At 65.8% G+C, this 57,671-nt stretch carries 47 protein-coding genes, 1 tRNA gene and 3 pseudogenes (2 of these 51 only partly in view); 32 read left to right on the top strand and 19 right to left on the bottom strand.

Features of this window, described 5'->3' with window-relative positions; all coding sequences use genetic code 11:
- Positions 1-549, bottom strand: the 5' portion of a protein-coding gene (gene trxA / locus EMQ25_RS12355) for a thioredoxin (protein ID WP_127188892.1). 396 nt of this gene lie to the left of the window's left edge; the window shows 549 of its 945 coding nt (coding positions 1-549); it begins with the start codon at positions 547-549; its stop codon lies off the left edge, out of view.
- A gap of 231 nt (positions 550-780) precedes the next feature.
- Between trxA and EMQ25_RS12350 the strand changes: the two genes are divergently transcribed.
- The 7 genes from EMQ25_RS12350 to EMQ25_RS12320 all read left to right on the top strand — a co-directional run bounded on the left by EMQ25_RS12350 (position 781) and on the right by EMQ25_RS12320 (position 8,077).
- A tRNA-Gly gene (locus EMQ25_RS12350) sits at positions 781-855 on the top strand.
- A gap of 387 nt (positions 856-1,242) precedes the next feature.
- Entirely contained in the window at positions 1,243-1,665 is a 423-nt protein-coding gene (locus EMQ25_RS12345; protein ID WP_158626074.1) for a Rid family hydrolase, read from the top strand.
- A 20-nt stretch (positions 1,666-1,685) separates the two neighbouring features.
- On the top strand, positions 1,686-2,855 hold the full coding sequence (locus tag EMQ25_RS12340; protein WP_127188890.1) for an NAD(P)/FAD-dependent oxidoreductase: 1,170 nt from the start codon (positions 1,686-1,688) through the stop codon (positions 2,853-2,855).
- A 38-nt stretch (positions 2,856-2,893) separates the two neighbouring features.
- A complete protein-coding gene (locus EMQ25_RS12335) occupies positions 2,894-4,441 on the top strand; it encodes an ABC transporter substrate-binding protein (protein ID WP_127188889.1) in 1,548 nt (515 codons plus the stop codon).
- Positions 4,441-5,382 carry an ABC transporter permease gene (locus EMQ25_RS12330; RefSeq protein WP_127188888.1) on the top strand — a complete coding sequence of 314 codons (942 nt, stop codon included), beginning with the start codon at positions 4,441-4,443 and terminating at the stop codon, positions 5,380-5,382. The genes EMQ25_RS12335 and EMQ25_RS12330 overlap by 1 nt, the downstream gene beginning before the upstream one ends.
- Positions 5,379-6,284 (top strand): ABC transporter permease, encoded by a 906-nt coding sequence (locus EMQ25_RS12325; RefSeq protein WP_127188887.1) that lies wholly within the window; start codon positions 5,379-5,381, stop codon positions 6,282-6,284. Before EMQ25_RS12330 ends, EMQ25_RS12325 begins: the two co-directional genes overlap by 4 nt.
- Positions 6,281-8,077, top strand: a complete 1,797-nt coding sequence (locus tag EMQ25_RS12320; protein ID WP_127188886.1) for an ABC transporter ATP-binding protein — start codon at positions 6,281-6,283, stop codon at positions 8,075-8,077. The genes EMQ25_RS12325 and EMQ25_RS12320 overlap by 4 nt, the downstream gene beginning before the upstream one ends.
- Before the next feature lie 97 nt (positions 8,078-8,174).
- Here EMQ25_RS12320 and EMQ25_RS12315 read toward each other — a convergent pair whose 3' ends face one another.
- Positions 8,175-9,353 (bottom strand): NAD(P)/FAD-dependent oxidoreductase, encoded by a 1,179-nt coding sequence (locus tag EMQ25_RS12315; RefSeq protein ID WP_127188885.1) that lies wholly within the window; start codon positions 9,351-9,353, stop codon positions 8,175-8,177.
- An 89-nt stretch (positions 9,354-9,442) separates the two neighbouring features.
- Between EMQ25_RS12315 and EMQ25_RS12310 the strand changes: the two genes are divergently transcribed.
- On the top strand, positions 9,443-10,195 hold the full coding sequence (locus EMQ25_RS12310; RefSeq protein WP_127188884.1) for an IclR family transcriptional regulator: 753 nt from the start codon (positions 9,443-9,445) through the stop codon (positions 10,193-10,195).
- Between the two features lie 10 nt (positions 10,196-10,205).
- On the opposite strand, the gene EMQ25_RS12305 is transcribed toward EMQ25_RS12310, so the two are convergent.
- Both EMQ25_RS12305 and EMQ25_RS12300 read right to left on the bottom strand, forming a co-directional pair.
- Positions 10,206-11,009 (bottom strand): hypothetical protein, encoded by an 804-nt coding sequence (locus tag EMQ25_RS12305; protein WP_127188883.1) that lies wholly within the window; start codon positions 11,007-11,009, stop codon positions 10,206-10,208.
- 87 nt (positions 11,010-11,096) lie between these two features.
- Positions 11,097-11,858: a GntR family transcriptional regulator gene (locus EMQ25_RS12300; RefSeq protein WP_127188882.1), complete on the bottom strand. Its 762-nt coding sequence runs from the start codon at positions 11,856-11,858 to the stop codon at positions 11,097-11,099.
- Between the two features lie 834 nt (positions 11,859-12,692).
- Here EMQ25_RS12300 and EMQ25_RS12295 point away from each other — a divergent pair.
- The 4 genes and pseudogenes from EMQ25_RS12295 to EMQ25_RS18390 all read left to right on the top strand — a co-directional run bounded on the left by EMQ25_RS12295 (position 12,693) and on the right by EMQ25_RS18390 (position 20,365).
- Positions 12,693-13,892, top strand: a complete 1,200-nt coding sequence (locus tag EMQ25_RS12295; protein WP_127188881.1) for a mandelate racemase/muconate lactonizing enzyme family protein — start codon at positions 12,693-12,695, stop codon at positions 13,890-13,892.
- Between the two features lie 105 nt (positions 13,893-13,997).
- Positions 13,998-15,029, top strand: a complete 1,032-nt coding sequence (locus EMQ25_RS12290; protein ID WP_127188880.1) for an L-idonate 5-dehydrogenase — start codon at positions 13,998-14,000, stop codon at positions 15,027-15,029.
- Between the two features lie 135 nt (positions 15,030-15,164).
- Positions 15,165-17,657 (top strand): autotransporter outer membrane beta-barrel domain-containing protein, encoded by a 2,493-nt coding sequence (locus EMQ25_RS12285; protein WP_127188879.1) that lies wholly within the window; start codon positions 15,165-15,167, stop codon positions 17,655-17,657.
- Positions 17,658-18,067: 410 nt separating this feature from the next.
- A pseudogene (locus EMQ25_RS18390) lies at positions 18,068-20,365 on the top strand (AAA family ATPase).
- An 81-nt stretch (positions 20,366-20,446) separates the two neighbouring features.
- Here the strand turns inward: EMQ25_RS18390 and EMQ25_RS12275 are convergent.
- The 7 genes and pseudogenes from EMQ25_RS12275 to speD form a co-directional block, all read right to left on the bottom strand.
- A pseudogene (locus EMQ25_RS12275) lies at positions 20,447-20,871 on the bottom strand (VOC family protein).
- A gap of 268 nt (positions 20,872-21,139) precedes the next feature.
- Positions 21,140-22,576 carry a xylulokinase gene (locus tag EMQ25_RS12270; protein WP_127188878.1) on the bottom strand — a complete coding sequence of 479 codons (1,437 nt, stop codon included), beginning with the start codon at positions 22,574-22,576 and terminating at the stop codon, positions 21,140-21,142.
- Entirely contained in the window at positions 22,576-23,508 is a 933-nt protein-coding gene (locus tag EMQ25_RS12265; RefSeq protein WP_127188877.1) for an ABC transporter permease, read from the bottom strand. Before EMQ25_RS12265 ends, EMQ25_RS12270 begins: the two co-directional genes overlap by 1 nt.
- A complete protein-coding gene (locus EMQ25_RS12260) occupies positions 23,505-25,055 on the bottom strand; it encodes a sugar ABC transporter ATP-binding protein (RefSeq protein WP_158626073.1) in 1,551 nt (516 codons plus the stop codon). Before EMQ25_RS12260 ends, EMQ25_RS12265 begins: the two co-directional genes overlap by 4 nt.
- A gap of 37 nt (positions 25,056-25,092) precedes the next feature.
- Complete coding sequence (locus EMQ25_RS12255) at positions 25,093-26,010, bottom strand: sugar ABC transporter substrate-binding protein (RefSeq protein ID WP_127188875.1); 918 nt, start codon at positions 26,008-26,010, stop codon at positions 25,093-25,095.
- 68 nt (positions 26,011-26,078) lie between these two features.
- Positions 26,079-26,942: a polyamine aminopropyltransferase gene (gene speE, locus EMQ25_RS12250; protein WP_127188874.1), complete on the bottom strand. Its 864-nt coding sequence runs from the start codon at positions 26,940-26,942 to the stop codon at positions 26,079-26,081.
- Complete coding sequence (gene speD, locus EMQ25_RS12245; protein WP_425290237.1) at positions 26,939-27,346, bottom strand: adenosylmethionine decarboxylase; 408 nt, start codon at positions 27,344-27,346, stop codon at positions 26,939-26,941. Before speD ends, speE begins: the two co-directional genes overlap by 4 nt.
- Before the next feature lie 301 nt (positions 27,347-27,647).
- On the opposite strand from speD, the gene EMQ25_RS12240 reads away from it, so the two are divergent.
- The 9 genes from EMQ25_RS12240 to EMQ25_RS12200 all read left to right on the top strand — a co-directional run bounded on the left by EMQ25_RS12240 (position 27,648) and on the right by EMQ25_RS12200 (position 36,474).
- Positions 27,648-28,886 carry an aminotransferase-like domain-containing protein gene (locus EMQ25_RS12240; protein ID WP_127188872.1) on the top strand — a complete coding sequence of 413 codons (1,239 nt, stop codon included), beginning with the start codon at positions 27,648-27,650 and terminating at the stop codon, positions 28,884-28,886.
- The gene (locus EMQ25_RS12235; RefSeq protein ID WP_127188871.1) at positions 28,883-29,512 is read left to right on the top strand and encodes a glutathione S-transferase family protein; all 630 of its coding nucleotides are present in this window, start codon (positions 28,883-28,885) and stop codon (positions 29,510-29,512) included. Before EMQ25_RS12240 ends, EMQ25_RS12235 begins: the two co-directional genes overlap by 4 nt.
- A 75-nt stretch (positions 29,513-29,587) precedes the next feature.
- Positions 29,588-30,196 carry a J domain-containing protein gene (locus EMQ25_RS12230; protein ID WP_127188870.1) on the top strand — a complete coding sequence of 203 codons (609 nt, stop codon included), beginning with the start codon at positions 29,588-29,590 and terminating at the stop codon, positions 30,194-30,196.
- 158 nt (positions 30,197-30,354) lie between these two features.
- Complete coding sequence (locus EMQ25_RS12225) at positions 30,355-31,152, top strand: RraA family protein (RefSeq protein WP_127188869.1); 798 nt, start codon at positions 30,355-30,357, stop codon at positions 31,150-31,152.
- A 30-nt stretch (positions 31,153-31,182) separates the two neighbouring features.
- Positions 31,183-32,157, top strand: a complete 975-nt coding sequence (locus EMQ25_RS12220; protein WP_127188868.1) for a Bug family tripartite tricarboxylate transporter substrate binding protein — start codon at positions 31,183-31,185, stop codon at positions 32,155-32,157.
- A gap of 97 nt (positions 32,158-32,254) precedes the next feature.
- Complete coding sequence (locus tag EMQ25_RS12215; protein ID WP_127188867.1) at positions 32,255-32,701, top strand: tripartite tricarboxylate transporter TctB family protein; 447 nt, start codon at positions 32,255-32,257, stop codon at positions 32,699-32,701.
- Positions 32,702-32,717: 16 nt separating this feature from the next.
- Positions 32,718-34,214, top strand: a complete 1,497-nt coding sequence (locus EMQ25_RS12210; protein WP_127188866.1) for a tripartite tricarboxylate transporter permease — start codon at positions 32,718-32,720, stop codon at positions 34,212-34,214.
- 72 nt (positions 34,215-34,286) lie between these two features.
- The gene (locus EMQ25_RS12205; RefSeq protein ID WP_127188865.1) at positions 34,287-35,084 is read left to right on the top strand and encodes an IclR family transcriptional regulator; all 798 of its coding nucleotides are present in this window, start codon (positions 34,287-34,289) and stop codon (positions 35,082-35,084) included.
- 145 nt (positions 35,085-35,229) lie between these two features.
- Entirely contained in the window at positions 35,230-36,474 is a 1,245-nt protein-coding gene (locus tag EMQ25_RS12200; protein ID WP_244606573.1) for an NAD(P)/FAD-dependent oxidoreductase, read from the top strand.
- On the opposite strand, the gene EMQ25_RS12195 is transcribed toward EMQ25_RS12200, so the two are convergent.
- Positions 36,471-37,232: an SDR family oxidoreductase gene (locus EMQ25_RS12195; protein ID WP_127188863.1), complete on the bottom strand. Its 762-nt coding sequence runs from the start codon at positions 37,230-37,232 to the stop codon at positions 36,471-36,473. The two genes, EMQ25_RS12200 and EMQ25_RS12195, sit on opposite strands and share 4 nt — an antisense overlap.
- 122 nt (positions 37,233-37,354) lie before the next feature.
- Here EMQ25_RS12195 and aac(3) point away from each other — a divergent pair, with 122 nt between their 5' ends.
- Positions 37,355-38,158, top strand: coding sequence for an aminoglycoside 3-N-acetyltransferase (gene aac(3) / locus EMQ25_RS12190; protein ID WP_127188862.1), 804 nt, complete (start codon positions 37,355-37,357; stop codon positions 38,156-38,158).
- Between the two features lie 9 nt (positions 38,159-38,167).
- Here aac(3) and EMQ25_RS12185 read toward each other — a convergent pair whose 3' ends face one another.
- The gene (locus EMQ25_RS12185) at positions 38,168-38,962 is read right to left on the bottom strand and encodes a MerR family transcriptional regulator (protein WP_127188861.1); all 795 of its coding nucleotides are present in this window, start codon (positions 38,960-38,962) and stop codon (positions 38,168-38,170) included.
- Positions 38,963-39,108: 146 nt separating this feature from the next.
- On the opposite strand from EMQ25_RS12185, the gene EMQ25_RS12180 reads away from it, so the two are divergent.
- The 6 genes and pseudogenes from EMQ25_RS12180 (at position 39,109) to EMQ25_RS12155 (ending at position 46,411) form a co-directional block, all read left to right on the top strand.
- On the top strand, positions 39,109-40,578 hold the full coding sequence (locus tag EMQ25_RS12180; RefSeq protein ID WP_204570019.1) for an aldehyde dehydrogenase family protein: 1,470 nt from the start codon (positions 39,109-39,111) through the stop codon (positions 40,576-40,578).
- Complete coding sequence (locus tag EMQ25_RS12175) at positions 40,578-41,933, top strand: FAD-binding oxidoreductase (protein ID WP_127189195.1); 1,356 nt, start codon at positions 40,578-40,580, stop codon at positions 41,931-41,933. Before EMQ25_RS12180 ends, EMQ25_RS12175 begins: the two co-directional genes overlap by 1 nt.
- Positions 41,934-41,984: 51 nt before the next feature.
- Positions 41,985-43,274 (top strand): 4-aminobutyrate--2-oxoglutarate transaminase, encoded by a 1,290-nt coding sequence (locus tag EMQ25_RS12170; RefSeq protein WP_192895663.1) that lies wholly within the window; start codon positions 41,985-41,987, stop codon positions 43,272-43,274.
- Positions 43,267-44,744: pseudogene (locus EMQ25_RS12165) on the top strand (NAD-dependent succinate-semialdehyde dehydrogenase). The gene EMQ25_RS12170 and the pseudogene EMQ25_RS12165 overlap by 8 nt, the downstream one beginning before the upstream one ends.
- A 27-nt stretch (positions 44,745-44,771) precedes the next feature.
- Entirely contained in the window at positions 44,772-45,722 is a 951-nt protein-coding gene (gene speB, locus EMQ25_RS12160; RefSeq protein WP_127188859.1) for an agmatinase, read from the top strand.
- 212 nt (positions 45,723-45,934) lie between these two features.
- On the top strand, positions 45,935-46,411 hold the full coding sequence (locus EMQ25_RS12155) for a hypothetical protein (RefSeq protein WP_127188858.1): 477 nt from the start codon (positions 45,935-45,937) through the stop codon (positions 46,409-46,411).
- 33 nt (positions 46,412-46,444) lie between these two features.
- On the opposite strand, the gene EMQ25_RS12150 is transcribed toward EMQ25_RS12155, so the two are convergent.
- The 5 genes from EMQ25_RS12150 to EMQ25_RS12130 form a co-directional block, all read right to left on the bottom strand.
- On the bottom strand, positions 46,445-48,061 hold the full coding sequence (locus EMQ25_RS12150; RefSeq protein WP_158626072.1) for a thiamine pyrophosphate-dependent enzyme: 1,617 nt from the start codon (positions 48,059-48,061) through the stop codon (positions 46,445-46,447).
- A 1-nt stretch (position 48,062) separates the two neighbouring features.
- On the bottom strand, positions 48,063-48,752 hold the full coding sequence (locus EMQ25_RS12145; protein ID WP_204570015.1) for a nitroreductase: 690 nt from the start codon (positions 48,750-48,752) through the stop codon (positions 48,063-48,065).
- Entirely contained in the window at positions 48,749-50,344 is a 1,596-nt protein-coding gene (locus EMQ25_RS12140; protein WP_127188855.1) for a zinc-binding metallopeptidase family protein, read from the bottom strand. Before EMQ25_RS12140 ends, EMQ25_RS12145 begins: the two co-directional genes overlap by 4 nt.
- Positions 50,344-51,348: a dimethylarginine dimethylaminohydrolase family protein gene (locus EMQ25_RS12135; RefSeq protein ID WP_127188854.1), complete on the bottom strand. Its 1,005-nt coding sequence runs from the start codon at positions 51,346-51,348 to the stop codon at positions 50,344-50,346. Before EMQ25_RS12135 ends, EMQ25_RS12140 begins: the two co-directional genes overlap by 1 nt.
- Before the next feature lie 120 nt (positions 51,349-51,468).
- The gene (locus tag EMQ25_RS12130; RefSeq protein ID WP_127188853.1) at positions 51,469-52,107 is read right to left on the bottom strand and encodes a TetR/AcrR family transcriptional regulator; all 639 of its coding nucleotides are present in this window, start codon (positions 52,105-52,107) and stop codon (positions 51,469-51,471) included.
- 237 nt (positions 52,108-52,344) lie between these two features.
- Between EMQ25_RS12130 and EMQ25_RS12125 the strand changes: the two genes are divergently transcribed.
- The 4 genes from EMQ25_RS12125 (at position 52,345) to EMQ25_RS12110 (ending at position 56,611) form a co-directional block, all read left to right on the top strand.
- Positions 52,345-53,259, top strand: a complete 915-nt coding sequence (locus tag EMQ25_RS12125; protein ID WP_127188852.1) for a polysaccharide deacetylase family protein — start codon at positions 52,345-52,347, stop codon at positions 53,257-53,259.
- Positions 53,260-53,357: 98 nt separating this feature from the next.
- Entirely contained in the window at positions 53,358-54,242 is an 885-nt protein-coding gene (locus EMQ25_RS12120; RefSeq protein ID WP_127188851.1) for an amino acid ABC transporter permease, read from the top strand.
- On the top strand, positions 54,239-55,024 hold the full coding sequence (locus EMQ25_RS12115; RefSeq protein ID WP_127188850.1) for an amino acid ABC transporter ATP-binding protein: 786 nt from the start codon (positions 54,239-54,241) through the stop codon (positions 55,022-55,024). Before EMQ25_RS12120 ends, EMQ25_RS12115 begins: the two co-directional genes overlap by 4 nt.
- Before the next feature lie 6 nt (positions 55,025-55,030).
- Positions 55,031-56,611, top strand: a complete 1,581-nt coding sequence (locus EMQ25_RS12110) for a GMC family oxidoreductase (RefSeq protein WP_127188849.1) — start codon at positions 55,031-55,033, stop codon at positions 56,609-56,611.
- Here the strand turns inward: EMQ25_RS12110 and EMQ25_RS12105 are convergent.
- A protein-coding gene (locus tag EMQ25_RS12105) for a choline dehydrogenase (RefSeq protein WP_127188848.1) crosses the window boundary here: on the bottom strand, positions 56,599-57,671 show its 3' portion. It continues 550 nt past the right edge of the window; only the last 1,073 of its 1,623 coding nucleotides appear in the window; the start codon falls outside the window, past its right edge; its stop codon occupies positions 56,599-56,601. The two genes, EMQ25_RS12110 and EMQ25_RS12105, sit on opposite strands and share 13 nt — an antisense overlap.

Genomic DNA, 57,671 nt, shown 5'->3' with positions numbered 1-57,671 from the left:
CCGCGCGATCCCGATCAGCGCCTCGGCGTGGTCGGGCTGGTGCTGGATCACCATGCCGAAGATCTGCGCGGCGCGCGGAAAATCCCTGGCCGCGAGCGCGGCTTCGGCCGCCTCCATGGCCGCGCCGATCTGCTCTTCGAGCGAGCCCTCCTGGGGTTTCGCCGCAGGGGCGCCCGCGATCACCTTGTCGATGAAGCGGCGCACCTCGCTTTCGGGCAGCGCGCCCATGAACCCGTCCACCGGCCGGCCGCCGGCAAAGGCGAAGACGGCCGGGATCGACTGGATGCCCATTTGGCCGGCCAGCGCCTGGTTCTCGTCGATATTGACCTTGACGAGCCGGACCTTGCCCCCCTTCTCGTTCACGACCTTTTCAAGCGCGGGGGTGAGCTGCCGGCACGGGCCGCACCAGGGCGCCCAGAAATCCACCAGCACCGGCGCTTCGAGCGAGGCTTCGAGCACGTCGGCGCGGAAGCTCTGGGTCGAGGCGTCCTTGATGAGGCCGGCGGGCGGCGTGCCCTGAGGCGTGGCGGAATTGATCTCGATGGTCACGTGTGCTGCCCTTCCCGGTCTTGCGGCTCGGTCCTGCGGTCCGGTTTCTGTCCCGGCCCCGTCCACACTTGCACGTCCCGACCCTTGCGAGGCAAGAGTGCATTTGCGTGATAAAACTTGCGAGTTTCCAGTTGCAATGCCCGCTTCGATTGGGCATATAAGCGCGCGTCGGGGCGATGCCAAGGGATTTGCCGAGGGATCGACCGACCGGTTCGCAAGAGCCGATGGAGCGCGGGTGTAGCTCAGGGGTAGAGCATAACCTTGCCAAGGTTAGGGTCGTGAGTTCGAATCTCATCGCCCGCTCCAATTTACCGGGGTCCTGAATCCCGGTGCAAAGGGTCCGCAAGGACCCTTTTTGCATTTCCGGCGCCCTTTTCCACATCGCCGAGCCTCCCCCGCGCCGCCACCCGCCTCACGCCCGCGCATCGGCATGGCCGCTTTGGGCCGCCCGGGTCGTGGTTGCATTTCCCTCCGCAATATCAACCGCCTATCCAGCGCCGTCAGCGGTAACGTCGCCCCGGTTGACGCCAAAAGTTTCATCGACGGCGGCTCAATGAATGCCGATAAACGGCACAGATGATGATGCCAGATATGAATTATCGGAAAGCTATTGACAGCCCCGGCGCGTCTGGTCTCACATGCTCATATGATGGTCACCCCCGGGTGGTGCCTAAAATATGGAGAGGCTTTGCAATGGCTGTGGTCGAACGGGTTAAGAGCGGCAGCAAATATGAGGACATGTTCAAGTTTTCCCGCCTCGTAAAGGTGGACAACTGGATCTACTCGTCCAACACCGCCGGACGGAACTACAAGACCCGCGAGATGTCCGAAGACGTACGCAAGCAGGCCCATCAGGCGCTCGACAATCTCGAGGGTGCGCTTGGCGGCCTCGGCGCGAAGCTCTCCGATACGGTCCGCTTCCACATCGCCGTCGCGACCCCGGCCGATCTCGAGCCCGTCCTCGAAGTGATCGCCGAGCGTGTCGGCGGCAATGATCCGGCCCACACCATCGCCATCGGCCCGATGCCCCATCCCGAGATGAAGCTCGAGATCGCGCTCATCGCCTATCTGCGCGATCCCGCGACGCCCGACATTGAAACCAAGGTCGCGGTCTAGGCCGGGGCGGAGAGACAATCATGGCCGACGTCGTCATCATCGGTTCGGGCATCAGCGGGGCGTCGAGCGCCTATGAACTGGCGCGCGAGGGGCTGAAAGTCGTTCTCATCGACCGGTTCGGGCCAGCGGCCATGGCCTCGGGCTGGACGCTTGCGGGCGTCCGCCAGTCCGGCCGGCATCCCGCCGAGCTGCCGCTCGCCAAGGCGGCAGTCGAGATCTGGCAGACCCTGTCGGACGAACTCGATACCCCCACCCATTATCGCCGCGGTGGCAATCTGCGGCTCGCCCGCACCCCCGAGGAAGCCGAGATCATCTCCGGCATCGTCCTCGACCAGGCCGCTGCCGGGCTCGACATCAGCCTCCTTGGTTCCAATGCCGAGGTGCGCGAAGTCGCCCCGGCGCTCGCCGAGCACGTTCTGTGTGCCTCGCTCTGCACGAGCGATGGCAGCGCCGATCCCACGAGCACCGTGCTCGGCTTTGTGCGGGCCGCCGAGCGGCTCGGCGTCGAGACGCGTTTCGGGGAACGCGTGTTCTCGATCGACGTGGTGGATGGTCGGGTGAGCGGCGTCACGACCGACAAGGGCACCATCCCCGCCCCCAAAGTGGTCGTCGCCGCCGGGATTTTCGGCAATGAGGTCCTCTCGCCGCTCGGCATCACCGTGCCGCTCCAGGTGCCCATGGTCACCGTCCTGCGCTCGGCCCCGCTCGAGGAGACGCTGACCCAGGTGATCGGCGTCGCCAATGCCGATTGCGCCGGCCGGCAGGAATATAATGGCCGCTTCCGCGTCACGAGCGGCCTGCAGGACTGGCATGGCGGGCTCCTCGAAACCGAGACCGCCGCCGGCACGCGGCCGCGCGTCCTGCCGACCGGGCTCAGCATGGCCGAGGTCGTGCAGCTCTTCGGGGATGTCGTTCCCGCCTTCGCCACCGCCCAGATCGAGGACTACTGGGCCGGCCTCATCGATCTCACCCCCGATGCGCTGCCCGTCATCGACGCGGGCACGGGGGTCGAGGGCCTCGTCGTCACCATGGGCTTTTCGGGCCATGGCTTCTGCCTCGGACCGATCACCGGCAAGCTCGTCAGCGATCTCGTCCAGGAGCGTCCGGCCCGCCTGCCGATCGAGGCCTTTCAATACAGCCGCTTTCACAACAGCCGCCATTTCCTGGAGGGCGCCACCCTTCACGGCTGACCACGTTTCATCGACTATCGCATGAGGGAGACTTGCCGATGACTATGAAGCGAATTGCACTGGGCGTGGTTTCGGCCGCGCTCCTCGCCGGAACGGCCCTGCCGGCCCTGGCGCAGACCCTGACCGTGGCCGTGCCGGGCAATGATCTGGCCACGCTCGACCCCCACCGCGCCAGCGCCACCTTCGACAAGAACGTCATCAACTGGATGTTCAACGGGCTGGTGCGCACCGCGCCGGGCCAGTTCCAGCTCGACACCATCGAGCCCGACATCGCCGAAAGCTGGGAAACCTCCGAAGACGGGCTCGTCTGGACCTTCACCCTCCGGCAGGACGTTCTCTGCCATGGCGATTACGGTCCGCTGACCGCCAGCGACGTCGTCTATTCGCTCAACCGCGCCGCCTCGCCTGAAACATCGAGCTATTCGGCCGACTATGCCGCCTTCGAGACCGTCGAGGCGCTGGACGACCACACCGTCCAGATCACGCTCTCGAACCCGATCCCGACCGTGCTCGGCCTGCTCGTGCCGTTCAATGGCGGCGCGATCATCTGCGAGGCCGCCGGCACCGAGCTCGGCGACGGCTTCGGCCGCAATCCGGTCGGCACGGGGCCCTTCGCCTTCGTCGAATACCAGTCCCAGCAATTCGTCCGGCTTGCGGCCAACACCGAATATTTCCGCGGCGCCCCCGAGATCGACGAGATCCTCTTCCGCTACGTGGCCTCCGATTCGAGCCGCGATCTCGCCTTCCAGTCGGGCGAAGTGGACATCGTCAACGGTCGCTTCGAGCAGTCCTGGCTCGACCGCATGGCGGGGCTCCCCGACACGACCGTCCAGGTCCTCGGCCCCTATGAGCTGCACCAGCTGCACCTCAACATGACCCAGCCGCCGCTCGACGACATCCGCGTGCGCCAGGCCATCGCCCATGCCATCGATCGGGACCAGCTCGTCGCCTTCCGCGGCGAGATGCTGACCCGTCCGGCGACTTCGGTCATCCCCTCGGGCTATCTGGGGCACGAGCCGCAGACCCTGCTCGAGCATGATGTCGAGCGGGCCCGCGAACTCCTCGCCGAAGCCGGCTATCCCGACGGCATCGACCTCAGGACCGTCCAGACGACGCTCCCGGCCATGCTGACCACCATGGAAGTGGTGCAGGCCCAGCTCGCCGAAGCCGGCATCAGGCTCAATTTCGAGCTCGTCGACCACCCGACCTTCCACGAGCAGATCCGCCAGGATCTTTCCCAGGTCGTCTATTACGGCGCCTCGCGCCTGCCGGTGGCCGACATCTTCCTCACCCAGTTCTTCGATTCCGACAGCATCGTGCAAAAGCCCACCGCCGTGACGAACTTCTCGCACTGCGACGTGGCCGATGCCGAAATCGAAGCGGCCCGCACCGAGATCGATCCCGAGCGGCAGGCCGAACTCTGGCAGGAAGCCCAGCGCAAGATCGTCGAGGCCATCTGCGCGGTGCCGATGTACGAGATGGGCCAGCCCTATGCCTGGACCAACCGTCTCGAATTCGCCGTGCCGCAGGAGGGATCGCTCAACCTCTCGCCCTCGATCAACGAAACCACGCGTCTGGCTGACTGATGCTGGGCTTTGTCCTGCGCCGGCTCGGCTTCGCCGTCATCACGCTGTTCGCCGTCCTGACCCTGGTGTTCTTCGTCATCAGGATCCTGCCGGGCGACCCGACCCTCGTGATCCTGGGCGACCAGGCGAGTGCGCAGAGCATTGCCCTCCTGCGCGAACGGATGGGCCTCGACCAGCCCGTCTGGCTGCAATACCTGCAGTTCCTGGGAGGTGCCCTGAGAGGCGATTGGGGCACCTCCCTGGTCTCGGGCCGTCCGGTGATCCAGGAAGTCCTCAACGTCCTCCCCCACACGCTCGAGCTCACCTTCGTCGCGCTCGTTCTGGGGGTGGTGCTGGGGCTTCCCGCCGGCATCTGGGCCGCGGTCAATCGCAACCGCATCCCCGATTACGTCACCCGCATCGTCTCGCTGCTCGGGCTGTCGGCGCCGGCCTTCGTCTCGGGCATCGTGCTGCTTCTGGTCTTCTCGATCATGCTGCGCTGGTTCCCGGTGATCAGCGGGGGGCAGGGCACCACGCTCCTCGATCGGGCGCGCGACCTTGCTCTGCCGGCCATCAACCTCGCGCTCATCATGGCCGCCTACGTCACCCGCGTCACGCGCTCCTCCATGCTCGAGGTGCTGAGCCAGGATTACGTGCGCACCGCCATGGCCAAGGGCGCCCCCGCCCGCGCCGTCGTCTGGCGGCACGCACTGCGCAACTGCCTCATTCCGGTCGTGACCGTGGTGGGGCTCTATCTCGGCATCCTGATCGGCAATTCGGTCCTCACCGAGATCGTCTTCAACCGCCCGGGGCTCGGCAAGCTCATCGTGGGCGCCCTCAACCAGCGCGATTACACCATGCTGCAGGGCATGATGGTCATCTACACGCTGATCGTGGTGCTCGTGAACCTCCTCACCGACCTCGTCTATGGCTTCATCGATCCCAGGGTGCAGTACAAATGAGCGAGCCCGCCACCACCGCCGCCCCGCGGCAACGCAATGAATTCCTTCTCGTCACCGGCAATGCGCTGCGCTTTGCGGGCCGGGCGGTCACGGGCCATCCCACGACGCTCGTCGGCACCATCGTCTTTGTCACCATTGTCGTGCTCGCCCTCCTCGCGCCGATCATCGCCCCCTACGACCCGGTGGCGCAGAGCATCGTCAACCGGCTCCAGGGCCCGAGCTGGGCGCACTGGCTCGGCACCGATTACTATGGCCGCGACATTCTCTCCCGGCTCCTCCATGGCGCGCGCTATTCGCTCGTCATCGGCATCGCCTCGATCTCGCTCGCCGTGGTCGTGGGCTCGCTGATAGGGCTCGTCGCGGGCTATTTCGGCGGCCGCATCGATATCGTCATCATGCAGGCGATGGATGTGGTGCTCGCCTTTCCGGCGCTCATCCTGGGCATCATCCTCGTTGCCGTGCTCGGGGCCAGCGTCACCAACATCATCATCGCCATCGCCTTTACCGCAGTGCCCGCCTTCGCGCGCATCGCCCGGGCTCCGGTGATGGCGTTGCGCGAGCGCGAATTCGTGCAGGCCGGCCGCGCGCTGGGGTTCTCCGATCTCAGGATCATGTTTCGGCACATCCTGCCCAACATCATCCCCGAAATCATCGTCATGGCCTCGCTCTGGATGGCGACCGCGGTGCGCACCGAGGCCTCGCTCGCCTTTATCGGGCTCGGCATCGCGCCGCCCACCCCCACCTGGGGCGGCATGGTGCGCGAGGGGTTCGAGAACATCCTCGACAGCTATTCGGTCGCGCTCTTCCCGAGCCTTGCAGTGCTCGTGCTCGTGCTGGCGCTCAACCTCATCGGCGACGGGCTGCGCGATGCCATCGATCCCAAGCTGGGGAGTGCCTCATGAGCCCCGAGCCCGTTCTCCTCGTCGAAGACCTCCGCGTCGCCTTCGGGCGCACCGAAGTCGTCAAGGGCGTCTCGTTCCGGCTCGATGCGGGCAAGACCCTCGCGCTCGTGGGGGAATCGGGTTCGGGCAAGTCGGTCACCGCGCTGTCGATCATGCGCCTCCTGCCCGAGCGGGCCCGCGTCACCGGGGCCATAAGGCTCGGGGAGACAGACATGCTCGCGCTCTCGGGCGAGGCGCTCCGCAAGGCGCGCGGCAAGAAGGCCGGCATGATCTTCCAGGAGCCGATGACCAGCCTCAACCCGGTCCTGCGGGTGGGCGAGCAGGTCGCCGAGGCGCTCCACTATCATACCGACCTCTCAAAGAGCGCCGCGCGCGCCGAAGTGCTGCGGCTTTTCGAGCGCGTCCGCATCCCCGACGCGGCCCGCCGCTACGACGAATATCCCCACACCTTCTCGGGCGGCATGCGCCAGCGGGTGATGATCGCCATGGCGCTCGCATGCAAGCCGCGCCTGCTTATAGCCGACGAACCCACCACCGCGCTCGACGTCACCATCCAGGCCGAGATCCTCGACCTGCTCGCCGAACTCCAGCGCGAGACCGGCACGGCGGTGCTCTTCATCACCCATGACATGGGCGTCGTCGCCGAGATCGCCGACGACGTGCTCGTCATGCGCCATGGCGACATCCTCGAGCAGGGCCCGGTCCGCAAGATCTTTTCAGCGCCCGCCCATGACTATACGCGCGACCTGCTCGCCGCCGTCCCGCGGCTCGGGGACATGGCCGAGACCGACCGGCCCGTCCGCTTCCGCCCCCGGCCCGCCGAGCAGATTCCGGCGAGCCCCCGGCGCGATCCCGCGCCCACCCCCGATGCCGAGCCGCTGCTTTCGGTCGATGGGCTCGTCACCCGCTTCAAGGTGCGCGGCGGCATGCTCGGGCGCCACACCGGCAACGTGCATGCGGTCGAAGGGGTCTCGTTTGCGCTCAGGCGCGGGGAAACCCTCGCGCTCGTCGGGGAATCGGGGTGCGGCAAGTCCACCACCGGCCGCTCGATCCTGCGGCTCGTCGAGCCCGAGGCCGGCGCGGTCCGCTTCGACGGGCAGGATGTGCTCAAGGCCGAGGGACAGGCGCTGCGCACCATCCGCCAGCGCATCCAGATGATCTTCCAGGATCCCTATGGCTCGCTCGATCCGCGCCAGACGGTGGGCTCTGCCATCGCCGAACCCATGCATGTGCACAAGATCGCGCGCGGCAGCGAGATGGAGGACCGCGTGGCGAGCCTCCTGCGGCGCGTCGAGCTCGACCCAGGCTCGGCCACCCGCTTCCCGCACGAGTTCTCGGGCGGCCAGCGGCAGCGCATCTGCATCGCGCGGGCGCTCGCGCTCGATCCGGCCCTCGTCATTGCCGACGAGGCGGTTTCGGCGCTCGATGTCTCGATCAAGGCGCAGGTGACCGATCTGCTGCTCGACCTGCAGGACGATCTGGGGCTCTCCTACCTCTTCATCAGCCATGACATGGCCGTCGTCGAGCGCATCAGCCACCGCATCGCGGTGATGCATCTGGGGCGGATCGTCGAGACCGGGCCGCGCAGCGCCGTCATCGGCTCGCCCTCGCACCCCTATACCCAGAAGCTCCTCGCCGCTGTCCCTGTCGCCGATCCCGAAAAGCGGCGTGCCCGCAAGCGCGACGGGGTCGCCGAAGAGCTGCGCAGCCCCATCCGGTCGGTCGGCTTCAAGCCCGAAGACGCGGTCTATCGCGAAGTCGGCCCGGGCCATTTCGTCATGGAAGGGGCCTGAGCCGCGCCCCTTCGCCAATCCGTCCTGTCTCCAAAAGAAGGGGGCGGCCAGTGCGCGCTGGCCGCCCCCTTGTCCATGGGCTCCCGGGGCGCTTCGGCTAGCCGTGCAGTTCCACACCCGTTCCGTCCGCCGCGGCGCCGAACCGGTCCATGGCAAAAGGCGCGATCGGCAGGGCAGGGGTCCGGCCTTCGGCAAGGTCGGCGAGGATCTGCCCGGTGATCGGGCCGAGGCAGAAGCCATGGCCCGAAAAGCCCATGGCCGCGACGACGCCGCCCGCCTCGGGGAGGATATCGAGGACGGGCAGCGCGTCGACGGTCTGGTCGATGAGCCCGCACCAGAGCTGGTCGAGCTTGACGTCGGCAAGTTCAGGCACGAGGGCACTGTAGCGTTCGATGAGCTCATAAACGCTTCTGGCGCGCGGGCGCACCTGCGGCCAGGGGTCGAGCGCGAGCTGGCCGTCCCACACCTCATGCCCCCCGCCAATGCGATATTCCCCGTTCACCTCCTGGCGCAGCGTCGTGTCGCCATTGGCGACGCCGATCACGGGCATGTCCCGGTGCGGCATGGGCACCGAACGCATCATGGTCGCGCTCATCACCTCGAAGGGCACGCGATAGCCGAAGGGCGCGATCAGATCATTGCCGTAGACGCCGGGGGCCAGCACCACCTGGCCGGCCGCAACGAACCCGTCATCCGTCTCGATCCCCGCGACCCTGCCGTTCTCGACCCTGAGCGCCAGCGCCTTCTGGCCGAACCGGGTTTCGGCCCCGAGCCGCTCGGCCGCCGCAACGAAGCTCGTCACCGTCGATCGGGGGTCGGCATGGCCGTCCGTGGGGCAGAACGAGGCGCAGATCACCTCGGGGGAGAGCATGGGCGCCATCGCCCGCAGCGCATTGCCCGACACCAGCTCCATCTCGAGCCCCAGCGCCTGATGCTCACCGACGATGGCCTTGATGCGCTCCGCCTCTGCGTCGGTGCGCGCGCAGCGCAGATTGCCCACCTGCCGGTAATGGGTCGGCCCGTCGAGCCGCTCGGCCAGATCCTGCCAGAGCGCCACCGCCGCCTGCGCCAGCGGCAGTTCGGCCGGGTGCCGGCCCGATTGCCGCACCCCCGCCAGCGTCCAGCCCGAAGCCATTGACGCGGGACCATATTGGTCTATCAAAACCACCTTGTGCCCGCGGCCAGCCAGTTCATGGGCCGTCGCGGCGCCGCTGATGCCTGCTCCGACTATCGCAAAATCGTACATGCCGTCCCTGTCCCGTATGCGCTTTGACATGTCGAGATTAGTGCAATAGTCGGAATCTATCCATATGATGAGTTCCAATAATCGGCATATATGTCGATTTTCGAGAGGTTTCGCGTCCAATGGCCAGTGAAAGTTCGAGCAATGCCGAGCGCGCCGGGGAAATCCTCGTGCATCTGGGCAATGCCGGGGTGGACGGGATGTCGCTCCAGGCGCTGGCCCTGGCGCTGGGGGATGCGAAATCGGCCACCCGCCGCGCGCTCGTCGCGCTCTCCAAGCGCGGCTTCGTCGAGCCCGCCGCGCGCTATGGCCATTACCGGCTCGGGCCCGCCATCTTCGGGCTCGCCAACCGCACCACTTCGGTCACCGAGCTCGTGCGGCGCTACCGCCCGGCGGTGACCGAGGTTGCCGCGATCACCCAGCAGTCGAGCTATCTGATGGTGCGCGCGGGGTTCGACGCCATCTGCGTCGACATGCATGAGGGCACAGCTTTCGTTCAGACGCTGACCGGGGGGATCGGCGGGCGCGTCCCGCTCGGCATCGGTCCGGGCACGGTCAGCATCCTCACCCTGCTCGATGATCCGCTCGCCCTGTCGATCCTCGATCACAACGCGCCGCGCTTTGGTCAGTACAACCGGGCCGACATGGCCAAGGTCACCCGTGAGCTCGACCGGGCCCGGGCGCTCGGGTTCAGCTATGATATCGGGGAGACCTATCCCGATGCGGGCGGGGTCGCGGTGCCCATCGTCTCGAGCCGCGGCAACACCGCCGCCGCCGTCTCGATCGCCATCCCCGCTTCGCTTCTGACCCAGAAACGCGCCGAAGAGATCGCGGGCGTCATCCGCGCCGCCATCGGCAAATGTGCCCCGGCCTGAGCGGGCGCGGCTAGAGGTTGGTGGCGGTTTGGGCGGTCATCCGCCACTGCCCCTCCGGGCCCTCTTCAAAGCAGATGCCGCTGGCATAGGGCTTTTCGAGCGGGGTCTCGTCAAAGCTGATGAAGCCCGTCCCGCCACCGGGCAGGTGGACGCCGATCCAGGGGCTTCGGGCGGGCGCATCATAGTTGAGCGCGTAGAGCCGGTCGGGCAGAAGCGCCCCGATCACCTCCCTGTCCGCGGCCGGGGCCGCGCGCAGGTCTGCGGGCGCCGAAACAAAGAAGAAGCCCGAACTTTGGATCCCGAGCCGCCCGGCCAGCGCCGCCACCGCCGCGACCGGGAAGGTCCTGTAGCCATAGCTGCAGATGGCGCCGGCCAGCAGCGGGTCGCGTCCCCAGTCATTGTCGTCCGAAAGCGCGCCCATGATGAATTCGAGCTCGGCCCGCACCGCATAAGGGGTCGTGTCGCTGCCATCGAAGGGGCGCTCATAGCTCCCCCCGATATTGTCGGCGAGGGCGGCGAGCCGCGCGTCGATCCCGTCAAAAGGGCCGATCCGCTCGGCCCGGCGCGGGATGGCCAGCTCCAGCGCGCCGTCGATGAGGAGCGGCGCCTCGGCGATGAGGCCGGCCAGCGCATCCCCGTCCCCCGCCTCGGCGGCCCTGAAGAGCGCCGTCGCCGCCGCGATCAGCGCCTCGGGCGGGGTCACGGTTTCGGCCGGGGCGAGCGGCACGGGCTCATAGGGTTCGCCCGCAAAGACGGGCAGGGTCAGCGCCAGCAGGCCCAATGCCAGAAGCCCTGATCGTGTCGCGTGTCCCATGGCGATCCTCCCCCGCTTTGCCTTGAGCAAAGAGCCTAGCCGCCCCCGCCCATCCCCGCCATGGCCTGAAGCGGGTAGGGCGCCCGCTCAGGGCAGGTCCAGCGGTTCGAGGCTGCTGTCGAGCAGCACCGGGTCGATCCGCGCCGCGAGCGTCTCGAGCATCTGCCGCACATAGCCGATCAGCCGGTCCGAGGCGGCGACGGCCTCCGTCTCATCGCGCGCCGCGATCGCCTCGAGCACGCCCGCATGCAGCGCCACGGTTTCGGAAAGGTCGCCCCGGCCCTCGATATGGGCGTGGTGCAGCCAGCCGATGCGGCGGAAGAGCGTGTGGAGCGGGCGCAGCGTATTTTCGAGAAAAGGCTCCCCGCCCGCCGCGAGGATCAGCCGGTCGATCCGCAGGTCGAGCGGGTTGAAGATCTCGATCGGCATCGCGCCGCCCTTGTTGCGCAGCGCCATGGCGATCTGGCGCATCTGCCGGCGCTGGGCGGGGCTCGCCCGGTCCGCCGCGAGCCGCACCAGAAACCGCTCCATGTCGGCGCGCAATTCGAGCAGCAGCGTTTCGCGCATGAGGTCGATCGGGGCGATCCGCACGCCCTGCCGGGGGTGAATGGTCATCAGCGTATCATGGGCGAGCCGCATCACCGCTTGGTGGGCGGGCGTGCGGCTCAGCCCCGAAATCGTCTGCAGGTCCTGGATCGAGAGAAAGCGCCCGGGCGCCAGCGTCCCGTCGACGATCAGCCCCTCGAGCCGGTCATGGGCCGCATCCACCAGCATGCGCCGCCCGCCGCCATCCTGTCCCATCGCCCTGCCTTCCTGATTGCCCTGCATCGCCCCGCGCTTCTTTTTCATGCGAACGCAGAAATGGACGGTTTTCTGCGGCCAGACCAAGCAGGAGGCTTCCCAAGTCTCCTGCGAGGCCTCCTTCACGAGGCGTTCCGTGAAAGGCCCCTGCCGCCAGTCCGGCGACGATGCCGTCCCGCGCCCCAAAACTCAGCCAGCCCCACCCCGCCATCCGTCTGGAGCTCTCGGCCGTCCTCGGCGGCACCCCGCAGGTCCAACGGCTCGTGCCTTGGAGCCTCCCGCCCCGCCCGCTTTAGCCGCCAGTCCGCCTCACGGTCCACCTCCGCAGTTCCCATCGGCTCAAGCTCCAGCCCCACCGGTTCCGATACCCAATCCGCCCCCGTCCTCGGTCCGCACCGGCAGCCTCTCGCCGGCTTCATCACCCCCACCGGCTTCAGCCTCTGGTCCGCCAACGGTTCCCGCTCCACATCCCGAGGCCGCTACCCCGAGGCACCCACCGCTTTGAGCCTCTGGTCCGCCAACAACTCCCGCTCCACAATTCGCGGCCGCTGCCCCGCAGCCCCCACCGGTCTCAGCCTCTGGTCCGTCAGCGGTTCCCGCTCCACATCCCCCCGGCTGCTGCCCCGCAGTGCCAGTCCCCAGTCTCCCCACCCGCTCCGGCTCCACAGCCCCCCAAGCGCCCCAGCCCGCACTCCACCTCCGGTTGCCTGTGAAATTTTAAAACACATTGAGAAATTTCTCAAATGCTCATACGCTTTTCCCTGGGTGCGGAGAGAGGTAGCGGTGAGGTCGCTGCGAACCGCTTCGAGCCCGCCGCCCCGCCTGTCGCCCGCCCGTCGCCCGCCTTCACCCCGCCCCACCTCGCCGCCTTGAGGAGCCATCATGAAGATCACCGCCATCGAAACCCTGCGCACGCGCGAATTCGCCAATGTGCTCTGGGTGCGCGTCCACACCGATGCCGGCATCATCGGGCTGGGGGAAACCTTTTACGGCGCCGGCGCCGTCGAGGCGCATATCCACGATACGCTGGCGGGCCGGCTCGTGGGGCGCGACGCGCTCGCCATCGAGGCGATCCACAAGGACATGGTGAGCCTGCCCATGGCGCAGTCCTCGACCGGCGTCGAATATCGCGCGGCCTCCGCGATCGACATCGCGCTCTGGGACGGGTTCGGCAAGCTCTGCGGCCTGCCGGTCCACCAGATGCTGGGCGGGCTCTGTCGCGACAGCCTCAGGATCTACAACACCTGCGCTGGCTATGGCTATGTGCGCACCAACAACATCCGCCCGGTCTCGACCTGGAATTTCGACGAGGCCGCCGGCCCCTATGAGGATCTTGCCGGCTTCATGACGCGCGCCGACGCCGTCGCCGAGAGCCTGCTCGAAAGCGGCATCACCGCCATGAAGATCTGGCCCTTCGATCCCCCCGCGCTCGAAAACCAGGGCCTCTACATCACCGCCGAGCAGATGAAGAAGGCCCTCGAGCCCTTCGAGAAGATCCGCCGCGCTGTCGGGGACCGCATCGACATCATGGTCGAGCTCCATTCGCTCTGGAACCTGCCCGCGGCCAAGTCGATCGCCAAGGCCATCGAACCCTATGCGCCCTTCTGGTTCGAGGACCCGATCCGGATGAACTCGCCCCAGGCGCTCGCCGAGTTCGCCCGCTCCACCGATGTGTGGACCTGCGCCAGCGAAACGCTGGGCTCGCGCTGGCCCTACAAGGACATTCTGGAGCGCGATGCCACCCATGTGGTGATGGTCGATCTCTGCTGGACGGGCGGGCTCACCGAGGGGCGCAAGATCGCCTCGCTCGCCGAGACCTATCACCGCCCCTTCGCGCCGCATGACTGCATCGGGCCGGTGGGGTTCGCGGCGGCCATCCACGCCTCCTTCAGCCAGCCCAATACGCTCATTCAGGAATCGGTGCGCGCCTTCTATACCGGCTGGTACAAGGAACTCGTCACCGAAATCCCGCACATCGCCAATGGCCGGGTCTATCCCATGGAAGGCCCTGGCCTCGGCCTCGAATTGCGCCCCGCCGTCTTCGAGCGTTCCGATCTCATCGTGCGGCGCACCGAAGCCTGAACAGTCCCCTCGGGCTTGACCTTGGCCCCCGAGTGTCGGACCGTCCGCGCGCGCCGCGGCCCCCATCGGGCCCGGCCGAAGCGGCCGCGAAAGGGGAGAGAGACCATGCAGGGCGTCGTCATCCATGGCGCGGGGGATCTGCGCATCGAGCCGGTCGCGCCCGTCCCGCCGGGGCCGGGTGAGGTGCGCATCGCCATCCGTGCCGGGGGCATTTGCGGGTCGGACCTGCATTATTACCATCATGGCGGGTTCGGCGCGGTACGCCTGCGCGAGCCGATGGCGCTCGGCCACGAGATCGCCGGCACCATTGCCGAGCTCGGTGCGGGGGTCAGCGGCCTCGCTCCCGGCCTTGCCGTCGCGATCAATCCGAGCCGCCCCTGCGGGTCCTGCCGCTATTGCCTCGAGGGCCGCGCCAATCACTGCCTCGAGATGAAGTTCATGGGCAGCGCCATGCGCTTTCCCCATGTCCAGGGCGGGTTCGCCCAATCGGTCACCGTGCGCGCCGATCAGGCCGTGCCGGTGGGCGAAACCGTGTCCTTCGGGGCGGCCGCCATGGCCGAGCCGCTCGCCGTCTGCCTTCACGCCGCCCGCCAGACCGGTTCGCTCATGGGGCGGCGCGTGCTCGTGACCGGCGCGGGGCCGATCGGCGCGCTTGCGGTCGCGGTCGCGCGGTTTTCGGGCGCCGAGGAGATCGTCGTCACCGATATCGGCGATTTCGCGCTCTCGCGCGCCCGCGCCATGGGCGCCACCAAAACCCTCAACATCGCCGAAAACCCCGATGCGCTGAGCCCCTACGCCGCCGAAAAGGGCCATTTCGATGCCCTCTTCGAAGCCTCGGGCAATGGGCGGGCGCTGCTCGGCGCCCTCGAAACCCTCCGCCCCGGCGCCACCATCGTCCAGCTCGGGCTGGGCGGAGACGTGCCCCTGCCGATCAATTTCCTCGTTGCGCGCGAGCTTCGGCTCTGCGGCACGTTCCGCTTTGCAGACGAGTTTCCCCTTGCCGTGTCGCTGATCGCCAAGGGGCTGATCGACGTTGCGCCCCTCATTACCCACAGCCTTGATTTCAAGGAGGCCGACCCCGCCTTCCGCCTTGCAACGGACAAATCCCAGGCCATCAAGGTGCAGCTGGTGTTTTGAGGGGGGCGCCCGCGAGTGTGAAAATCGCCCGGCATGGATATTAATCGCCCCTCATGGTCCGCCGGCCTTGCATAGGCTGACCAATGGGCGCAGACATGATCACTGGCCCTTTTTCACATAAACCCCGGTGATTCCTTGAAATTTTCCAGGCTCTCGGCGCTGACCATGCGGTCGCGCCTCCATTATTCAGCTGATGCCTGGAAAAGCGAACGCCTTGCGCCTGTCGCGGCCGTCGCGGTCTTCGGCCTCGTCGCCGGCGCCAATGGCGCGCAGGCCCAGAGCTACACCTGGATCGGGAGCGGGCCGTCGGCGGGCTGGGACGTCTCCACAAACTGGAGCCCTAACGGTTTGCCGACGGCGGACGACGATGTGCTCATCGGCCAGCATCGCGCCATCGTCGACGACACACGGTCGGTCGGCACGATCGTGCTCAATCCCGGCGCTCTCACCATCGAAGCGAATGGCAGCCTGACCTTTCAACACATTGAGCTGATCCGTCAGAGCGAGATTCTTGAAGGATCGTTGACCAATCTCGGCACAGCGACGGGCAGTGTCGGCAACGGCGGCATGTTAAAACAGGAGGGCGGCGATTGGTTCGGCAATGTTGAACTCAACAGCGGTTACCTCGAATCGAGATTGGGTAGCTCTTGGACGGGCGATATATGGGAGAATACGGGTTTAATTTTCAATTCCGATACCAGTATTTGGAATGGAAATGTAGAAAACAACTCCGGTTATATCGACAACGTCGATCGTGAGGGCACCTGGAACGGCGACATTTTGATCAATTCCGGCGATGACGCCATTATATTCAATGGCGGCGCCTGGAACGGCCACGTCATCACCAATGACGCCTTCATCAGCAATTATTACGCCGAAAGCGTCTGGACCGGCGACGTCAGGAACAACGCCGACACGATCTACAATGCCGGGATATGGATCGGCAACGTCGAGGAGAATTCCGGCGTCATCGAGAGCGGCAGCTTCCAAAATGACGACATCGCGAGCGTCTGGACCGGCGATGTCCGGATCAACACCGGCACGATTTCGAGCATCGGGGTCTGGAACGGCGCGCTGACCAGTTCGGGCCTCCTGATCCTCGAAAATCAGGTCAACGGCGCCATCGATAATAGCGGCACGCTGCAGGTGAACGCCGACCTTTCGGGGATCACGGCACTCACCAATTCCGGCCTCCTCACCATGACCCACCACAGCGGCGCCCAGACGCTCTCGGGCCAGAGCGCCAGCTTCGGGTCCTCCGGCACGCTCCTGATCGACGTCGACGCGACAGGCGCGAGCGATCGCATCACCCTCACCGGCGCGGCGACACTCGGCGGCGCGGTCCATGTCACCGCCGCTGCGGGCCCCTATGAGCGCTACACCAGCTCCACCATCCTCAGCGCCGGCAGCATAAGCGGCCGGTTCGACGAGGTCGTCGTCGACCTCGCCTTTCTTGCCCCGCGTCTCATACAGGACGGGACCACGGTCACCCTTGCGCTGATGCGCAACGACATGGGCTTTGCCAGTCTCGGCGTCACGCCCACCCAGATCGCGGTCGGCACCATCGTCGAGGCGCTCGGGGCGGGCAACACGCTCTTCGACGCGGTTCTCTGGCTCGACGAAGACGAGGCCGCCGCGATGTTCGATACCCTCTCGGGCACGGTCTATCCCGCAACCGAAATGGCGCTGATCGACAGCGCCGCGCGCGTTGCAGGCAGTCTCGCCGACCGGATCGGGCAGAGTTTCGATGCGCTCGCTTCCACCGGCAATCTCAGCGCCTACGCCCCGACCGCCACCGATCTCGGCACCGGGCAGGATGCGGGCCTCTGGGCCCGGCTCTATGGCGCCTCGCGCAAATCGGCCGAAGCGGGCGGCGTCGAGAGCGCCGTGGCCGCCGGCGGGCTCGTCGCCGGGCTCGATGGCGCGGTGGGCGACTGGCGGGTGGGGCTGATGCTCAATGCCGGCACCACCCAAACCGAAATCGGCGCACAGACTGCAGGCACGACCAGCACCGATTATGGGCTCGGCCTCTATGCGGGGCGCGAATGGGGCCAGACGCGGCTGTCGCTGGGCGGCACCTTCACCGGCCACGATATCGAGGCGACGCGCAATGTCACCTTCACCGATTTCAGCGAAACGCTGAGCGCGTCCTATGGCGCAACCACCGCCGTCGCCTTCACCGAGCTTTCCCACGAGATCGATCTGGGCGCCCTGTCGGTCACGCCCTTCGGCAGCCTCACCCGCATCCGCCACGCAACCGATGGCTTTACCGAAACCGGGGGCGAAGCTGCCCTGGCCGGCGAGGGCAGCGTCACCGATGCCACCCATGCGGTCCTGGGTCTCGGCATCGGCCGGCAGATCGCGCTTGAAACCGGCGTGCTCGTCACCGCCCGCGCCTCCCTCGGCTGGCGCCGCACCATCTCCAACAGGTCCGATGCAGAGCACGGCTTCGTCTCCGGCGGCAGTTTCAGCCCCGCCGATGCAGCCGACACCGATACGATGCTGGTCGGCGCCGACCTCAATTTCGATCTCGACGCGATGACCACACTCGATCTGGGCTATGATGGCCGGCTCGGCGCCCATTCAAAGGCCCACGCCCTCAAGCTCAGCTGGACCTCGCGCTTCTAGCCCGCCGGCACCGAGGGCATTGGGGGCTGGCGCACGGCCGGACTGTTCCGCACCGGGCGACAGCGCCGCCCCCAAAGCTGCTCGCCCGTCGCAAAAGGGGCGGGGCGACGCCCAGCCCCTCATTACCCACAGCCTCGATTTCAAAGAAGCCGACCCCGCCTTCCGCCTCGCCACGGACAAATCCCAGGCCATCAAGGTGCAGCTGGTGTTTTGAGGGGGATGGGAATGGGGTGGTAAGCTGAAGGACTGCTTGTCACCATTGTGCCGATTGAGCAGACTAAGGCAGAATTAGATCGCGGACTTACGCTGCGCCAAATTGCAAAGCAAGTTTCCGAACGAGGGCGTTGTAGCGAGTTCTTCAAACTACGTCTGCCATTGACAACGCGCGGAATTGAAGATGAATTTTGCATATGGGGATCATCACTAACATACGTTCGATGAAGGGCATGGGTATTCATGCCGATCGAAATTCGCGATCTCCTGCGCTCAATTTTCGCCGTTATAATCTGATCTACGGCTTTAATGGATCCGGTAAGAGCACCCTTTCTCGTCTGTTCTCCAGCCTACAGACCGGAAAGCTGCATGAAAGACTACCCGAAGGCTGTTCGTTTGAGGTAGCCTCCGACGACGGTGCCTTCTACGGTTTTCCGACTAATCCCAATGGTCTTGAGCCAAGACTCTTGGTTTTCAACACGGATTATGTCGAGCAAAATCTTCAGTGGTCGGTAGGGGTAGCTAATCCGGTCTTCTATATTGGAGCCGACCAAGCCGATGCCGCTACGGAACTGACCTGGATCGAGGGTGAAATCGCCAAGGCGGAAACCGCCAAGGCCCTAGCAGTCGAGGCAGAAAAAGCCGCTGACAAAGCTTTTGCCACGTTCAAACGGGAGCGGGCGCGATCCATAGCCTCCCGCTTGCATCTTGGCAGCCGAAAATATGAGGCGCCAGCGCTCGCTAAAGATTTCCAGACGTGGAAGGACGACACCGCTCCGGCATTGACCGAAGAGCAACTGAAAGCGGCCGAAGACACGCGGCAGCTCGCGGAACCTCTTCCTCAGGTGGCGGCCATCGAATTCGACTCGGCGGCTATAGCCGCTGCGTACCGCTTGGTCGTGGATATGTGCTCGCAATCGTTGGCAACGGTCGCGCTCGACGAGGTGCAGCGACATCCGGACATGCTCCTTTGGCTCAAACAAGGTCACGAGTTTCACCAGTCAACGGCCCTTGCTAACTGTCTCTACTGCGGAAATGGGATCTCTGTTGAGAGGCGGGCGAAACTTTCTGCTGCTCTAGACGATTCAGTGGACCATTTCGTCTCTCGTCTTTCGCGAACGGCAGAGCGCCTGGACAGCGTGCTTGCCACAGTCTCCGACATCGCTCAGGCTGCGCCAACAAGTGAGGCGCTGGTTGCTGAGGTGCGTACAGGATACACCGAAAAGCGGAACCTCGTAGCGTAGCGGGTCGACGCCGCCGTCTCGTCGCTCGCAGCGTTGCAAGAGGTGGTCAACGCGAAACTAGCGCGCCCTGCCTCGCCATCTGACCTTCGCGATCTTGCAGACGAACCAGCATTCAAATCAGTTGCTCAGGAACTCGCTGAAGTTATCACCCTAATTAATGATGTAGTCACGCGGCACAATGACATCGTCTCGAATTTTGCCAAGCACAAGGAAGACGCCGAAACAGCGATACGACGTCACTACACCCTTGATTGCCGAGGCGAATTCGCTGCGCATGCAGGGGAACTAGATGCTGCTACCGCCAACCTAACCAAAAAAACGGAGACCTTAGGTCAGCTACAGGCTAGTGCTACCGATTTGCGGCAAAAGATAAGGGCTCATGGACCAGCAGCGACAGCGATCAACAAGCTCGTCGCCTCCTACCTCGGTCATTCCGAGTTAACCATCCATCCGGTGGAACAAGGTTATCAGCTTCACCGTCACGGAGGCCCCATTATCGGGATGCCTAGCGAAGGAGAGAAGACGGCGATTGCTATCGCGTATTTTCTGTCTTCCATCGAAGCTGACAATAGGAAGCTCAAGGACGCGATCGTTGTCATAGACGATCCTGTGTCTAGCCTCGATACCAGAGCGCTAAATTTCGCGTGTTCATTGGTACGAGGCCGCCTTGAAAAGGCGGCCCAGGTGTTCATTTTTACCCATAATCTGCAGTGCATGAACGAGTTTCGAAAGGCGTGGAAAGGGAAGGCTCGCCCTCCGGAGGGCAAGGATCCGAGCGCAACATTCCTTTTTATCGATGTGGCCATCCCGCTGGGTCAAGTTCGGCGTTTGTCGTCCATAGTCGAGATGCCCAAACTGCTCCGGGAGTACGACTCCGAGTACCACTTCCTGTTCAGCCACTTGCTGCGGTTTGTAGACCGCCCCGATGCCTACGACGATCACGGCTACATGCCGCCGAATGTTATGCGCCGCGTTCTAGATGTATTCCTTGCCTTCAAGTGTCCGGGAAGCTCTGGGCTTGCCGGTCAGCTAGCGAAGCTATACGTCGACTATCCAGAAATTGACCGTGACAAGATTTCAGCCCTTGAACGGTTAGCTCAAGTCGAATCTCATTCGGACAATCTCGATGATCTTCTGTCGTTTTCTTCAATGACTATCGAAGAAACGCAAGCATCAGCCAATGCACTGCTTGAGATGATGAATGACGTGGACGCAAAGCATCTCGCTGGTCTACGGCGCCTTTGCCGTTGAACCAACACCACTGATGTTGTCGGATCATGGCGACCGCTCTGCGCTCCCGCCACTCGGTATGCGATCCCAAATCGCAAATCTTCAATCGCCCTCGGGCAGCATTTGGGGGTTCCAGACGATTTCCCACAGATGGCCGTCCGGATCCTGAAAATAGCCCGCATAGCCGCCATAAAACGTGTCCTGAGGCCCCTTTATCACCCTCGCCCCCGCGTCGCGGGCGCGCGCGATCGTCTCGTCGACCGCCTGCCGGTCGCGCACATTGTGCCCGATGGTGAAGGCGGTGGGCGAGATCCCGCTCTGCTCAGCCCCGTATCATGGGCGATGTCGTCTTCGGCCCAGATCGCGAGCTTCAGCCCGCCGGCAAGATCGAAAAAGGCGACGGCGCCATGTTCGAATTCGCGCCCGACAATGCCCTCTGTCGGCAGGCCAAGGCCGTCGCGATAAAAGGCGAGCGACCGTTCGAGATCGGCGACGCCGAGCGTGATGACGGAAATTCGTGGGCGCATGTCGATACCCTCTTTTTGGGCGCAGGCGGGATGCAGGCGCCCTGATGATCCTGGGCTTTGCCGGGCCCGGAAGACCCCCACCCAACCTCCCCCTGAAGGAGGGGGAGGAGCAGAACTGTGCAGATGGCAGGACCCAGCCCCCCCCCGCGTCCCTCCCCCTATCAGGGGGAGGTCAGGTGGGGGTAGGGCCCCGGCCGCCGGCCCAACTGCAACGGAAAGTCTCGCCCGAGCCGGTGCCGGCCTGCCTGCGGACAGCGCCCGAAGCGCCTCACCCGGCGGCGAACACCCGCGCCATCTCCGTTGCCCGGCGAAATGCCGCGCGGCGATGGGCGGCGCGGGGCGCGCGCTCCGCGCGGGGGCGGGCCATGCGGGAGAGGCTCGCTTCCCCCACGCTCTGGCCCAGCGCCATGCGCGCCAGTCGCCAGGCCCCCAGCATGGGAGCGGCCACGGGGTCAGGGCTCATCCAGAGTTCGCATCCGGTCACGTCGGCGAGGATCTGCCGCCAGAGCGGGCTCAGCGCGCCGCCGCCCGCCAGCGTCACGCGGCCCCCCGCCGGGCTGCCCTCGGGCCCGCCCATCGCCTCGAGGTTTTCCGCGATCGCCATCGCCACCCCTTCGAGCACGGCGCGATAGAGCTCGCCCGGGCCCGCCCGTCCGTCGAGATTGAGGAACGCGCCCCGAAGGTCGAGGTCGAGAAAGGGCGAGCGTTCGCCTTCGAGATAGGGGAGGAACAGCGTTTCTCCCGGGTTCTCGTCGGCGGCGCGCCCCAGCGCCTCGGCCTCTGCCTGGTCCAGCCCCAGCGCCCGGCGCGCCCAGTGCGCGGCTGCGCCCGCCGCGAGGATCGGGGCGATCTCGATGATGCCGGGGCCCGCCGGGTGCGCCAGCCGATAGAACCCGCTCGGGGCGTCGAGCGTCTCGGGCCCCGCCACCCGCGCCACCCAGCCGGTGGTGCCGAGGTAAAGGCTCACATCCCCCGGGCCCAGCGCGCCGCTCCCCAGCGTCGTCGCGCCCCCGTCGCCCGCCCCGTTCACCACCATTGTGCCCGCCTTCACCCCCAGCGCTGCGGCCGCCTCTTCGGTCACCCTACCGATCACGGCAGAGGCGGGGACAAGTTTCGGCAGCATGGCGCGGGCAATCCCGAAGCGCTCCAGCAGCGGCTCGGACCAGTCGCGGGTCCTGATGTCCATCAGCCCCGTCGTCGTGCCATTGGTCGGGTCGGTCGCGGCGATGCCGGTCAGCCGAAAAGCGAGGAAATCCTTGCTGCCGGGCAGCGCCAGAGTGCAGGAAGTGTAATTTCCATCAAATTTCATGCTCAGAGCGTGCAATTTGAACGCCGTCATCAGGGGCTCGGGCGCATTGCCCAGAATGGCCTCCGCCCCCTCGAGGTCATCTTTCAGCCGTGAAAAAGCCGCATTTCCGATCGGGTCGGAATAGAGGATCGCGTCGCCCGCCGGGCGGCCGTCGGCGCCAAGCGGGATCAGGTTTTCCATGGTCCCGCAGAGGCTTATGGCGTCGATGTCGCCGGGCTGCAGCTGCCGCACCGCCGAAATCGCGGCCTGCCACCAGGCCTCGGGGTCCTGTCGGTGTGTACGTTCCGCCCTGGTTTCGCCATAATCGGCATCGGCGCGGGCGATGATGGTGCCCGCATCGTCCACCAGAGCCGCCTTCAGCCCTGAAGTCCCTGAATCCATTACGAGAATTGTCATCAGCCCGCTCGCCCGATCCGCCGCAGCAGCACCGCCAACAAAATTATCCCCCCCGTCAACATCCTCTGAACAAAGGGTTCTACCCCGATTATCGTCATCCCATTGGCCAGAACTCCGGTGATCGCGACGCCCAGAAGCGTCCCGGCCACCGTCGGCGCGCCGGTCGGAGAGGTGGTTGTGCCAATGAAAACAGCAGCATAGGCCGGGAGTAAAAGCGGTTCGCCCATGGTGTGCTGCACGCTGCCGAGCCGCGAAGCGAGCAGCAATCCAGCCAGCGCCGCGAGCCCCCCGGCGATCGAAAACGTCAGGATCACGTCCCGCGCAACCGGCAATCCGGCCAGCCGCGCCGCCAGCGCATTGCCCCCGATCGCCCGCAGCCGGCGGCCGAATTCGGTGCGCGTCAGCACGAATCCGGCGACCCCCATGACGAGCATCGTCCAGAGGGCAAGTGCGGGAATTCCAAGGATATTTCCGCGCGCGAGAAGCTTGAATTCATCGGGCACCAGGCGGAACAGGCTGGCTCCGCCCGAGATGCCGAAGGCAAGCCCCGAGACGATCGTGCCGAGCGCCAGCGTCGCCACGAACGAGGGTACCCCGAATCGCGCGACGAGAATGCCGTTGATCGCGCCCGCGACCAGTCCCGCACCCAGTGCGAGAGGCAGAGAAATAAAGATATCCACGCCCGCCGCGAACAGCACAAAGCAGATCACCGCCGAGAGCGATGCGGTGTAACCCACTGAAAGATCGAACTCTCCGATCGTCATGACCAGCGTTGCCGCCGTCGCGACGATGGCAAGCGCGGCGATCTGCTGGACGAGATTGGCAAGATTGGCCTGGCTCGCGAACGCCTCGGGCGCCGCAATCGAAAATCCGACGCAAAGGAGCACGAAGGCAATCAGCGTGCCGAAGCGATAGAGTGTGGTGCGCGTCATGCCGGCTCCGGATCGAATTGCGGTTTGGACTGGGCTGCCGTAGAAAGTGCTGCGGCATCAGCGGTTTGGCGGCTGAACTCGGCCGCGATAGCGCCCGCCGAAAAGACGATGACGCGGTCGCCGAGCTCCAGCGCCTCCTCCCGGTCCGAGGTCGAGACCAACACGCCATTGCCGTCCCCCGCCATCGCGCGGACGATATCGCGCAGCTGGGCCTTCGCCATCACGTCGACGCCCTCGGTCGGCTCGTCGAGAAGGATCAGCCGGGAATGCCGGCTCGCCCAGCGCGAAAACAGCAGCTTCTGCTGGTTACCGCCCGACAGCGTGCGCACCTTCTGCCCCGCATGCCCGAATTTGAGCCCCACTGCCCGCGCCGCCTCGGCGAAGGCTCGGGTTTCCGCACTGCGGCTCGGGACGGGAAGGCGCGGCCACCGGCGGAAGCGCGAGAGGAGTGGCAATGTGGTATTGAAAACAAGGCTTTCATCGGCAAAGAGCCCCGTGCGATGCCGGTCTGCCGGCACGTAGGAAATGCCCGCGTCGAGGGCCTCGCCGGGGTTGCGCGGAGCAAAGGGCTCGCCCCCCAGCGTCATCGCGCCTGCCGTCAACCGCTCCACGCCCCAGATCGCATCGAGCACTTCGGACCGCCCCGATCCGATGAGGCCATAGAGCACCACGATTTCTCCCGCGCGCACCTCGAGCTCGATCGGCACGGGAAGCGAGCGGGTTCGGGCGCCTTCTAGCGCGAGGATGGCTGGCGCGTCGGGCAGGGTGCGTTGAACCTTTGCCATCGGCGCGCCGCCGCCCATGGCCGAGATGATCGCGGCGACGGTGTGCCCGGCGCCGGTGCATTCGGCAACCACGCCTCCATCCGCCATGACGATCGTCCGATCGCAGAAGCCGGAAAGTTCGTCGAGCCGATGGCTGACGAGGAGGATGGCCGTTCCCCGATCCCGGACCCGGCCGAGAACCGCAAAGAAGCGCGCAGCATCCTCGGCCGGCAGGGCCGCAGTCGGCTCGTCGAGAATGAGGATCCGTCCGTCATCGGCGAGGGCGCGGATCAGACGGACGAATTGGCGCTGGCTCGGCGTCAGCAATGCGACGGGGGTCGCCAGCGGCAGATCCGGGGCGATTGCCCGGGCGATCTCCGCCACGCGCTCGGTCATCGCGCGCCGGTCGACCATGCCGTGACGGCGCGGATAGGGGCGGCCGAGGAAGGCATTTTCCACCGTGTCGAAGTGTGGCACCAGGGGTGCGTCCTGGTGGATGACGCGGATCCCGGCGGCATAGGCGTCGGCGGGAGAAGAAAACCGCGTCTGCGTCCCCGAAACGGCGATCGCCCCGGCATCGGGCAGCACGGCCCCCGCGACGCATTTGATCAGCGTGGATTTGCCCGCGCCATTGTGTCCGGCAAGGCCGACGGCCTCGCCGGCGGCGAGTGCAAGGCTCACGGCCTTCAGCGCGTGGGTTGCTCCATACCGCTTGTCGAGCCCGGAGAGTGCGAGCAGGGCTATGCCCGCATCGGGCCCGGGGCCCGACGCGGTGGCGGTCACGGGAGCGGTGCCGCCTTGGCGGCGATAGGGCGCTCGGTCAGTCGCACGTGACCCCGAGGCTCTCGCGGGTGATGAGTTCGACCGGTGCGTAGAGTTCAGCTGCCTCTGGCGTGCCACCTTCGAAGATGGTCGACAGCTCAGCGGCCGCGATCTCGGCCATCTGCGAAAACCCCTGGCGCACCGTGGCAATGAAGGGCGTGCAAGCCTCGATCAGCTCGATCGCCTGCGGGTTGCCGTCGATGCCGGCGATGACGATTCCGTCCCGGCCGGAGGCTTCGATGGCCAGCTGCGCGCCGACGCCCGGTTCGTCCCACGCCGCCCAGACAGCATCGATTGCGCCCTCGCCAGGGTTGGCGAGAAGGATGGAATCCATGGCGTTGCGGCTATCGTCGATCTGCCCCGGCACCTGCACGTAATGCTGGCCGATCTCGGTGATGGCAGGGGTCTCGGCCAGCGCATCATCGAGTGCGATCTCGCGCTGGCGCACGCCCGGATGAGCCGAGTGGAACAGCCGCACGATCTGGCCTTCGCCGCCGATGGCCTCGAAGAGATATTCGGTCATGGCCTGGCCGAGCACGTAATTGTCTGAGGTGACGTTGAGGGCGACCGCGTCGTTGGCGGCCCCGTCTATGGTGATCACGGGAATACCAGCAGCATCGGCCCGGCCCACCTGATCTTCGATCTGCGCCGGATCGATGGAGACGAGCACGATGGCGTCGACCCCGCTCGCGGTCACATCTTCGACGCGGCTCGCAAGTGCGCCCATGTCGCCGGCAGTGTCCACCACGTCCAGCGTCCAGCCATTTTCGCTCGCGCGGGCGCGGAAGGCATCGACCATTTCGGCCGTCGCGATCGCGGAGAGATAGGGGGTCAGCAGCGCAACGCGTTCGCCTGCGGCGAAGGCGGGCAGGGCGGTGCCGGCGAGAAGGGCGGCGAGGGCGAGGCGTGGCAGCATGAGATCCTCCGGGCTATGCGGACCGGACCTTATCCATCGCCCGGGTACCCTGCAACGGGAAACCCCGCTCAACCCCGTCGGGCAGCGGCGAGGGCCTCCGCGATGAAGGGCGGCAGGGCAAAGGCGGCATGGTGCATGGCCGGGCTCCAGTAGCGCGTCGCGATCCCCGCCATGCGCTCGGCGAGAACGGTCTCGGCGGTATGGCGCGCTGCAGCAGCGCCGGGGCCTGCCCAGCCCAGCGCCATGTGGCCACCGAAATAGGTCGGCACGACCGTGAGGTAGCAGGAGGCATCGCCCGTTGCGCGGTGCAGCGCACCGAGCCCGGCGACGAAGGCGTCGCCCTGCAGGAACGGTACGCCCGACTGGGTGACGATGATGCCATTCGGGGCGAGCCGTCCGGCACAATCGCGATAGAAAGTCTCAGTGAAGAGAACGGCGCCGGGACCCGCCGGATCCGTCGAATCGACGAGGATGAGGTCGAAATGATCCTGCGTTTCGGCGACGAACTTTGCGCCGTCGCCGATCTTGATCTCGAAGCGGGGATCGGCGAAGGCGGCCGCGTTGAGCTCGGGAAAGTGATCGCGCGCAAAGGCGACGACATCGGGATCGATCTCGACCTGCACGACCCGTTCGAGATCGCGATGCTTGAGGACTTCTTCGGCGAGCCCGCAATCGCCGCCTCCGATGATGAGCACCCGTCGCACCCCGCCATGGGCGGCGAGTGGGACGTGAGCCATCATCTCGTGATAGGCGAACTCGTCGGCGCTCGTTACCTGCACGGCGCCATCGAGAAGCATCATGGTGCCGAAGACGGGGTTTTCCACGAGCTCCAGGCGCTGCTGGCCGGTGTCTGCGGCATGCAGCGTGCGCCGGACTTCAAAGCCCATGCGCACGCCCTCATGCAGGGTCTCGTCGGTCCATCTTGCGCTCAAGCGCCCTTGCCCCGCAGCAGTTCCTGCACCGCGATGCGTGCCGGGCTGAAGGCCTTGCGCAGAACCTCCACGCAGCGTTGGGGTTCGGCGTCCCCGCACATGAAGACGTCGAGAGCCGCATAGCCACGTTCGGGCCAGGAATGGATCGAGATGTGGCTTTCGGCCAGCACCGCAACCCCGCTGATCCCGCCATTGGGCTCGAAGGGATGCAGGTGGATGTGCAGGAGCGTCGCCCCGGCCTCTTCCACGCAGCGGACCATGGTCTGCTCGATATGGTCGAGATCATCGAGCCTTTCGGCGTCGTAGAGATCGATGATCAGATGGGAACCGGCAAAGGCGATTCCGTCCCGCTGGATGAAATGATCCTTGGGTTCCCCCGCCTCGGGTGCAGTGGCGGGCAGCATTGAGTGTTCTTCCGTTTGGGAGGCTTTCAGCGAAACTGAGCCCATCCCCAATTGGAAGAGGGCGTCGCGAGACATGGCGTCCTCCCCAACCAGTAGATGAAGCCCGACGCAGCGGGCACAGGCGATATAGTGCCCCCTCGCCAAACAATCAAACCCTTAGGGCGTGACATTTTGCATGATGGCTTTGCGCCTTGGCCCCATTGCGCGAAAGCGTTTTGCGTGTGCCGGCTTTCGCGAGCCTCGACATTATGGCTATGTTCGTGGCCTGAAACGCTATGCCAACCCGCAAGGCGAACGTGCCATGACCTCCGATTTCTTCGCGCATGCCGCGCGCTTTGCCTCGAACCTGCCGGCGCCCAAGGCGCGCGGAGGCGGGTCGGCGCGCTACAATTTCGGGGTCGGCCACAACGATCCCTCCGCCGTTCCCGTGGCCGCGCTCTCGGCGGCGGCCGCCGCCGCGATCACCGAGGAGGGTGAGAGTCTCGCCATCTACAATCTGGGGGGCAGTGCGCTCGGACACGAAAAGCTGAGGCGAATCATCGCCGACAAGCTCAACGCGCATCGCGGCTTCGCGCTCGGTGCCGATGAAGTGCTCATCACCTCCGGTTCGCTGCAGGGGATGGATCTGGTCAACGCGCTCCTCTGCGATCGTGGCGACTGCGTGATCATCGAGCAGTTCACCTATGGCGCAGCCATTTCGAAAGCACGGTCGGCTGGCGTCGACGCCATTCCCGCGGTGCTCGACGAAGGCGGCATCGTCATCGAGGCGCTGCGCGAAACGCTCGAACGGCTTGCCGCAGAGGGGCGGCGCCCCAAATACATCTACACCATCCCGACGGTCCAGAACCCGACCGGCACCATCATGCCGCTCGAGCGTCGGAAGGCGCTCCTTGCGCTCGCCGCCGAGTTCGACGTGCCGATCTATGAGGACGAATGCTATGCCGACCTCATCTGGTCGGGTGAGGCGCCCCCGGCGCTCGCCGCACTTTCCCCCGAGCAGGTGATCCATATCGGTTCGCTCTCGAAGTCGCTCGCCCCGGCGCTGCGGCTCGGCTACATGGTCGCCCCCTGGCAGGCGCTGGGGCAGATTCTCGCCCTCAAGACCGATGCCGGCACGGGCGCGATCGAGCAGATGACGGCAGCGCGTTACCTGGACGGGCATTTCGATGCGCATGTGGAGACGCTGACGCGGCATCTGGAAACCAAGCTCGATGCGATGATGGAGGCGATCGGGCGGGAGTTCGGGACCTCGGTCGAAGTGGTGCGGCCTACAGGCGGGCTCTTCGTCTGGATGGCCTATCCCGAGGGCATCGATACGGCGCCCCTCGTAAAGGCGGCGGCCGAGGAAGGCATTTCGGTCAATGCCGGATCGGACTGGTCGGTTGATCCCGAGCATGGCAGGCGGTTCGTCCGGCTCTGCTTCGCGCTGCCGTCCGTCGAGGACATCGAGGCGGGGATCGCCGCCTTTGCCGAGGTATCGCACAAGGTCCTCGGAATGCCCGAACGCTCGGGCAACATGGCGCGCAGGGGGACGGAATGATCGATCTTTACACCTGGACGACGCCGAACGGGCGCAAGGTCTCGATCCTGCTCGAAGAGCTGGGGCTGCCCTATCGCGCCCATGCGATCGACATCACCAATGGCGAGCAGTTCGCGCCGGATTTTCTTGCCGTCGGCCCCAACAACAAGATCCCCGCCATCGTCGACCATGAGACCGGCATCAGCCTCATGGAATCAGGAGCAATCCTCGTCTATCTCGCCGACAAGACGGGTCAGTTTCTTGCCCGCGAGGGGGAAGAGCGTTACCGGGCGATCGAATGGCTGATGTGGCAGATGGGCGGGTTCGGCCCGATGCTGGGGCAGGCCCATCACTTCCTCAAATACAATGCCGGCAAATCCCAATATGCCGAGGACCGCTACCGGGAAGAGGCCCGGCGTCTCTATGGTGTGCTCGAGAAGCGACTTTCGGGGCATGCGCATGTGGCGGGGGACTATTCGATCGCCGACATGGCGATCTGGCCCTGGGTGTCGCGGCATGAATGGCAGGAGATCGACCTCTCGGACTTCCCCGCCGTGCGGCGCTGGTATCGCGAGCTTGCCAGCCGTCCGGCGGTGCAGAAGGGCTATCACGTGCCCAAATACACCAACGACATCCCCCAGGGATGAGGGGCGTGCGAATGTCGTGGGCCGGCCCTCCGGCCTGCTTCAATCCCGCCACACTGGCTGATATCATCGCGCCCGATGACAGGTTTCGATCCATATGACGTTCTGGGCGTGGGGCGCAGCGCCGAGCAGGCGGCGATAAAGTCGGCCTATCGCAAGCGCGTGCAGACGGCCCATCCCGATCGGGGCGGGGACGCGGACGAATTCGTATCGATCGTGCGCGCCTTCGGTCTTCTGTCCGATCCGGTATCGCGCCGGCGGTTCGATGAAACCGGGATTGTCGATGAGGCGGGTATCCAGGATTATCGGCGCGAGGTTACAGTCATCCTCGTCGACCTCTTCGATGCTGCGGTGCAGACCGCCATCGCTACCGGACTGCCCCTGACATCGGTCAACTTCATCGACCATATGAGCGTGGCGGTACGCGCCGGCACCATCGAGGCGGAACGCCAGGTGCGCCAGCTCGACGAGGAGATCGAGGCCCTGCGGGCCCTGAGGGCGCGGATCCGGCGCAATGACAGCGAGCTCAACCTGTTCGTCGAGCGCCTCAACGAACAGATCCGCGCCAAGACCGAGCAGCACACGACTGAGCGCAGGCGCGTCGCCATGCTCGAAACGGCGACGGTCGAGCTCTCCAATTACGAGACCGAGGTCGAGCTGATCTCCGCGCTGCAAAGCGCCTCCTGACCCCCCCGGCGCGGTTCACGCGCACCTTTTTCGCCATAAGACGAACATGTCCATGCCTCGAAGGGCTTGACGGGGCGGTTCGCCGCGCTATTCTTGAGATAGAAGATATTTCTATTATGTAGACACCGCAGTTTGCGCGGTGCATGCGGGGAAAGTTGATGAGCGAAACCAGCCGAGCCGACGTCGAACGGGACTACGAAGAATATCGGGCCGAGGGGCGCGTCTGGGGCCAGGTGCCGATCGAACGCATCGCCGCGATCAAATTTCCCCGTGCCAGCCGCGAAATCGTCGAGGAGTTCCTGACCTTCGAGGACCTCTCGACGACGGTGTCGGATGCGCTCGACTCCCTGGGCCTGCGCGGCGCGGTGGCCGGCTCGCACCTGAAGCCTGTGATTGCAGGTCGCAAGATGGTGGGCACCGCCACCACGGTGCGCTCGATCCCGGAGCGAAAGACCCCAACCCAGGGCTATTTCGACAAGGACATGATCAAGATGTCCACGCGCGAATCCTACTATCTCGGTGAGCCCGGCGACGTCCTCATCTGCGATTTCGGCGGCAATCTCGACGTGTCCAACATGGGTGGCCAGTCGGTCACGGTCGCGCGCTCGCGCGGGTTCGCGGGGGCCATCGTCAACGGCGCCGTGCGCGACGTTTCGACCATCAAGAAGATCGACTACCCGGTCTGGTCCAAGGGCGTCACGCCGATCACCGGCAAATTCCGCATGGAAGCGGTCGAGATGAACGGGCCGGTCACCGTGCACGACGTTGCGGTCTATCCCGGCGACCTCGTCGTCGCCGACGATTCCGGCGTCTGCTTCGTGCCTTATGAGCATATCGGCTACGTCCTCGAGCAGCTTCGCGCTATCGCCCGCGAAGAAGAGAACATGCGCGAACTCATCGAATCCAAGCGTCCGCTCGACGAACTGCGGCCGCTCTATCGCAAGCGTTATTCCTGACGGCTTGCGCGACACTGAGGGAGGAACATTATGAAACTGAAATCCATCGCACTTGCCGCCGGCCTTGCGGTCTCGGCCCTTGCCACTGGCGCCATCGCCCAGGATTATCCGAGCCGCTCGATCACCATGATCGTGCCCTACGGGCCCGGCGGCGGCGTCGGGATCAATGCGCGCGCGCTTGCGCCGCATCTGGGTGCGGCGCTGGGCCAGGAAGTGGTCGTCGAGCATCGCGAGGGCGGTGGTGGGGTGACCGGGCACACCATGGGCGCAACGGCTGCGCCAGATGGCTACACCATCACCATGGTCAGCCCCGGCATCGCGGCTGCCCCGCTCGTCATCGAAGGGGTGGCGTTCACGCCCGAGGACTATGCCTATATCGGGCAGGTCACCTTCGTGCCGCAGTTCATCGTCGTTTCCAACGAGAGCGAATACGAGACGCTCGAGGATCTGATCGCTGATCTCCAGGCCCGGCCCGGCCAGGTTTCGGCGCCGCAGGTGACCGGCTGGCCGAGTTCGGCCATCGCGCAGACGGTATTCCTATCCGAAGCGGATGCGCAGGCGCTCGAAGTGCCCGGCTTCGGCGGTGGCGGGGATCGCATCTCGGCCATCCTCGGCAATCACATCGACTTTGCCTTCATGAACCTCAATGAAGCCCAGCCGCTCTACGAAGCCGGGCAGGCCCGCGTGCTCGCCGTCGCGGCACCCGAGCGGGTCGAGGCGATGCCGGACGTGCCGACCTTCGAAGAGCTCGGCTATGCGGTCAACACCGGCGTCTGGCGGTCCATCGCCGTTCCCGCAGGCACGCCGCAGGAGATTCGCAACATCCTCGAAGCTGCGCTCGAAGAAGCCATGGCCTCGCCCGAACTCGCAGCAGATTTCGAGCAGGTGGGGCTCAGCATCGATTACCTCGATGCCGAAGCGACCCAGGCGCTTGTGATGGAGGAGTATGAAGGTCTCCGCCAGGTGCTGATCGACGCCGGCGTCGAACTGGCCCAGAACGACTGATGGCGGCTGCCGCACGGATATCCCGTGCGGCAGACTGATCTCCGCCCCGGCCAGCCGCCCGGGGCGGAGACGCTTTTCGGGCGGCTTGCTGCGAGGCATGATGAAGCTTCTGGCCGTATTGGTGATGCTCCTTGCGTTCTGTGCGCTCTTTGTCTGGACGCTCGGCGCACGCGGCTCCGGGGCCTATCCGCTCCTTTATCCCCAGGTGCTGATCGGCGGCGTTTGCCTGATGCTGGGCGTCCTTGCCTTGCAGCAGGTGCGCGATGTCCGCCGCGCGCGGATGGCGGGGGATGTGGGCGGGGAGGACGACGGCTTTGCCTGGCAGCCCGTCGCTGCACTTGCTGCCTCCTTTGTATATGTACTGAGCTGGACCAGCATCGGGCATGTGCCGGCAACGGCCATCTTTCTCTTCATAGCGCTCTTGATTGCGGGCGAACGCCGGCCGGTGGCGCTTCTCGTTTTCGCCCTCGGGCTCACCGCGCTCATCCAACTCCTCTTCATCCAGGGCCTGCGCATCCCGCTGCCCCGCATCCCGTGGCTCTAGGCCCAGGACACCGATCATGATCGAACTCATCGGCTCCGGCCTACTCCACGTCCTCGAGCCGGCCAATCTCGTCGCCATCGTCTGCGGGGTGCTGATCGGCATGGCCGTGGGGGTCATCCCGGGGCTTTCGGGCGGCACGACGATGACCATCCTGCTGCCCCTCGTGCTGCTCGCCCCGCCCGATACGGCCGTGCTCTTTCTCATTTCGATCTGGGGTGCGGCCGTCTATGCCGGCTCGATTTCGGCGATCTGCCTCAATATCCCGGGCACGGCCGCTGCGGCCGCGACCACGCTCGATGGATTTGCGCTCGCAAAGTCGGGCCGGGCACGGCTGGCATTGCGCGCGTCCATCATCGGGTCGACGATCGGCGGGATGGCCTCTGCGCTTGCGCTGCTCTTCCTCTCCCCGCTCCTTGCCCGGCTGGCACTCTCGTTCGGACCCGCGGAGATGTTCGCCTTTGCCCTATTCGGCATGGCGACGGTCGCATCGCTTTCCTCGGGCTCGCTTCTCAAGGGCGCGATCGCGACCTTCATCGGGCTCGCCATTGCCACGGTGGGAATCGCGCCGACCGGCCAGACGCGGCTCGTTCTGCAGCCGGGTCTTGTCACCGGCGTGCCGCTCATCCCGCTGCTCATCGGGCTCTTCACCATCCCGGCCGCCATCGAGATGATGCGCAAGGGGGATGCATCGATCGCCATCGACCTCAAGACGCTGGGTGGCAAGGAAAGTTTCCTTGCCAAGGCCTCGGACTGGGCAAAGCACGGGTTCAATTTTCTCCGGTCGGGCCTGATCGGTGTCGTCATCGGCGTCCTGCCGGGCGCGGGGCCGACGATTGCGTCCTTCATCGCCTATGGCGAGGCCAAGCGCGCGGCAAAGCCCGCCGAACGGCAAAGTTTTGGCAAGGGGAACATCGATGGCGTGATCGCGCCCGAGACCGCCAACAATGCCGCGGTCTTTTCCTCGCTCGTTCCGGCGCTGGCGCTTGGCATTCCGGGCAGCGTCGATGCGGTCATCGTCATGGCAGCGCTGACCTCGCACGGTCTCGTTCCGGGTCCGCTCCTGATCGAGCGGAGCGCTGACGTCGCCTATACCGTCTTCATCGGCGCCTTCGTCGCCAATGTCGTGATGCTGGTGCTCGGCCTCTACCTCGCCCGCTATATCGCCAACATCACCCGGGTCAGGCAGTCCTTCCTCGGACCGGGCATACTCGTGCTCGCGCTCCTCGGTGCATTTTCGGTGCACAATGACGTGTTCGAGGTTTTGCTGACGCTCGTCGTGGGCGTGGGCGCATGGTTCCTGCGCAAGCTCGGCGTACCGATGGCACCGATCATCCTCGGCGCCATTCTCGGCCCGATGCTCGAGACCTATCTGGTTCAGGCGCTGGTGCTCTATGGCGGCGCGGTCGGCGCGATCACCACCCGACCCGTTGCGGCAGTGCTTGGGCTATTGGCAATACTCAGCATCGTCGTCCCGCCCGTGCGGCGGATGCTGGCGCGCCGGAGGGCCGCATAGGCCCTGTCTTGCGCAGCGGATCGGTCCTCTATAACGAGGTGGACCAACTGGGATACATGAGGGGAGGCGGCCATGGCACAGGAATCCGAGCGTCACGTCCAGGCGGTGCTGAGCGCGCTCAAGATCCTCGAAGCGTTCGACAAGGACAGGCCGTTGCGCCTCAAGGACCTGCATGAGCGCACGGGTCTCAACCGCAGCCGGATCCTGCGTTTTGCCGGCACGCTGCAGGCGGCCGGCTTCCTTGAATATGACGAGGGCGCCGGCACTTATACCCTTGGCCTCAAGCTCTATTCCTTGGGCTCGCTGCTCGGCCAGCGCGTGTCGGACATGGCCGATTTCGTCCGGCCTGCCCTCAAGCGCCTCGCCGCGCAGTCGGGCAACACCGCTTTCTATTCGATCCGGCATGGCTTCGACCGGCTGGTGATCGCCAAGGAAGAATCGAGCGAGGGCCTACGGTTCATCGTCGAGGAGGGGAGCCGCCGGCCGCTTTTGTTCGGGGCCACGGGAAAGGTCCTCCTCGCCCATGCGCCCGATGAGGTTCGCGAGCATGTGTTCGAGCAGCCCGTCCTCGCCCGTGGCGTCGGCGGGGAAGGGGTCGACAAGGGCGCGATGATGGACGAGCTCGCCCGCATCCGGGAAAAGGCCTTTGCCATCAGCAGGGGCGAAGCCACCGCCCATGGGTTCGCCGTAGCGGTTGCCGTGCCCGTTAACCGGGCCGGGTCGATCCAGTATGATGCGCTTACCATCGCCGGCCCCCTCGCCAAGCTTACCGACCAGCTGGCTGCGGGCTATGTCGACATGCTCGGCAAGGAGATGCAGGGGCTTTCGACGAAACTCGCCAATTTCTCTCCGCCCATGCCGGTCTTCTGAGGGTCCGGCAAGACGCCATGCACCTGCCGCGCCGCGGCATTGCGTCCGGAGCGGATGCCCAAGGTTGCCAAGAGGCCGGGATTCAGGTTGTGCTTTCATGCACACCGGGCCGGTGCGAGCATGCCGGCGGGAAAGGATCTGGGTCATGGCTGACGTTATCGTTCTGGGCGCGGGGATCGTTGGGATCTGTACCGCAATCAACCTGCAGCGGCGTGGCCGCCAGGTGGTTCTGGTCGACCGCAAGACCCCGGGGCGCGAGACCTCTTACGGCAATGCCGGTCTCATCCAGAAGGAAGGCGTCAGGCCCTATGCCTTCCCGCGCGAGTTCGGCACGCTTCTGCGCATCGCCCAGAACACCTCGATCGATGCGCGCTACAGCCCGACGGCGCTGCCGGCGCTGGCGCCGCTGATCATGCAGTACTGGTACAATTCGGCCCCCGAGCGCTACCGGCAGATCGTTGCCGATTATGCGCCCCTGATCCTGTCCTCGGTCGACACGCATGCCGAGCTGATCGCCGAGGCAGGTGCCGAGGATCTCGTCTCGAAGGATGGCTGGTATCGCGTCTTCCGCTCGGCAAAGGCGCGGGACATTGCCTTTGCCCAGGCGGAGGATGACGAGCGGCGCTACGGGGTCACCAACCGGCGGATCGACGGGCCGGAGATGGCGCGCATCGAGCCCGATGTCATGATCCCGATGTCGGGCGCAATCCACTGGGTCGAGCCCTGGGGGATCAAGGATCCGGGCAGCCTCGCGGACGCTTATGTCGCGCTTTTCCGCAAGCTCGGCGGCGTTGTGGCGACCGGCGACGCCATGAGCCTTGCGACCGCCGGCAAGGGCTGGCGGGTCACGACCGACGCCGGACCGGTCGAGGCGGGAGAGGCGGTGATCACCCTCGGGCCCTGGTCACGCGGGCTCACTCGGCAGCTGGGTTATCGCCTGCCGCTCTTTGTCAAGCGCGGCTACCACATGCATTACGGCACGCAGGACAACAAGCCGCTGCGGCACTGGCTTCTGGACAGCGAGACCGGGTATCTGCTCGCCCCGATGCTGAAGGGTATCCGTCTGACCACCGGCGCGGAATTTGCTCCGCTCGATACGCCGGGCAATCCCGTTCAGCTCGAAGCGGCCGAGCGGGTCGCCCGGCAGTTCTTCCCCTTGGGCGAAAGGCGCGAGCCACAGCCCTGGATGGGGTCGCGGCCCTGCACGCCGGACATGAAGCCGGTCATCGGGCGCGCCCCCAAGCACGGCAATCTCTGGTTCGGCTTTGGCCACGCCCATCATGGGCTGACGCTGGGCGCTGCGACCGGAAAGCTGCTCGGCCAGGCCATGACGGGCGAAAAGCCCTATCTCGACCTGGCGCCCTTCAGCGCCGCGCGCTTCGGCAGCTAGGATCGGCTGCCCGCGACGCGCGCGGCGAACGCATCGTCGCGGATGTCGATTTCGCTGCCCGAAAGATCCTCGGGGCGGTTGGCGAGAAGCCATGCAACCGCCTCGGCGGGGATTTCGGGGGCGAGGAGAGCGTCTCGCGGCAGCTGGCTCACCGGATTGATCCCCGATTGCCGGATTTCGGCCTGCATGCCGGTATCGACGACGCCTGGGCGGAAGCCATAGGCACATAGGCCCGATGCGCCATATTCGTGATGGAGCGCGCGGGTCAGCATGGCGAGGCCGGCCTTTGCCGTGCAATAGGCGCTCCAGCCCTCAAGCGGGTTCCCCGCGGCGCCGCTCGATATGTTGACGATGGTGCCCCCACCCGCCATCAGGGGCAGGGCGGCGCGGATGCCGTTATAGGCGCCGACGAGATTGATCTCGATCGCCTGAGCCCAGCGACCGGGATCGGTGTCGCCGAGCCGGGCGATAGGTTCGATCACGCCGGCATTGTTGACGAGGCCGGAAAGCCCGTTCCCCCAGTCCGCCAGCATCGCCGTCGCACGCGCCATGGCGGGGTAATCGGTCACGTCGGCAACGAGCGGCAGGGCTCTGCCGCCGGCCTCAGCGATCTCGGCTGCAACCGCATCGGCGTCGGCCGGCTTGCGACAGAGGACGCCTACGCCGAACCCCTTGCGGCTCGTGGCATGGGCGATGGCCCGTCCGATGCCGCGACTTGCCCCCACTACCAGCACCGCACCTGCTTGCTCTGCGCTCACGCTACACTCTCCGGTTCTTGAAAGGGCGCAGGCTCGGCCATCGCGCCCGACGCGTCAATGGCGCGACCCGATGACAGCGCATTTTGCCCGGGCTAGGCTCTGCCACGACGTGGAGGTTGGCGATGGACGAGCAATTCGTCACGCGGGCCCGGCTGGCCGATGACCTTTCGGTCCTCGGGGTCGGGGCGGGCGATCTGGTGATGGTGCATGCAGCCATGAGCCGGGTGGGCCGGCTGCTGAACGGTCCCGACGCGCTGATCGGGGCGCTCCGGGACGTATTGGGGCCTGCGGGCACGCTGATGGCCTATGCCGATTGGGACACGCGCCATGACGCGCTGCTCGATGAGGACGGGCGGGTGCCCGCGGCGTGGCGGCAGCACGTGCCCGCCTTCGACCCGCTCTCTTCGCGTGCGACCCGCGACAATGGCGTCCTCCCCGAATTCCTGCGCACGACACCCGGCGCGGTGCGCAGCGGAAACCCCGGGGCGTCGATGGTAGCGCTCGGCGCGCGGGCAAGCTGGCTGACCGAGGGGCACGCACTCGATTATGGCTACGGGCCAGCTTCCCCTCTGGGCAAGCTCGTTGCAGCTGGCGGCAAGGTGCTGATGGTCGGGTGTCCGCTCGATACGATGACGCTCCTTCACCATGCCGAGCACCTGGCCAGGATCCCCGGCAAGCGCATCAAGCGGGTTGAGGTGCCGTTCGCGACGCCTGACGGGGTCGTCTGGCGGATGGTAGAGGAGTTCGATACGTCCGATCCCGTCGTCGACGGGCTTGCCGATGATTATTTTGCCGAGATCGTCAGGCGCTTCCTAGCGACCGGAGCGGGTCGGCAGGGCCCGGTCGGAGAGGCCCCGAGCGTGCTCGTCGAGGCTGCGCCGATCGTCGCCTTTGCCGTGGACTGGCTCGAAACTCGCTTCGGATAAGCCGGGTCCCTAGAAGGTCGGCGGGGTGTTGATCCAGATGAGGATCGTCTCGCCATCATGGATGTTGCGCCAGGCGTGATGCCGGCTGCTCGCGAAATAAAGGGAATCGCCCGGATCGAGCACCACGGTCTCGAGGCCATCCAGCGTGACTTCGAGGCGGCCGGTGAGGATATGCATGAACTCCTCCCCCTCGTGACGATAGGCCCCTTCCGACGATGCGCCGGGCGCGAGGACGAAGCGGTGGCAATCCATCTGATTGCGCCCCTCGGCCAGCAATTGCACGGTGACGCCGGGGGTCGTCTCGGGCCAACGCCGCCACTGGCCGGCGCGCACCAGCGGTCGTCCCTCGCGGGTGCCGTCGCCGGAGAGCTCGGAAACCGATGTGCCGAAATACCTCGCAAGATCGCTCAAGGTCTTGAAGGCGATCCCCTGCGAGGTGCGCTCGAAGGTCGAGAGCACCGAAGGGGCGATGCCGATCGCCTCGGCAAGCCGTCCCAGGGTGAGCCCTGAGGCGCGACGCAGCGCACGCAGGCGTGGCCCGGTGCGCGCAGCACTGCGCGGTCGGGACGAGGAACGCCGTGGCACAAGGGTCGTCCGGATCGCTGCGGCGTTCAGCCCCTCATCCTGCCGCAGGCGCTGGATTTCGCGCAACGCCTCGACATTCTCGGGCGAATAGATGCGCTGTCCGCTTTCGAGGCGATGTGGCGTGACGAGCCCCTGGGTCTCCCAGAGCCTGAGGGTGGACACGGACACCCCCACGAGCCGGGCGACCTCGCCGATCCTCAATGCCGTGGGCGGCTCCATCGCGTTTCTCCTCCGCGCTTTGGCGCATCCTTAGCCCGCGGCTGCGCCAAAGCCCAGCCCGTGACGATTTTCCTTGCCGGCATCAGCGGAAGCTGCTTCCAATAGAAAGCTACAGAATAAATGTAGAGTCCTGCCTGGAGGGGATCTTGGTCGGAAGCGTCTCGAACACGGTCGAAATCCTCGAGGACCGCCTCTTCATCGATGGGCGCTTCATCGAGGCTGCGAACCAGGACCGGCTCGCCATTCTCTCCCCGATTGACGGGCAGGTCATCGGCGAAGTGGCGTTCGCTGGGCCGCAGGATGTCGAGAGTGCAGTCGAAGCGGCCGAACGAGCCTTCGTGTCCTGGTCATCGCTTTCGTTCAAGGCGCGCGCAGGCTTTCTCGATGCGATCGCCGACCATCTGGACCAAAGGCGGAACGATCTTGCGCGGCTCACCGCACGCAATAACGGCAAGCCCCTCGCGCAGGCCCTCATGGACGTCGACGATGCCGTTGCCTGCTACCGGTATTATGCGAGCCTTGCCGGGCTGCCGGGCGAGGAGGATGTGCCGGGCCTTGAAGGGGGGCTCGTCGCACATAAGGATCGGCTGCCGCTCGGTCCTGTCGCCTTGATCGTGCCGTGGAATTTTCCGCTGACCACCGCCGCATGGAAGGTTGCGCCGGCGCTCGTTGCCGGGTGCACGGTCGTGCTGAAGGTCTCCGAGGTCACCCCCTTTGCCGAGTTGTCGCTCGGCAGCGCGGCGATCGCCGCGGGCCTGCCGCCGGGTGTTCTCAACATCCTCGTCGGGGGGCCGGAGGCGGGCGAGCGCCTCGTGCGCGATCTGCGCATCGCCAAGATCTCGTTCACCGGCAGCAACAGGGTGGGCAGTTCGGTGATGGCGGCCGCGGCGGAGCGTGCCGTGCCCGTTACCCTCGAGCTGGGCGGAAAATCGCCGATCATCGTTTTTGATGACGTCGATCCGGACTGGGCGGCGCAGATCGTCGCCGAGGGCATCTTCACCAATTGCGGGCAGGTCTGTTCGGCCAATTCGCGCCTCATCGTGCAGGAAGGCATAGCCGACGCCCTCGAAGAGCGGCTCGTCGAACTTGCCCGCACCATGACGATTGGCGACCCGCTCGATCCAGCCACGACGCTTGGTCCCCTGACCTCGTCGGCCCAGTACGAAAAGGTCATCGGCTTTTTCGATGCGGCCCGCGCGGAAGGCCTCGCATGCCTGGCGGGCGGGGATGCTCTCGGGCGACCGGGATATTACGTGGCGCCGACGATCTATGGAAACGTGCCGGTGACGAGCCGGCTCTGGCGCGAGGAGATCTTCGGCCCGGTTCTGGTCACGCGACGTTTCCGCACCGAGGCCGAAGGGGTCGCGCTTGCCGCCGATACGCCGTTCGGGCTCGGTGCGGTCGTGCTGAGCGGCGATATCGAGCGGGCCGAGCGCGTCGGGCGCGCGCTGCGCGCGGGCAATGTCTGGGTCAACACCGGACAGATGGTGTTCCCGCAGGGCAATTGGGGCGGGTTCGGCGCCAGCGGTTTCGGACGCGAATTGGGCCTCGCAGCGATCGAGGGCTTTACTGGTATAAGGCAGATCATATCGGCCTCGCCCAGAGCCGGTGCGTGATGACGGTGCTGCCCGATCAGCCGGTGCTGAGGGCCCTCTTGGCCGCTTTGGGTGACGATGGCGTCCTTGCCGGGTCGCGCCTGATGGCGGCCCGGCTTCGCGATGCGAGCGGTGCGCCATCAGCTGTCGCTCCACTTGCGCTGCTGAGGCCACGCAGCGTCGAGGAGGTTTCCGCGGCGCTTGCAATCTGTCACGCCCATGACCAGCCGGTCGTCGTGCAGGGCGGGCTCACCGGGCTTGCAGCAGGGGCCAACCCCCTCGGCGGGGAGATCGCCCTGTCGCTCGCCCGCCTCGAGGGCATCGAGGACATCGATGCCGAGGAGGGTACGATGACCCTGCGTGCCGGCACGATCCTCCAGACCGCGCAGGATGCAGCCCGTGCAGCCGGCTTCCTCCTGCCCATCGACTATGGCGCGCGCGGCTCGGCCCATATCGGTGGCGCCATCGCAACCAATGCCGGAGGAACGCGTGTCATCGGCCACGGCACGGTCCGGCAGAACGTCCTCGGTCTCGAATGCGTGCTGATGGACGGCACGGTGCTGAGCCACCTCGTCAAATTCACCAAGGACAATTCGGGCTATAATCTCGCGCAGCTCTTCATCGGGTCGGAAGGAACGCTCGGGGTCGTGACGCGCGCAGTGCTGCGGCTGAAGCCCCTGCCGCCTCCTGCCGAAACGGCGCTCTGTGCGCTCCCCGATTTCCCGGCTGCACTCAAGCTCCTGCGCTCGGCGCGCGCGAAGACGACGCTCTCGGCCTTTGAGGTGATGTGGCAGGATCACTTCCTGCTCTGCGGCGGCCGGGGCCTCTTCTCGCCCGACCCGGACATCGCGCTCCTTATCGAATGCGAGGGGGGAGGGCTCACGGACCTCCTCGCCGACGCCTATTCGGAGGGGATCGTGCGCGATGCCCTGATCGCTTCTTCGCAGGCCGAAGCGGACCGCTTCTGGGACATCCGGCACATGGATCATCTCGAGACGCCGCTGACCCATGAGATCAATCTCGACGTCAGCCTGCCGGTTGTGGCGATGGACGGCTTCGCCCGTCGATGCCGGGAGGATCTGGGCGCGCTCGATCCGGATCTGCGCAGCTATGTCTTCGGCCATGTGGGGGACGGCAACCTGCATGTCGTCGTCACCCTGCCGCGCGCGGATCCCGCACTCGTCCATCGCGTCGAAGAGACCGCCTATGGGCTCGTGCGGGCGCTCGGGGGATCGATCTCCGCCGAGCACGGGATCGGACGGCTGAAGCGCGACTGGCTCGACCATTCCCGGTCCGCCGCCGAGATCGCAGCGATGCGCGCGATCAAGGCTGCGCTCGACCCCAAGGGGCTGCTCAACCCGGGCAAAATCATCTGAGGGCGGCCGCGGCACAAGCCGGCGATGCGAAGCGAGAGAGTGGAGAACACAATGAGCGATCTGAGCCTGATCGAGCGCCGCAGCGCAGCGATTGCGCGCGGAGTGGGCGTCGCGACGCAGGTCTATGCCGCGCGCGCCGAGAATGCGGAAATCTGGGATGCCGAGGGCAGGCGCTACATCGACTTCGCTGCCGGCATCGCCGTCGTCAACACAGGCCATCGCCACCCGCGCGTGATGGCCGCGGCCCGCGACCAGCTCGACCGGTTCACCCACACCTGTCACCAGGTCGTGCCCTACGAGAACTACGTCTCGCTCGCCGAGCGGCTCAACGCAGCGGTTCCGGGCGATTTCGCCAAGAAGACGATCTTCGTCACGACCGGTGCAGAAGCGGTCGAAAATGCGGTCAAGATCGCCCGAGCCGCGACGGGGCGGTCCGGCGTCATCGCCTTCGGAGGTGCGTTTCACGGGCGAACCTTCATGGGCATGTCACTGACGGGGAAGGTCCATCCCTATAAGGCCGAGTTCGGGCCGATGCCCGGCGAAGTCTTCCGGCTGCCCTTTCCTATCTCCCTGCACGGGGTATCGGTCGAAGACACGCTCGCAGCCCTCGAACGGCTCTTCAAGGCCGACCTGCCGCCCGCCCGCACGGCGGCCATCATCCTCGAGCCGGTACAGGGCGAGGGAGGCTTCTACCCTGCGCCGCGCGCCTTGCTCTCGGCCCTACGGCAGATCTGCGACACCCATGGGATCGTGCTGATCGCGGACGAGATCCAGACCGGGTTCGCCCGCACCGGCCGGCTTTTTGCCATGGAGCACCACGAGGTGGCCGCCGATCTCGTCACCATGGCCAAGGGGCTGGGCGGCGGTTTTCCGATTGCCGCGGTGACCGGACGGGCCGAGATCATGGATGCTGCAGCGCCGGGTGGGCTCGGTGGGACCTATGGCGGCAATGCGGTGGCGATCGCCGCGGCCCATGCGGTTCTCGACGTGATCGAAGACGAAGGGCTCTGCGCGCGGGCCGAAGCCCTTGGCTCGCGATTGCGCCAGCGTCTCGAAAGCCTGCGCGATCGCGTTCCGCAACTCGTCGAGGTGCGGGGCCCGGGGTTGATGGTTGCTGCCGAGTTCAACGATCCCGCGGATGGCGTGCCCGATGCCGGATTTGCCGAACGGGTGCGGCGCAAGGCGCTCGACGCGGGTCTCATTCTCCTCACCTGCGGCATTTATGGAAACGTCATTCGCTTCCTGCCGCCGTTGACGACGCAGGAGCCGGTCTTCGCCGAAGCCCTCGACATTCTCGAAGCGCAGCTGATCGCGGCCTCCGATGAGGCCCGCCATGGGTGAAGGCGCGCTTCTCGATCGCCTCTCTGATGCTTCGCTGCTGCGTTCCGCGGCGCTGGTCGGCGGGACCTGGGTCGACGGGGCGAAAAGCGGGAAGCGCTTTGGTGTCCACAATCCTTCGACGGGCGCCGAACTCGCGAGCCTGCCCGATCTTGGGCCGGACGAAGTGGAACTGGCGATCGATGCCGCATATCGGGCGCAGAAGGAGTGGACGAGCCGGACCGGCAAGGAGCGGGCAACGGTTTTGCGGCGGCTCCATGATCTGATGGTTGCCCATGCCGATGACCTCGCCGCCATCCTCACTGCGGAGATGGGCAAGCCGCTGGCCGAGGCGCGGGGGGAGATCCTCTATGGGGCGAGCTATGTGGAATGGTTCGGCGAAGAGGCCAAGCGTGTCTATGGCGACATCGTGCCGGGTCACCAGCGCGACAAGCGCATCCTCGTCCTGCGGCAGCCGGTCGGCGTCGTTGGTGCAATCACGCCCTGGAATTTTCCCAATGCCATGCTGGCCCGCAAGCTCGCCCCGGCGCTCGCCGCAGGCTGTGCCATCGTGGCCAAACCGGCTGCGCAAACGCCGCTCTCGGCGCTGGCCCTCGGCGTCCTGGCCGAGCGCGCGCCGGCCTGCCGGACGGGCTCTTCTCGATCCTCACCGCCACCGATGCACAAATGGTCGGGGAGGCTTTCTGCACCAATGACAAGGTCCGCAAGATCACCTTCACCGGCTCCACCCCGGTCGGGAGACGGCTCATGGCGGGGGCAGCCGGCCAGATCAAGAGGCTCGGGCTCGAGCTTGGCGGCAATGCGCCCTTCATCGTGTTTGACGATGCCGATCTCGAGGCGGCGGTCGAGGGCGCGATCGTCTCCAAGTTTCGCAATGCCGGCCAGACTTGCGTCTGCGCTAACCGGATCTACGTGCAGTGCGGCATTCACGACCGCTTCGTGGCACTGCTTTCCGAGCGTGTGGCCGAGCTCAGGGTCGGCGACGGGTTTGCCCCCGAGACGCGGATCGGCCCGTTGATCGAAGCGCGGGCGCTCGAAAAAGTCGAGGCCCATATCGTCGACGCGCTCGACAAAGGCGCCCGGCTTGTCGTCGGCGGACCGCGAAGCGTGCAGGAAGGCCTTTTCTTCCCGCCCACCATCGTCACCGGCGTCACCCAGCAGATGCGGGTCGCGCGCGAAGAGACTTTCGGACCGCTCGCGGCCATCTTCCGGTTCGATACGGAGGAGGAGGCGCTCGGCATGGCCAATGACACCGAGTTCGGCCTCGCCGCCTATCTCTTCACGCGGGACCATGCCCGCATCTTCCGGATGGGCGAGGCACTGGAATATGGCATGGTCGGGATAAATACGGGGCTCATCTCCACGGAACTGGCGCCCTTCGGAGGCATCAAGCAGTCCGGGATCGGCCGTGAAGGCTCACGGCACGGCATGGACGATTACACAGAGCTCAAATATCTCTGCCTTTCGGTCTGAGACCGAGGCAGGCTTGAGGAGACGATGATGGCAGAGCAGTACAATCAGCCTCTGGGTGGCAACGAGATGCCGCGTTTCGGTGGGCCGGGCACGATGATGCGGCTTCCCGCGGCAAGCTCGGCAAAGGGGCTCGACGCGTGTTTTGTCGGCATACCGCTTGATATCGGTACCTCGAACCGCTCCGGAACACGCTACGGTCCCCGCCAGATCCGCCAGGAATCGGTGATGATCCGCCCCTACAACATGGCGACGCGGGCCGCACCCTTCGACAGCCTGCAGTTTGCAGATCTGGGCGATGTGCCCATCAACACCTTCAACCTCCCCGAGAATGTCGGGATCATCCGGGGGGCAATCGCCGGAATCCTTGCCGAGGACTGCATTCCGCTGACCCTGGGCGGCGACCATACGATCAGCTACCCGATCCTTCAGGCCATGGCCGAACGGCATGGGCCCGTGGCGCTCATCCACATCGACGCACATGCCGACATCAACGACACCATGTTCGGGGAGAAGATCGCGCATGGCACCCCCTTTCGCCGGGCCTATGAGGATGGCTGCCTGAAACCCGACCTCGTCTTCCAGATCGGGCTGCGCGGCACGGGGTACACGGCAGAGGATTTCGACTGGTCTCGCGCGCGGGGCTTCACCGTGGTGCCGGCCGAAGAGTGCTGGCACAAATCCCTGGCGCCCCTCATCGCCGGTATCCGCGAGCGGATCGGCGGGCACAAGACCTATCTCAGCTTCGACATCGACAGCCTCGACCCAGCCTACGCACCCGGCACCGGCACGCCCGAGATCGGCGGGCTCACCAGCATGCAGGCGATCGAACTGATCCGCGGGTGCCGCGGCCTCGACATCGTCGGCGCCGATCTCGTCGAAGTCTCCCCACCTTTCGACACCACCGGTACGACGGCAATCACGGCGGCCAATCTGCTCTTTGAAATGGCGTGTGTCCTGCCCGGCGTGGCCTATCGCTGAACGCCGGGAGCGGCGAATTTTCGCTGCGCCAGCACGCTTTCCTGTAGTCAAAGCCAAATTTATAGTCGAGTATAAGTATCGCCATCGGTGCTTTGGGGATCTCGGGCCATCGGCCCCATGACCTCAAGGCGCGGCTTCGCCTGGGCGCAGGCGACGCGGGGACCCGGACGGGGTCGCCCCATGGCCGTGCCATGGATCAACAGGAGAGAAAATTGAGCGAGAGCACCCACGACCTCGTCGTCCGGACCATCGCAGCCACTCGTTTCCCCTTTCCCGGCCAGACCACCTGGCCGGACGGGTACGTGACCAACACCAACGTGCCCACCCAGACGATCGGCATCGATACGCCCAATGGTAAGCACTTCCCCGACATCGTGATCACCGACCGCACCGGAAAGATCCGCGAGATGGGCGAAGTCGAGATGGACATCAGCGAGGCCGCTCTGCCCTATCTCACCGCCGGCTCGGCGTTGACCGATAACGACACCCCCACCAAGGTGAAGCACTTCTTCGTCTATGTTCCGGCAGGACACGAAGAGCGCGCCAAGCAGCTGCTCGAGAGCAACGACATCTCCTATGCAGGCGTGCGTGGGTTCACGGTCAGCGACACGGGCGAAGTCGGCATCGTTCCCTATCACACGGCCGGCGACCAATACGACCACCAGGTCACCCCACCCCAGATCGTCTAGGCAATTCAGGGGCGGGTCGAAGGCCCGCCCCGTTCAGGGTTCGATTAGTGCCCAGGGGCTGGGGAACCGCGGCACGGGCGCGACGATCAGGGTCGGGCCAGTCTGGTCCATCGCCCAGCGCAGCGCCTCGGCGAGGCCGTCCGCGGTCTCCGCGCGTCTCGCCTTTGCCCCGAAACTCTCGGCAAAGCGCTCGAACTCGGGGTTGACGAGGTCACTCGCAATGACCTTTCCCCCATGATCTTCCCGCTGCATGCGCTGCACATTGCCATAGGCGCCATCGACGAAGACGATGCCGATCGCGGCGATGCCATGGGCGACGGCGGTTGCCATCTCGTTGGCCGTGAAAAGAAAGCCGCCATCGCCACAGAGCGCGACGACGACTTTGTCGGGGTTGGCCGATTTCGCGCCGAGTGCCGTCGCGTAGGCCCAGCCCAGAGTGCCCTGATAGCCCGGGGTCAGCATCTGGCGAGGTCGGGCGACGGGGTGGCGGTCGGCCGCCATATAGCCGATCTGGGTATAGTCGGCGACGATGTGCGCATCGGCGGGCAGCGCCTGCCGCAATGCCGCCAGATAAGCCATCTGTGGGGCAAGCTCGATCGCGATCCGCTGCTCAGTCTTTGCCTTCAGGATTGCGGCGGCCGCGATGCCGGCTTCGTTGCGCGGCGGGAGATGGGCGAGCCGGCCGGCAATGGCCTCGAGCGCTGCCGCGCCGTCTGCCGCAATCGCGATCTCGGGGGGGCGACCGATGGTGAAGCGTGCCGGATCGGTATCGATCCGCACCACCTTCTGGGTTTCCGACAGTCCCCATTCGGCGGGCAGGCGATGAAAGCGCGTGCCGACGGCGAGGATGACGTCCGCATCGTTCCAGATCTGGCGGCCTTCGCCCATGCCGATGGCCAGCGGATGGCTGCTCTCGAGCAGGCCCCGACCCTGAAGGTGCATCATCACCGGCGCCCCGAGCCGCTCGGCGATCCGGGCAAGAGCGCCTTCCCCGCCATAGGCACCGGCGCCCGCCATGATCAATGGCCGGCGGGCGGCGATCAGCAGATGGGCGGCGGACGCCACGAGATGCTCCGGGGGTAAGGCGGGCGGCCGGGCCTCCGCTTTGACGGCCGCATCCATCATCGCGTGCGCGGCAAGCACGTCGGCGGGCAGCTCAACCGCCACCGGCCCGATGCCCGAAGCCAGCATCTCGAAGGCTGTCCGCATGAGCCCGGGAACGTCCTCGGGGCTATGGGCAATGCCGTTCCATCGGGTGAGGCCCCGCACGATCGCGGTCTGGTCGGGCAGTTCATGCAATTCCCCGCCGCCCACGCCAATCGCCTTACTGTGGATCTGCCCGATCAGCGCCAGCACCGGCGCATGTACCGCATAAGCCGTCGAAAGCGCGGCGGTCGTGTTCAAGAAACCGGGCCCCGGCACGCAGGCATAGACCCCGGGCGTGCCCGTCGACTGCGCATGGCCGAGCGCCATATAGGCCACGCCTTGCTCATGGCGAGCGTTGACGACCCGTAACCAGTCGGTCGCGCCGTGGAGGGCGTTGAAGAGATGGTCGAGTTGTACGCCCGGGAGGCCGTAGAGCGTTCTCACCCCGTTGGCCTCGAGCGCGGCGACGACTGCCTCACCCCCCGTCATCATGGTCTTGGTCACTTTACCCGTTCCTCTCTTGGGCCAGGGGATCGTCGCGCTCGGTGCGGATATGATTTTCAGGATGGGCCGGATCGGCATGGCCAATGGCGACGCCGCAGACCAGCATCAGCGCCTGATCCACGCCAAGGGCGCCGGATACGGTCTCGCCATACATCGCCCAATCGGCCTGCGGGCAAGCCTCGAGCCCGTTTTCGGCAAGCAGCAGCAGGAGCGACTGCAGATAGATGCCGAGGTCGAGCCACTGAAAAGGCGTAGCATTCCGGTCGAGGAACAGAAAGACGCCGCTGGGCGCGCCGAAGAAGCGGAAATTGAGCGCGTTCCAGGCGCGCCGGGCGGCCATGTCGGTCCGATCGATGCCGAGCGCAGCATAGAGAATTTCGCCATTGCGCTGGCGACGCCTGAGCTGCGCGCTCGTCAATGGATCGGGGTAGAAGGGTGCCGGCATCGGCTCGCTATCGGGCGCTTCGCGGATGCGCTGGTCCATCAGCGCCTTGAAGGCTGCCATGTCGCTGCCATCGATGATCCGCACGTGCCAGGGCTGGAGATTGCCGCCGGATGGCGCCCGCGCCGCCTGGCGCACGATGCGCTCGATGATCTCGCGGGGCACCGGCCGATCGAGGAACGCCCGAACCGACACACGCCTTTCGAGCGCAGACGCCACCGAAAGCGGAGCCGGCGGCGCCTTGGTCACGGCACCGTCCATTCGGGTCCGCGTGGGGTATCGACGTATTCGGGCCAGCGATAGCCGATCGGCGCCTCGAAATCAGGCGGCAGGAGTGGGGGGCACCATCTGGTCCCCCCAACCCCGCCGCCGGTCCGTTCATTGAACTCGGCGCGAATGGCGGCCAGCATGTCCGGGCGCGTCATGAGGTCGAGGATGGTCGTTGCAATCACCTCGGACGCCTTGGACCACATCGGGTCGATGCAGGCAGGGACCCCGCCCATCGCATGGCGCGTCCACTCGTGATAGCGATAGGCACTGCCTTTCGGCGCCTGCAGGGTGGGGCGGGCGACGTAGAGCCGGACCGTAGGGGCGTGCCAAGTGTAGTCGACATAGTCGTCGGCGGCATAGTTGAGCTGCCAGGCGGGCAGCTGCTGGCGGAAGGCGGCTTCGGCCTCCCAGGGCGGCGTCATCTGCTCCATCCCGGGGATGAAGGGCTCGTCCATCGGCTCGAGCTCGAGCGAGGCTTGGATGTCGCGCGCAAAGGCCTTGGCTTCCTCGGGCCATACCGGTGGGCCGAGGCGCTCGAAATTGGCGTAGGTCAGCTCGGCGAAAGCCTTGTTGGGCAGACCGGCCCGGGTCTTGGTGATCCACGCCTTTTCGAGCCGGCAATGGCTCATTGCGGCGATGTGCTCGGCATTGCGATCGAGCACGGCGAACACCGCCTCGCACATGGCCAGTGTCGGCGCGCGCATGGAATACTGGATCTGCCCGATGCCCGGCGCGATGTTGTCGGCGGCGGCCTGCCCGGCGATGGGGATGAACTCGTTCAGCGTCCAGCTGCCTGTATGGGGCAGCATGGATTCCTTCATCATCTTGGAATTGGTGTACATCAGGCACACCGCATCGATGGCGGCCGGGGCGCGCGCAATGGCGTGCACATGGGTAACGTTGCCGCCCGAGGCTTCGTTCTGCCAGGTCTGCGGATCCTCGCAATGGAAGGTGTAGATCCGGCTCCAATAGGGCGCGCTCGTGGTTTCCCAGAAGCAGCCATTGGTGAGGGCCGGGAAGGAATGCGGGTGAAAGCTGATCGCCGCGTCGAGCCCCTCATAATAGCCATGGGCGGCATGGACGGGCTTGGCGCCGCACATCTTTTCGGCCGGTTCGCCGAAATAGACGAGCGTACCGCCGATCCCCTCGCGTTCCATGGCGTGCTTGGCGGCGAGAAAGCCGGCAAAGGAGCCGATGCCGAGCGCCGAATGCGGGTCGGTGTGCCCTGCGGCGCGCGGGCTCACACCCGGTCGGGGCGCGCGATAGGGCACGGGCGCCTGGGACTGGCCGGGGACAGCGTCATATTCGGCATAACCGGCAACAACAGGCCCCGGCCCGTTGCTCCAGCGCGCGCGAAAAGCGGTCGGCATGCCGGCAGTGCCACGTTCGACGGTGAACCCTTCGGCTTCCAGGCGATCGGCATACCAGCGCGAGGATCGATATTCGCGCCAGGAGGGCTCGTGGAAGTTCCAGATGGTCATATGGTCCGCCGAAAAGGCGGGGCGTTTCTCATCGAGAAACGCCAGTGCCAGGGCTTGCGCCGGCGACCAGCCGGCCTCCGCGCGGCTCATCAGAGCGCGTCGCGGATCAGCGGGGCGGTCGAGCAGTGGAGCCCGCCGCCACCCATGATCACCTTGTCATAGGGCACGGTCACGACCTCGACCCCATGGCTGCGCAATCGGGCCATGGTGTGGTCCGAAACGCCCTCGGGCATCAGCATCCGCCCGGGCGCCACGGCAAGCGAATTGACGATCGCCCCATCGTCCTCGTGGTGCAGTTCGATAAGATGGATGCCCAATTCCCCGAGCCGCTCGATGAACCAGAACGGCAGAAGCGTGAAATTGGCGATGGCGAGGTCCGGCGCGATCATCACGAAAAGCCCGTCGATATGCAGCCGGTAGCCGGTCAGCGGTACCTTGATGAGTTCGACGCCCTGGGCGCGCAGGACTTCTTCGATCTGGCGGGCGCCTTCGGCGTTGACGCGCGAAGAGACGCCGATCGCAGCGGTCTTGTCGTTGAGCCAGCAGAAGCTGCCGCCCTCGGCGATGCCGGTGCCCGAGACGGTGCGCAGGATCGGGCAGCCGAGCGCAGCGAGCGTGCGGGTTGCCGGGAGTTCCTCGCCGCGGCGGATCCGCGGGCCGAGGCGCATGATGATGGCCCCACCATCGACCGCAGCGACGACGTCGCGCGTGTAGCAGGTCTTCATCCGCCCGGGCGCCGCCTCGTCGATGAAGACGACCTCCACGCCCTCCGCGCGCAACGCAGCCACATAGCCATCGTGCTGGGCCTGCATCGCGGAAAGGTCGGGCGCCTCGTCGCCGCGCCAGTACCATCCCTGCTGGACGTCGCCAAAGGCGTTGTTGTCGAGACGCTTGGACGTGTCGACGATGTTGACCTCGTCACCCGGCCGATGCATCAGCACCATGCGCAGCCGGCCCACGTCATTGGTGCAGCCCCATTTGCGGCCCCACCAGCGCGTCTGCTGGTCGACGTCCTCGAATGCTGGCTCGGGCTCCGAAGGGAAGTCCTTGATCAGCTTGTTGTAGCGCCACTCGCTCTCGGTAATCGCACCCATGGGCCCTGTCCCCCGCCTTCGGCATCAGCGCGTCGATCGCGACGCAGGGGGAGCTTAGGAACTGCCGAAATCGGTTTCAACAGAAATTATAGTCGAGTATAAATTTAGTTATGGCCTCATCTAGGCGGCCGCCGATTGCTCGCTGAGCATGCTCGAGATGATCAGCCGGATGTGCCGTTCGCCGCGGGTCAGCATGTCGGCGACGGTGCTCGTGTCGCTCGCGACGAAATTTCCGAAATGCGCTGTGGTGACGTCGACGATGACATCGGCGAGCAGGAACGGGTCCACGTCGCCCGAAATCCGTCCGCGCTGCTGATAGGTGCGGAACAGCCGAACATAGTGACGCCGGATCAGCGTGTTGAGCCGCGCCCCGGTGCGGCTCGCCGGGCCATCGGGCTCGATATACTGCGCGGACATGATGACGCGCCAGCAATCGCGGGAGAGATGACGCGTCGCCTGGTCGGCGAGCAGCTTCTCGAAAGCGAGGATGCCGCGGACCGGATCGTCGGGCAGGTCGCGGATCAGGTTGCGGCGTTCGGGCAGCGCCACCTGCACGTGGCGCAGGGCGAGCTCCATCAGCAGGTTCGGCTTGGTCGTGAAATAGTTGTAGACGGTGGCGGTGGATACCGAAGCCTTGGCGGCGATCGCCTCGATATGGGTCCCCTCATAGCCCCATTTGCCGAACAGGCTCTGCGCGGCGCTCAGCACCTGCTCGGTCCGTTGCTTCCTGTGCTTCGCCCTCAGGCCTCCTTGAGCCATGGCCTCACATCCTCCCAGTCGACTGTGCTTTTGGTGAATCGAAACGGGCGCGGTGTCCCCGTTTCTTATATCTAACTCTAAAATTGACGTTGACACAAAACATTTTGCCACTAGGCTCGATTGCACTGGTCCAGACGCCTAGCCCGAAGCGGCCCGGCGGGCAATCTCCGGCAGCAGCCGGCGTGCCCCTGATCGCACGGCGAGGCCCGACCATAAAGTCTCCGGGGGCGGGTGCAGATGCTGCCATTGATAGACAATCCGCCGCCCTGGCCCGGCAATGCGCGCTGCGCGGTGTGCTTCGCCTTCGACTTCGATGCGGAGAGCCTGCTTCATCTCTATTATCCCGCAGACGCCGAACGCCGGATCAATCTCTCGTCATCCCTGCGCTACGGACCGCGCGTCGCCATTCCGCGCATCGCCCGCATCTGGCGGCATTTCGGCCTGAAGCAGACCGTTTACGTTCCCGGCTGGTGCATTAAGACCTATCCGGAGGCGATCGAGCTCCTGCTCGCGGACGGGCACGAGCTTGGCCATCATGGCTGGCTGCACGAGCGTACCAACCAGATTTCCAAAGATGACGAACGGCGCGTGCTCGAAGCCGGCATTGCGGCGATCGAGAAAGTGACGGGCAAGCCGCCCGCGGGCTATCGCAGCCCCTCGGGTGCCTTCTCCGAGCACACGCTCGATTTGCTGATCGAATATGGCTTCCGCTACGACGCCTCGCTCGCTGGGCACGACGTGCCCTATCTGCTCGAGGGGAGCAAAGGCCGGCTCATCGAATTGCCCTCCGATCACCCGCTCGACGACTGGCCGCAATACGTCAACCTCAAGGAATTCAACATGGGGATGACCATCCAGTCGCCCCAACGGGCAATGGATGTGTTTCGCGCCGAGTTCGACGCCGCCTGGAATCATGGCGGGCTATGGAGCTCGATCTGGCATCCGTTCGTTTCGGGCCGGCTCGCCCGCGCTGAGGCGATGGTCGAGCTCATCGAGCACATGCAGGCCAAGGGTTCGGTGTGGTTTGCCAGCATGGCGGAGATCGCCGAACACATAGACGGGCTCGTCAAGCGCGGCGAATGGCAGCCGGACATCGAGCAGATCCCCTTCTGGCGGCAGCCCGTGCCCCAGATCGCACTCCCCTCGCGCTAGGCCCGGATCGGGAAGGGACGATGGCAACAGACGGTTTCGCCTCGACAGGACCGGGCTCCGGCACTCCCTCCGAACCTCCCAAGACATGGCGGGCCAGCATGCACACGACACCGGACAGGGCGGGGCGCGAAACCGCGCCGGGCACCGTCAGCGATCTCGATATCTCCAAGATGCGGACCATAAGGACCATTCCTTATGGACGGATCCTGAGCGTCGGGCTCATCGTGCTGGCCGCCTTCGGCATCGTCCGCGCCTTTGCGATGGGCGACATCAACTGGGCGATAACCTGGCAGTACATGTTCTGGCCCACCATCATGATGGGCCTTTTCAACACGATCTGGATGTCGATCGTCTGCATGGCGATCGGGGTCGTCATCGGCCTGATGTGTGCGATTGCGCGCGACTCGGTCAACCCGGTGCTGCGCGGCGCCTCAATCTTCTACACCTGGTTCTTTCGCGGGGCGCCGCTGATCCTGCAATTGCTGATCTGGTTCAACCTGGCGCTGGTGTTTCCGCGGCTCAGCCTGTTCGGGCTTTTCGAGGCCCGGACGGTCGAGGTGATCACGCCCGTGACGGCGGCAATCCTGGGGTTCGGGCTCAATGCCGGCGCCTATGCCTCCGAGATCATCCGGGCGGGCCTGCTCGGGGTCGATCGCGGGCAATTCGAAGCGGCCAAGGCAATCGGGATGACGGGCGCCACCGCGCTCCGGCGGATCGTTCTGCCCCAGGCAATGCGTACCGTCCTGCCTCCGCTCGGCAATGAGTTCATCAGCATGATCAAGATGACCTCGCTTGCCTCGATCATCGGCTTTTCGGACCTCCTGCGCAGCGTGCAGAACCTCTATTTCGTCAATACGCGGGTCATCGAGCTGCTGATGGTCGCGACGGTCTGGTATCTGGTGGTCGTGACGATCCTCAGCATTTTCCAGCAGATGCTGGAGCGCCGGTTCGGGCGGGGCTTCGTGCGGAGGGCGCAGCGATGAACGGTGCGGCTGCAGCAACGCCCCTGGTTTCGGCGCGCATCGTCGGCAAGACCTTCCAGGATTTCGAGGCGCTCATCGAGGTCGACTGCGACGTGATGCGGGGCGAAGTCGTCTGCATCATCGGCCCCTCGGGATCGGGCAAGACGACCTTCCTGCGCTGCATCAACCAGCTCGAGACCTATGACAAGGGCTCGATCTGGCTCGAGGGCGAACTGCTCGGCTATCGGCGGGTGGGCGAGGCCCTGCAGCCGCTGACCGAAAAGGAGATCGCCCGGCAGCGTCGCAAGACCGGCATGGTGTTCCAGCGCTTCAATCTCTTCCCGCACCTGACCGCGCTGCAGAACGTGACCGAGGGACCGATCCAGGTGCTCAAGCGGCGTCCGGCTGAAGCGCGCGAGCAGGCCATGGCGCTTCTCGCGCGCGTCGGACTCGAGGCGAAGGCAGAGGCCTATCCCGCCGAACTGTCGGGCGGGCAACAACAGCGCGTCGCCATCGCGCGAGCACTCGCCATGCAGCCCCAGCTCATGCTGTTTGACGAGCCCACTTCGGCTCTCGACCCCGAACTCGTGGGCGAAGTGCTCCAGGTCATGCGCGACCTCGCGGCCGACGGCATGACGATGATCGTCGTCACTCACGAGATGGGCTTCGCCCGCGAAGTCAGCGACCGCGTCATTTTCATGGACAAGGGGCGGGTCGTCGAAACCGGCACGGCGGCCGAGCTGATGAGCAATCCGCGCGAGGAGCGAACCCGCGGCTTCCTCAAATCCGTGGCGCGCGGCTGAGCCGTCATGCGGCGCCCCGACATCCTCGTTATCGGGGGCGGGTCGGCCGGGGCGACGCTTGCAGGTCAGCTGGCTCGGGACACGACCCTTCAGATCCTGCTCGTGGAAAGCGGTGGGCGGCCGATGCCGGTCGTGCACGAACTTCCCATCCTCGCAGGGGTGCTTTCGGCAGGCAACACCACCGTCTGGCGTGACGAGACCGAGCCCGAAGCGGGGCTCGGCGGTCGGCGCCTCTCCTGGCCGCGCGGCCGGGTACTGGGCGGGTCTTCAGCGATCAATGGCGTGGTCTGGATGCGCGGCCGCCCGTCGGACTATGACCGTTGGCAGGCGGACGGCGCGCAAGGCTGGGACTGGGCGTCTGTGGCGCCCGTCTTCGATGCCCTCGACGGCCCCGAGGGCGCGGTCGGAACCCTGCTTCACCCGGCATCCAACCCCCTCTACCGGGCGTTTCTCGCCGCTGCGCGCGAAGCCGGGCATCCGATCTCGCAAGATTTCAACTTGCCGCCCTTCGAGGGGGTCGGGCGCTATGCCCTAAATGTCCGGAACGGGCGAAGGGTCACCTCGGCTCGCGCCTTCCTTGCCCGGCCGCCCGCCAACCTCATGATCCTCACCGGGGCAAATGTTGCGGGCCTCATCCTCGAAGGGCGCCGGGTGAGCGGCGCGAGGATCAAATATCGCGGGCGCACCGAGGACGTGTTCGCCGGACAGACAGTTCTCTCTGCGGGTGCGATCAACTCCCCGCGCCTGCTGATGGTCTCGGGCATCGGTCCGGCCAACGTGCTCGAAAGCGCGGGGATACCGGTCCGCGCGGAACTCCCGGGTGTCGGCCAGAACCTTCAGGATCACATCTGCGGCAGGATCTCCCATGCCTGCCCGGAGCCGGTGAGCCTGCGCAATCTGACCCGGGCCGATCGCGCGCTGGCGGCCGGTATCGAGGCCATGGTGCTGGGGCGGGGCGAAGCCAGTGTGAGCCCCTTCGGCGCCGGCATGCTGTTGCGGGCCTCCCCGGATGCTGTGGAGCCCGACGTCCAGGGCTTCATGATCCCCGGGCTTTCCGACTATCGGCTGTGGCTGCCCGGTTTCGGCGGGGAGGGTCCTGGGCACGGGTTCACCGCTTCGGTCTATCAGTTGCGGCCCGAGAGCCGCGGCAGCATTGCGGTGCGGAGCGCGGATCCAGATGCGCCTCCAATCATCCGGGCCAACTATTTCTCGGACCCGCGCGACCGGGACGTGCTGCGCCTCGGCATGGAGCAGATGGCCTTGATCCTCGGCCAGCCGGCCATGGCTAGGTACCTCGGACCGAGACTGTCAAAGACCGATCCGTCGGACCGGGATGGCTTTGAGGCAGCGCTCGGGCGCGAGGCCGGAACGGCTTTCCATCCGGTCGGGACGTGTCGCATCGGCCGCGCCGATGACGCGATGGCGGTGGTGACGCCCGATCTCCGCGTGCGCGGGCTCGAAGGGCTCAGGATCGCCGATGCCTCGGTCATGCCGCGGATCACCAGCGGCAACACCAATGCTCCCTCGATGATGATCGGGCTCAGAGGCGCCCGCTTCATCACAGGCAGCGGGCCTCAGGCGTCATAAGGCTGCGGTTCGGGTGGCAGTCGGCGCCCTCGAATGGCGTCCGCGAGCTTTTCGGCAACCATCATCACCGGGGCATTTGTGTTGCCGCTCGTCACATGCGGCAGGATGGAGGCGTCGATCACGCGGAGGCCGGCGACTCCGTGAACCCGGCCCCCCTCATCGACGACGCTCTGTTCGTTGGTGCCCATGCGACAGCTCGACGTGGGGTGAAAATAGGTGCTGCCCGTGCGGCGGATCCAGGCATCCATCTCCGTGTCGGAAAATCCAGACGGATCGATGCCATCGACCGGTCCGCGCAGTGCGTCCCAAGGCTTCTGCGCAATGATCTCGAGCGTGCGGCGGACGCCTGCTCTCAGGGCCGCAAGATCGTCCGGAGCGGACATGTAGTTGTGGACGATCCTGGGCGCGGCAGCCGGATCGCCCGACGCGAGCGTGATTTCCCCACGGCTCTTGGGACGCATCAGCGATATCGAGTAGCGAAAGCCGTCCACCGCCCTCAGCGCCTTGCCGGAAAGCCCGCCCGTCGCAGGCAGGAATTCGTGCTGGATGTCGGCATGATACAGATCATCCCGACTTTTGAGGAAGGCGCCGGTCTCCCAGAAATTGCGTGCGCCGAGGCCGCTGCCGGTCAGGAGCCAGCGCAGTCCGATCATCGCCCGCCCGAAAGTCCCGGCGCTGATCGCAGGGGATACGCCGGGCCTTGCGGCATGGTGCCCGATGCCAACGCCGAGATGATCCTCGAGGTTTCGGCCGACCGCCGGCAGGTGGACAATGGGCTCGATGCCATGGGGGCGCAGTCCGTCGGCGTCGCCTATCCCTGAGAGCATGAGGAGCTGCGGGGATTTGTAGCTCCCTGCGCAAAGCATGACCTCCCGATCTGCGGCAGCTTCGTGGACAGTGCCTCCCGAAGCGTAGACGACACCCACTGCCCTCCTGCTCGCGATGCGCACGCGCTGCACATCCGCGCCGGTTCGGACGGTAAGATTGGGCCGACCCATTGCGGGGTGGAGAAAGGCGCGCGAGGCGCTGGCCCGATGACCGTTGCGGATCGTGGCCTGGT

This window comes from Arsenicitalea aurantiaca, assembly GCF_003994485.1.
Lineage (GTDB): Bacteria > Pseudomonadota > Alphaproteobacteria > Rhizobiales > Devosiaceae > Arsenicitalea > Arsenicitalea aurantiaca.
The sequence above is the reverse complement of the archived record's forward strand: the minus strand, read 5'-3'. Positions and strand labels throughout refer to the sequence as shown.

Coding starts and splice junctions, on each gene's coding strand:
- EMQ25_RS12225 (WP_127188869.1), top strand. CDS start 30,355: ATGAGCGAAACCAGCCGAGCCGACGTCGAACGGGACTACGAAGAATAT.
- EMQ25_RS12115 (WP_127188850.1), top strand. CDS start 54,239: ATGAACGGTGCGGCTGCAGCAACGCCCCTGGTTTCGGCGCGCATCGTC.
- speD (WP_425290237.1), bottom strand. CDS start 27,346: ATGCTGCCCGCCACTGCACCCGAGGCGGGGGAACCCAAGGATCATTTC.
- EMQ25_RS12205 (WP_127188865.1), top strand. CDS start 34,287: ATGGCACAGGAATCCGAGCGTCACGTCCAGGCGGTGCTGAGCGCGCTC.
- EMQ25_RS12135 (WP_127188854.1), bottom strand. CDS start 51,348: ATGGGTGCGATTACCGAGAGCGAGTGGCGCTACAACAAGCTGATCAAG.
- EMQ25_RS12325 (WP_127188887.1), top strand. CDS start 5,379: ATGAGCGAGCCCGCCACCACCGCCGCCCCGCGGCAACGCAATGAATTC.
- EMQ25_RS12215 (WP_127188867.1), top strand. CDS start 32,255: ATGATGAAGCTTCTGGCCGTATTGGTGATGCTCCTTGCGTTCTGTGCG.
- EMQ25_RS12170 (WP_192895663.1), top strand. CDS start 41,985: ATGAGCGATCTGAGCCTGATCGAGCGCCGCAGCGCAGCGATTGCGCGC.
- EMQ25_RS12270 (WP_127188878.1), bottom strand. CDS start 22,576: ATGACAATTCTCGTAATGGATTCAGGGACTTCAGGGCTGAAGGCGGCT.
- EMQ25_RS12255 (WP_127188875.1), bottom strand. CDS start 26,010: ATGCTGCCACGCCTCGCCCTCGCCGCCCTTCTCGCCGGCACCGCCCTG.
- EMQ25_RS12235 (WP_127188871.1), top strand. CDS start 28,883: ATGATCGATCTTTACACCTGGACGACGCCGAACGGGCGCAAGGTCTCG.
- EMQ25_RS12295 (WP_127188881.1), top strand. CDS start 12,693: ATGAAGATCACCGCCATCGAAACCCTGCGCACGCGCGAATTCGCCAAT.
- EMQ25_RS12185 (WP_127188861.1), bottom strand. CDS start 38,962: ATGGAGCCGCCCACGGCATTGAGGATCGGCGAGGTCGCCCGGCTCGTG.
- EMQ25_RS12345 (WP_158626074.1), top strand. CDS start 1,243: ATGGCTGTGGTCGAACGGGTTAAGAGCGGCAGCAAATATGAGGACATG.
- EMQ25_RS12335 (WP_127188889.1), top strand. CDS start 2,894: ATGACTATGAAGCGAATTGCACTGGGCGTGGTTTCGGCCGCGCTCCTC.
- EMQ25_RS12320 (WP_127188886.1), top strand. CDS start 6,281: ATGAGCCCCGAGCCCGTTCTCCTCGTCGAAGACCTCCGCGTCGCCTTC.
- EMQ25_RS12120 (WP_127188851.1), top strand. CDS start 53,358: ATGCACACGACACCGGACAGGGCGGGGCGCGAAACCGCGCCGGGCACC.
- EMQ25_RS12210 (WP_127188866.1), top strand. CDS start 32,718: ATGATCGAACTCATCGGCTCCGGCCTACTCCACGTCCTCGAGCCGGCC.
- EMQ25_RS12125 (WP_127188852.1), top strand. CDS start 52,345: ATGCTGCCATTGATAGACAATCCGCCGCCCTGGCCCGGCAATGCGCGC.
- EMQ25_RS12230 (WP_127188870.1), top strand. CDS start 29,588: ATGACAGGTTTCGATCCATATGACGTTCTGGGCGTGGGGCGCAGCGCC.
- EMQ25_RS12300 (WP_127188882.1), bottom strand. CDS start 11,858: ATGAAAAAGAAGCGCGGGGCGATGCAGGGCAATCAGGAAGGCAGGGCG.
- EMQ25_RS12315 (WP_127188885.1), bottom strand. CDS start 9,353: ATGTCAAAGCGCATACGGGACAGGGACGGCATGTACGATTTTGCGATA.
- EMQ25_RS12130 (WP_127188853.1), bottom strand. CDS start 52,107: ATGGCTCAAGGAGGCCTGAGGGCGAAGCACAGGAAGCAACGGACCGAG.
- EMQ25_RS12140 (WP_127188855.1), bottom strand. CDS start 50,344: ATGAGCCGCGCGGAGGCCGGCTGGTCGCCGGCGCAAGCCCTGGCACTG.
- EMQ25_RS12110 (WP_127188849.1), top strand. CDS start 55,031: ATGCGGCGCCCCGACATCCTCGTTATCGGGGGCGGGTCGGCCGGGGCG.
- EMQ25_RS12200 (WP_244606573.1), top strand. CDS start 35,230: ATGGCTGACGTTATCGTTCTGGGCGCGGGGATCGTTGGGATCTGTACC.
- EMQ25_RS12330 (WP_127188888.1), top strand. CDS start 4,441: ATGCTGGGCTTTGTCCTGCGCCGGCTCGGCTTCGCCGTCATCACGCTG.
- EMQ25_RS12310 (WP_127188884.1), top strand. CDS start 9,443: ATGGCCAGTGAAAGTTCGAGCAATGCCGAGCGCGCCGGGGAAATCCTC.
- EMQ25_RS12290 (WP_127188880.1), top strand. CDS start 13,998: ATGCAGGGCGTCGTCATCCATGGCGCGGGGGATCTGCGCATCGAGCCG.
- EMQ25_RS12175 (WP_127189195.1), top strand. CDS start 40,578: ATGACGGTGCTGCCCGATCAGCCGGTGCTGAGGGCCCTCTTGGCCGCT.
- EMQ25_RS12240 (WP_127188872.1), top strand. CDS start 27,648: ATGACCTCCGATTTCTTCGCGCATGCCGCGCGCTTTGCCTCGAACCTG.
- speB (WP_127188859.1), top strand. CDS start 44,772: ATGGCAGAGCAGTACAATCAGCCTCTGGGTGGCAACGAGATGCCGCGT.
- EMQ25_RS12340 (WP_127188890.1), top strand. CDS start 1,686: ATGGCCGACGTCGTCATCATCGGTTCGGGCATCAGCGGGGCGTCGAGC.
- EMQ25_RS12265 (WP_127188877.1), bottom strand. CDS start 23,508: ATGACGCGCACCACACTCTATCGCTTCGGCACGCTGATTGCCTTCGTG.
- EMQ25_RS12305 (WP_127188883.1), bottom strand. CDS start 11,009: ATGGGACACGCGACACGATCAGGGCTTCTGGCATTGGGCCTGCTGGCG.
- EMQ25_RS12220 (WP_127188868.1), top strand. CDS start 31,183: ATGAAACTGAAATCCATCGCACTTGCCGCCGGCCTTGCGGTCTCGGCC.